Source organism: Actinoallomurus purpureus (assembly GCF_024055795.1).
GTDB classification, from domain to species: Bacteria; Actinomycetota; Actinomycetes; order Streptosporangiales; family Streptosporangiaceae; genus Actinoallomurus; species Actinoallomurus purpureus.
The window spans coordinates 1-56251 of sequence record NZ_JAMXMY010000029.1 but is presented as its reverse complement, the minus strand read 5'-3'; the positions used below and the strand labels follow the sequence as shown (position 1 = coordinate 56251).

51 protein-coding genes and 1 pseudogene (1 of these 52 cut by a window edge) are annotated in these 56251 nt (G+C 70.8%); 19 read left to right on the top strand and 33 right to left on the bottom strand.

The annotated features are described in order from the left end of the window. A protein-coding gene (locus NE236_RS38040) for a right-handed parallel beta-helix repeat-containing protein (RefSeq protein WP_252847135.1) crosses the window boundary here: on the top strand, positions 1-1177 show its 3' portion. The gene continues 467 nt to the left of window position 1, outside the view; only the last 1177 of its 1644 coding nucleotides appear in the window; its start codon lies off the left edge, out of view; it ends in the stop codon at positions 1175-1177. Between the two features lie 498 nt (positions 1178-1675). Here the strand turns inward: NE236_RS38040 and NE236_RS38035 are convergent, their stop codons facing one another. Then, complete coding sequence (locus tag NE236_RS38035) at positions 1676-4483, bottom strand: helix-turn-helix transcriptional regulator (protein ID WP_252847134.1); 2808 nt, start codon at positions 4481-4483, stop codon at positions 1676-1678. Between the two features lie 346 nt (positions 4484-4829). Here NE236_RS38035 and NE236_RS38030 point away from each other — a divergent pair, with 346 nt between their 5' ends. Then, the gene (locus NE236_RS38030) at positions 4830-6458 is read left to right on the top strand and encodes a PucR family transcriptional regulator (protein WP_252847133.1); all 1629 of its coding nucleotides are present in this window, start codon (positions 4830-4832) and stop codon (positions 6456-6458) included. A gap of 14 nt (positions 6459-6472) precedes the next feature. On the opposite strand, the gene NE236_RS38025 is transcribed toward NE236_RS38030, so the two are convergent. After that, positions 6473-8464, bottom strand: a complete 1992-nt coding sequence (locus NE236_RS38025; protein ID WP_252847132.1) for a putative Ig domain-containing protein — start codon at positions 8462-8464, stop codon at positions 6473-6475. A gap of 389 nt (positions 8465-8853) precedes the next feature. Here NE236_RS38025 and NE236_RS38020 point away from each other — a divergent pair, with 389 nt between their 5' ends. Further along, on the top strand, positions 8854-9834 hold the full coding sequence (locus tag NE236_RS38020; RefSeq protein WP_252847131.1) for a DMT family transporter: 981 nt from the start codon (positions 8854-8856) through the stop codon (positions 9832-9834). Here NE236_RS38020 and NE236_RS38015 read toward each other — a convergent pair. The 4 genes from NE236_RS38015 to NE236_RS38000 form a co-directional block, all read right to left on the bottom strand. Beyond that, the gene (locus NE236_RS38015; protein WP_252847130.1) at positions 9820-10968 is read right to left on the bottom strand and encodes a glycosyltransferase; all 1149 of its coding nucleotides are present in this window, start codon (positions 10966-10968) and stop codon (positions 9820-9822) included. The genes NE236_RS38020 and NE236_RS38015 overlap by 15 nt on opposite strands. Positions 10969-10973: 5 nt before the next feature. Next, positions 10974-11696, bottom strand: coding sequence for a DUF2334 domain-containing protein (locus NE236_RS38010; RefSeq protein WP_252847129.1), 723 nt, complete (start codon positions 11694-11696; stop codon positions 10974-10976). A 184-nt stretch (positions 11697-11880) separates the two neighbouring features. Next, positions 11881-13017, bottom strand: a complete 1137-nt coding sequence (locus NE236_RS38005) for a glycosyltransferase family 4 protein (protein ID WP_252847128.1) — start codon at positions 13015-13017, stop codon at positions 11881-11883. 224 nt (positions 13018-13241) lie between these two features. Beyond that, complete coding sequence (locus NE236_RS38000) at positions 13242-16466, bottom strand: ATP-binding protein (protein ID WP_252847127.1); 3225 nt, start codon at positions 16464-16466, stop codon at positions 13242-13244. Between the two features lie 255 nt (positions 16467-16721). Between NE236_RS38000 and NE236_RS44825 the strand changes: the two genes are divergently transcribed. The 3 genes from NE236_RS44825 (at position 16722) to NE236_RS37985 (ending at position 22590) form a co-directional block, all read left to right on the top strand. Beyond that, complete coding sequence (locus tag NE236_RS44825; RefSeq protein ID WP_252847126.1) at positions 16722-18419, top strand: helix-turn-helix transcriptional regulator; 1698 nt, start codon at positions 16722-16724, stop codon at positions 18417-18419. A 118-nt stretch (positions 18420-18537) separates the two neighbouring features. Then, on the top strand, positions 18538-21099 hold the full coding sequence (gene lanKC, locus NE236_RS37990; protein ID WP_289851407.1) for a class III lanthionine synthetase LanKC: 2562 nt from the start codon (positions 18538-18540) through the stop codon (positions 21097-21099). 198 nt (positions 21100-21297) lie between these two features. Further along, positions 21298-22590, top strand: a complete 1293-nt coding sequence (locus NE236_RS37985; RefSeq protein ID WP_252847124.1) for an MFS transporter — start codon at positions 21298-21300, stop codon at positions 22588-22590. 72 nt (positions 22591-22662) lie between these two features. Here the strand turns inward: NE236_RS37985 and NE236_RS37980 are convergent, their stop codons facing one another. The 5 genes from NE236_RS37980 to NE236_RS37960 all read right to left on the bottom strand — a co-directional run bounded on the left by NE236_RS37980 (position 22663) and on the right by NE236_RS37960 (position 29130). Continuing rightward, complete coding sequence (locus tag NE236_RS37980) at positions 22663-23217, bottom strand: hypothetical protein (RefSeq protein ID WP_252847123.1); 555 nt, start codon at positions 23215-23217, stop codon at positions 22663-22665. 237 nt (positions 23218-23454) lie between these two features. After that, a complete protein-coding gene (locus tag NE236_RS37975) occupies positions 23455-24603 on the bottom strand; it encodes an acyl-CoA dehydrogenase family protein (protein ID WP_252847122.1) in 1149 nt (382 codons plus the stop codon). Beyond that, positions 24600-25532, bottom strand: coding sequence for a hydroxymethylglutaryl-CoA lyase (locus tag NE236_RS37970; RefSeq protein WP_252847121.1), 933 nt, complete (start codon positions 25530-25532; stop codon positions 24600-24602). Before NE236_RS37970 ends, NE236_RS37975 begins: the two co-directional genes overlap by 4 nt. Beyond that, entirely contained in the window at positions 25532-27523 is a 1992-nt protein-coding gene (locus NE236_RS37965; RefSeq protein ID WP_252847189.1) for an ATP-binding protein, read from the bottom strand. The genes NE236_RS37970 and NE236_RS37965 overlap by 1 nt, the downstream gene beginning before the upstream one ends. Before the next feature lie 2 nt (positions 27524-27525). Then, positions 27526-29130 carry a carboxyl transferase domain-containing protein gene (locus NE236_RS37960; RefSeq protein WP_372494502.1) on the bottom strand — a complete coding sequence of 535 codons (1605 nt, stop codon included), beginning with the start codon at positions 29128-29130 and terminating at the stop codon, positions 27526-27528. Positions 29131-29205: 75 nt separating this feature from the next. On the opposite strand from NE236_RS37960, the gene NE236_RS37955 reads away from it, so the two are divergent. Together NE236_RS37955 and NE236_RS37950 are read left to right on the top strand one after the other, a co-directional pair. Beyond that, positions 29206-29787, top strand: coding sequence for an SACE_7040 family transcriptional regulator (locus NE236_RS37955; RefSeq protein WP_252847120.1), 582 nt, complete (start codon positions 29206-29208; stop codon positions 29785-29787). Positions 29788-29976: 189 nt separating this feature from the next. Further along, the gene (locus tag NE236_RS37950; protein ID WP_252847119.1) at positions 29977-30429 is read left to right on the top strand and encodes a cysteine dioxygenase; all 453 of its coding nucleotides are present in this window, start codon (positions 29977-29979) and stop codon (positions 30427-30429) included. A gap of 215 nt (positions 30430-30644) precedes the next feature. On the opposite strand, the gene NE236_RS45380 is transcribed toward NE236_RS37950, so the two are convergent. After that, entirely contained in the window at positions 30645-30737 is a 93-nt protein-coding gene (locus NE236_RS45380) for a DUF397 domain-containing protein (protein ID WP_372494501.1), read from the bottom strand. After that, on the bottom strand, positions 30725-31525 hold the full coding sequence (locus NE236_RS37945; protein WP_252847118.1) for a helix-turn-helix domain-containing protein: 801 nt from the start codon (positions 31523-31525) through the stop codon (positions 30725-30727). The genes NE236_RS45380 and NE236_RS37945 overlap by 13 nt, the downstream gene beginning before the upstream one ends. A 129-nt stretch (positions 31526-31654) precedes the next feature. Here NE236_RS37945 and NE236_RS37940 point away from each other — a divergent pair, with 129 nt between their 5' ends. From NE236_RS37940 to NE236_RS37920, 5 genes are all read left to right on the top strand, one after another. Beyond that, positions 31655-31960 (top strand): hypothetical protein, encoded by a 306-nt coding sequence (locus NE236_RS37940; protein WP_252847117.1) that lies wholly within the window; start codon positions 31655-31657, stop codon positions 31958-31960. Positions 31961-32649: 689 nt separating this feature from the next. Next, positions 32650-33906, top strand: coding sequence for a glycosyltransferase 87 family protein (locus NE236_RS37935; protein ID WP_252847116.1), 1257 nt, complete (start codon positions 32650-32652; stop codon positions 33904-33906). Positions 33907-34029: 123 nt separating this feature from the next. Next, positions 34030-34242, top strand: a complete 213-nt coding sequence (locus NE236_RS37930; RefSeq protein WP_252847115.1) for a hypothetical protein — start codon at positions 34030-34032, stop codon at positions 34240-34242. A 2-nt stretch (positions 34243-34244) separates the two neighbouring features. Continuing rightward, positions 34245-35024 (top strand): SGNH/GDSL hydrolase family protein, encoded by a 780-nt coding sequence (locus NE236_RS37925; RefSeq protein WP_252847114.1) that lies wholly within the window; start codon positions 34245-34247, stop codon positions 35022-35024. Between the two features lie 34 nt (positions 35025-35058). Next, entirely contained in the window at positions 35059-35766 is a 708-nt protein-coding gene (locus NE236_RS37920) for a helix-turn-helix transcriptional regulator (RefSeq protein WP_252847113.1), read from the top strand. Positions 35767-35828: 62 nt separating this feature from the next. Here the strand turns inward: NE236_RS37920 and NE236_RS37915 are convergent, their stop codons facing one another. The 4 genes from NE236_RS37915 to nthB form a co-directional block, all read right to left on the bottom strand. Then, positions 35829-36212, bottom strand: coding sequence for a VOC family protein (locus tag NE236_RS37915; RefSeq protein ID WP_252847112.1), 384 nt, complete (start codon positions 36210-36212; stop codon positions 35829-35831). A gap of 239 nt (positions 36213-36451) precedes the next feature. Next, positions 36452-36796 carry a nitrile hydratase accessory protein gene (locus NE236_RS37910; protein WP_252847111.1) on the bottom strand — a complete coding sequence of 115 codons (345 nt, stop codon included), beginning with the start codon at positions 36794-36796 and terminating at the stop codon, positions 36452-36454. Further along, a complete protein-coding gene (gene nthA / locus NE236_RS37905; RefSeq protein WP_252847110.1) occupies positions 36793-37389 on the bottom strand; it encodes a nitrile hydratase subunit alpha in 597 nt (198 codons plus the stop codon). The genes NE236_RS37910 and nthA overlap by 4 nt, the downstream gene beginning before the upstream one ends. After that, positions 37386-38051, bottom strand: coding sequence for a nitrile hydratase subunit beta (nthB, locus tag NE236_RS37900; protein ID WP_252847109.1), 666 nt, complete (start codon positions 38049-38051; stop codon positions 37386-37388). Before nthB ends, nthA begins: the two co-directional genes overlap by 4 nt. A 75-nt stretch (positions 38052-38126) precedes the next feature. On the opposite strand from nthB, the gene NE236_RS37895 reads away from it, so the two are divergent. Continuing rightward, on the top strand, positions 38127-38645 hold the full coding sequence (locus NE236_RS37895; protein WP_252847108.1) for a Rossmann-fold NAD(P)-binding domain-containing protein: 519 nt from the start codon (positions 38127-38129) through the stop codon (positions 38643-38645). Here the strand turns inward: NE236_RS37895 and NE236_RS37890 are convergent. The 4 genes from NE236_RS37890 to NE236_RS37875 all read right to left on the bottom strand — a co-directional run bounded on the left by NE236_RS37890 (position 38588) and on the right by NE236_RS37875 (position 41959). Further along, entirely contained in the window at positions 38588-39547 is a 960-nt protein-coding gene (locus NE236_RS37890; RefSeq protein ID WP_252847107.1) for a hypothetical protein, read from the bottom strand. The genes NE236_RS37895 and NE236_RS37890 overlap by 58 nt on opposite strands. Then, positions 39544-39876, bottom strand: a complete 333-nt coding sequence (locus tag NE236_RS37885; RefSeq protein ID WP_252847106.1) for a PadR family transcriptional regulator — start codon at positions 39874-39876, stop codon at positions 39544-39546. The genes NE236_RS37890 and NE236_RS37885 overlap by 4 nt, the downstream gene beginning before the upstream one ends. Positions 39877-40016: 140 nt before the next feature. Then, the gene (locus NE236_RS37880; RefSeq protein ID WP_252847105.1) at positions 40017-40694 is read right to left on the bottom strand and encodes an alpha/beta fold hydrolase; all 678 of its coding nucleotides are present in this window, start codon (positions 40692-40694) and stop codon (positions 40017-40019) included. An 11-nt stretch (positions 40695-40705) separates the two neighbouring features. Beyond that, the gene (locus NE236_RS37875; RefSeq protein WP_252847104.1) at positions 40706-41959 is read right to left on the bottom strand and encodes a YbfB/YjiJ family MFS transporter; all 1254 of its coding nucleotides are present in this window, start codon (positions 41957-41959) and stop codon (positions 40706-40708) included. Positions 41960-42123: 164 nt separating this feature from the next. Between NE236_RS37875 and NE236_RS37870 the strand changes: the two genes are divergently transcribed. Beyond that, a complete protein-coding gene (locus tag NE236_RS37870) occupies positions 42124-42717 on the top strand; it encodes a TetR/AcrR family transcriptional regulator (RefSeq protein ID WP_252847103.1) in 594 nt (197 codons plus the stop codon). A 73-nt stretch (positions 42718-42790) separates the two neighbouring features. Here the strand turns inward: NE236_RS37870 and NE236_RS37865 are convergent, their stop codons facing one another. From NE236_RS37865 to NE236_RS37835, 7 genes are all read right to left on the bottom strand, one after another. Beyond that, on the bottom strand, positions 42791-43210 hold the full coding sequence (locus NE236_RS37865; protein WP_252847102.1) for a VOC family protein: 420 nt from the start codon (positions 43208-43210) through the stop codon (positions 42791-42793). Positions 43211-43304: 94 nt separating this feature from the next. Then, complete coding sequence (locus tag NE236_RS37860; RefSeq protein ID WP_252847101.1) at positions 43305-43832, bottom strand: GNAT family N-acetyltransferase; 528 nt, start codon at positions 43830-43832, stop codon at positions 43305-43307. Positions 43833-43925: 93 nt separating this feature from the next. Next, positions 43926-44675, bottom strand: a complete 750-nt coding sequence (locus NE236_RS37855; RefSeq protein ID WP_252847100.1) for a redoxin family protein — start codon at positions 44673-44675, stop codon at positions 43926-43928. A gap of 946 nt (positions 44676-45621) precedes the next feature. After that, the gene (locus NE236_RS37850) at positions 45622-46491 is read right to left on the bottom strand and encodes a bile acid:sodium symporter (protein WP_252847099.1); all 870 of its coding nucleotides are present in this window, start codon (positions 46489-46491) and stop codon (positions 45622-45624) included. A gap of 66 nt (positions 46492-46557) precedes the next feature. Then, positions 46558-47892 carry a Dyp-type peroxidase gene (locus NE236_RS37845; protein ID WP_252847098.1) on the bottom strand — a complete coding sequence of 445 codons (1335 nt, stop codon included), beginning with the start codon at positions 47890-47892 and terminating at the stop codon, positions 46558-46560. Between the two features lie 33 nt (positions 47893-47925). Beyond that, a complete protein-coding gene (locus NE236_RS37840) occupies positions 47926-48945 on the bottom strand; it encodes a hypothetical protein (protein WP_252847097.1) in 1020 nt (339 codons plus the stop codon). Positions 48946-48992: 47 nt separating this feature from the next. After that, positions 48993-49526, bottom strand: a complete 534-nt coding sequence (locus NE236_RS37835) for a hypothetical protein (protein WP_252847096.1) — start codon at positions 49524-49526, stop codon at positions 48993-48995. Between the two features lie 198 nt (positions 49527-49724). On the opposite strand from NE236_RS37835, the gene NE236_RS37830 reads away from it, so the two are divergent. Then, positions 49725-50582, top strand: a complete 858-nt coding sequence (locus tag NE236_RS37830) for a DUF72 domain-containing protein (RefSeq protein ID WP_504915097.1) — start codon at positions 49725-49727, stop codon at positions 50580-50582. Positions 50583-50719: 137 nt separating this feature from the next. After that, entirely contained in the window at positions 50720-51295 is a 576-nt protein-coding gene (locus tag NE236_RS37825) for a phospholipid scramblase-related protein (RefSeq protein ID WP_252847094.1), read from the top strand. Between the two features lie 9 nt (positions 51296-51304). On the opposite strand, the gene NE236_RS37820 is transcribed toward NE236_RS37825, so the two are convergent. After that, complete coding sequence (locus NE236_RS37820) at positions 51305-52063, bottom strand: methyltransferase domain-containing protein (RefSeq protein WP_252847093.1); 759 nt, start codon at positions 52061-52063, stop codon at positions 51305-51307. 28 nt (positions 52064-52091) lie between these two features. On the opposite strand from NE236_RS37820, the gene NE236_RS37815 reads away from it, so the two are divergent. Then, positions 52092-52511 carry a MerR family transcriptional regulator gene (locus NE236_RS37815; RefSeq protein WP_252847092.1) on the top strand — a complete coding sequence of 140 codons (420 nt, stop codon included), beginning with the start codon at positions 52092-52094 and terminating at the stop codon, positions 52509-52511. On the opposite strand, the gene NE236_RS37810 is transcribed toward NE236_RS37815, so the two are convergent. From NE236_RS37810 to NE236_RS45375, 3 genes and pseudogenes are all read right to left on the bottom strand, one after another. Next, complete coding sequence (locus tag NE236_RS37810) at positions 52501-53367, bottom strand: hypothetical protein (protein WP_252847091.1); 867 nt, start codon at positions 53365-53367, stop codon at positions 52501-52503. The genes NE236_RS37815 and NE236_RS37810 overlap by 11 nt on opposite strands. A 112-nt stretch (positions 53368-53479) precedes the next feature. After that, positions 53480-53998, bottom strand: coding sequence for a helix-turn-helix transcriptional regulator (locus NE236_RS37805; protein WP_252847090.1), 519 nt, complete (start codon positions 53996-53998; stop codon positions 53480-53482). A gap of 60 nt (positions 53999-54058) precedes the next feature. Beyond that, a pseudogene (locus NE236_RS45375) lies at positions 54059-54310 on the bottom strand (AraC family ligand binding domain-containing protein); the annotation flags it as partial. A 94-nt stretch (positions 54311-54404) separates the two neighbouring features. Here NE236_RS45375 and NE236_RS37800 point away from each other — a divergent pair. Further along, a complete protein-coding gene (locus tag NE236_RS37800) occupies positions 54405-55382 on the top strand; it encodes a zinc-binding dehydrogenase (protein ID WP_252847089.1) in 978 nt (325 codons plus the stop codon). Between the two features lie 16 nt (positions 55383-55398). On the opposite strand, the gene NE236_RS37795 is transcribed toward NE236_RS37800, so the two are convergent. Continuing rightward, entirely contained in the window at positions 55399-56070 is a 672-nt protein-coding gene (locus NE236_RS37795; protein ID WP_252847088.1) for a GntR family transcriptional regulator, read from the bottom strand. Positions 56071-56251 lie beyond the last annotated feature (181 nt).

The window sequence follows — 56251 nt, the reverse complement described above, 5'->3', positions numbered from 1 at the left end:
GACCGGCTTCGGCTGCGACTTCCTGCAGGACACCTTCGTCGAGAACCTCCTGGTCGTGCACTGCGGGCGGCTCGAACACGGCGAGTGGCTCGGCGGCGCGGGCATCGGCATCGGCACCGGCGGCTGGGGCTCCGTCGAGCGGTGCACCGTCTCCTCGTGCACGACCGTGCGCAACGGTACCAACGGCATCTTCTTCGAACTCCAGGACCGGCGCTGGACCCCCACCCGCGGCATCCGCGTGATCGGCTGTCATTCGGAGGGCAACCGGTTCGGCGTGTCCGACTGGGGCGCCGACGGGCTGGTCGTCACCGGATGCACGTTGATCGGGAACCACCAGGCCGGCTACGACGTCTCGGCGCTGGGCACGTCCGCGGTCGCCGGACGGGGCGGGATCGTGACCGGATGCGTCATCGAGGACAACGTCTGGGACGGTGTCGCGATCGGCAACACCCCGGGGCCGTACACCCTGACGGATAACCGCATCAGCAGGAACGGCCGTTATGGATACTGGCAGCACAACCTGGCCGGCGGCCCCCAGGAGTCGGCCGGGAACATGATCATCGATGCCAACGAGTTCTGGGACAACGGCCTGGACGGGATCTTCATCGACTCCGCGCTCACAGACCCCGACATCGCCGGGAACCGGCTCCGCGGCAACGGCCGGCAGTGCGAACCCGCGACCGGAGGGGAGGGCGCGACGGTCTTCTACACCTCGGAGTCGTTGATCGACACGGCGGCCGACTGGCGACCGCAGGGGCACATCGGCAAGTGGGTCACCGCGGGCGCGCAGCAGGCCATCGTCATGGGCAACGGCCCGACGGAGCTCGCCCTCGCCCCCGTCCGCCCCGGTGCCACCACCGCGTGGCCCGAAGGCACCCCGAGTCCCGGCGCCACGTACAGACTGCCCGACGCCCCCACGGTCAGAGCCGGCATCACGCTGGCCGCCGGCGTCCACAGCCCCACGATCCGCGACAACCGGGTGTGGGACGGCCAGCCTCGCAAGACCCAAACCCACGGATTCGTCATCGCCGAGCGCGGCACCTGCGGCGCCGCCTGGGTCCACGACAACGATCTGACGGGCAACGCCGTCGCCGCGACCCGTTTCGAGACCGAACCCTCCGGGGGTTGCTGGCACCACAACCACGGGATCGACGGGTGCCCCGGCGAGCGCTCCTGACCCGCCTGCCCTGACGCGGCGGCGCTCCACCATCGGGGCGCAGGGCCGGGCGTGATGTCTACCAAGCGGGCGTGATATCTACCAAGACTGAGGATGTGACGGCGTTCCCGAAGGGCGAACAGCGTCTCTGATTGGCTTAGCGATCCTGAGGAGTCCTCAGGAGTCGTCCCGGCTGGATGCTGGGCATGTGCCGATCGTCTTCGTGCCCTGGTGTCGGCAAGCAGAGCCGCCGACCCGCGTGGCACGTCCCTCCGGACGCTATCGGTCCAGCCTGCACAGCTATCGGACCGAGGAGGGTGCCCCGCGTCGCCTGGGCACGGGGCTTGCTAATGACAGAACGATATCATGGGATCACCAAGAGTGACCAAGAAAAGAAGTGAGCCTGGACCCCGAGTAGATCGCACGGCTGTCCGAGGAGATCCTCGACGGCGCGGTCATCCGGGTGAACCTGGCCGGCGACGAGCTCGTCGTCTCGTACGAGAACCCCTGAGTCGCCGATCAGGTGGCCGCCTCCATGGTGAGCCGGGCTAGCTCGACGCGGGAGGCCACCTCCAGCTTGCGGAAGATGTGGCGCAGGTGGAAGGCCACGGTATGGACGCTCATGAACAGCTGATCGGCCACCTGGCGGTTGGTGAGGCCCTGGGCGACGAGCTCGGAGACGCTCCGCTCGGTGTCGGTGAGGCTCGCCCAGCCCGAGACGGGCCGGTCGGCCTGGCTCCAGTGACGGCGCCGGATGCCCAACCGCCGCAGCCGGCGGCGTACCCGGGCCGCGTCGCGGGCCGCGCCGAGGTCCGTATAGGCCGTGAGCGCCATGTCCAGGCCCGCGACGGCGTCCCGCCGCAGGGCGGGACCCTCGCCGGCGATCAACGTCCCCAGATCCTCCGCCGCCGAGGCGCGGGCCCATGGGTCGGCGTGCTCGGCGGCGGCTCGCGCGAGAGCGCTCCGGTCCCGGTCGAGCAGGCCGCGTGCGTGCACGGCGGTGACGCCGACGCTCGCGAAGACGGGATGGTCACCGGCCAGCCGGTCCATGGCCGCGGCCACTCTCTCGGCGCGTGCGCGGTCGCCCAGGGTGAGCGCCGTCCGTACGAGCCACGGCGCGGCGGTGGGTTCGCTGATCAGCGCCCAGCGGTGCGTCGCGAGGTCGTCGCAGAGCCGCCCGACGGTCTCCGCCGCGGCGGCCACCCCTTCGCGTGCCACCATGATCTGCGCCCTGACGAGGAGGAGCCGGGCCTCCGCGTACGGCGATCCGCAGTGGCACAGCGAGGGCCGGTCTCCTCCGACGTATCCTTGGGCGGCGTTCAGATCGCCCGCCCGCAGCCTCGCCGTAGCCAGCACTGACAGCGTGGTCGAGGTCAGCACGTGCGGTCCGAGCTCACTGGTGATCGCCAGGCCGGCTTCGGCCTCGGCGGCGGCGTCGTCGAACCGGCCCGCGGCCAGATGCAGTCGAGCGCGAAGGACCGCGGGGGCCGCGGCCCAGGCCAGGTGGCCGGTCGTTTCGGGCTCCTCCCCCGTGCTTGCCATCACCGCCCGAGCCTCTTCCAGACGGCGGACGTCGATCAGCAGCATCGCCAGGGTCATCCGGGGGTGAAGGCCGCGCGCGTCCGCCGACTTCGCGTGGTGTACGGCTTCGCGGGCGAGCCGCAGCCCGTCGGTCAACCGTCCCGAGTCCCAGTCCGCCAGCGCCAGGGTGATCAGCGCGCCGGTGAGCAGAGCGTCACCGTGGCCGTCCGCCGCGGACATGATCCGTTCCGCCCGCTCGCGCGCGCCCGCGTCGTCGCCCGTCCCCGCCTGCGCGTTGAGCAGCGCGAGTTCGGCCTCGTCGTGGAGTTCGCCGGACAGGCCCGGCACGGCGAGGACGGTGGTCGCCTCGGTCGCGGCCTCGGCCGTCCGGCCCGTCAGGCGCAGGATCGCGGATCGCAGACAGCGCAGTCGTACGGAAGTGTCCCCGGGCAACGGCGTCATGAGCGCCGAGTCCACGAGATCGAGCGCCTCCCTCAGCCGGCCCGCCGTGCTCAGGGCGCGCACCGCCGCCAGAGTACGGGCGGGCCAGGCCGCTTCCGCCGAGTCGGTGAGCCGGAGCGCATGCGCGGCGAGGGCCGCCGCGGCTCGCGGGGACGCCGGAAGCACCTCGGTGACCGCCCGGTCGAGGCCGGTCAGGGCACGGGCGTCACCGCCCCGGACCCCCTGCATGAGGTGGGAGGCGGCGGCCGGCACGGCGCTCCCGCCCCGCTCCATCAGGAGGTCCCCGACCTGACGGTGCAGCGCCCGCCGGATCGGCGCGGGCATGCGGTCGGTGACGACCCGCCACACCAGGCCGTTCCGGAACGCGAGTTCGTCCGGTGTGGCGACGAGGAACCCGGCGGAGAACGCCTCATCGAGTCGAGGGAGGAGGGCCGCCGGTGTCGTGCCGAGCACCTCGGCCGCGTCCTCGGGGGAGAACGACCGTCCGATGATCGCGCCGACGCTCAGCAGGTGACGTGTCGCCGGGTCCACGCGGTCCAGGCGGTGCCTGATGTCGGACTGGATCCTTACCGGGATCCGGGGGGTCACCAGGCGCACGTGCCCATCGGCGATCCGGATCGCTTCTTCGTCCCTCAACCCGGAAAGGAGCTCGATGAGCAGGGCGGGGTTGCCGCCCGCCTCCGACGCCAGGGTCAGCAGATCCGGGTCGGGCACGGCCCCCAGCGTGTCGATCACGACCTCGCGCACGGTGGTGTCGTCGAACGGCGGCAGCGTGAGCCGCGTCGCGCCGTCACGCTCCAGCAGATCGAACAGACGGTCGGCCTCGACCGCGCGCCCGGTCGTGCAGCGGGCCAGCAGCCACACGACGGGACGGGAGGTGGGCTGCCGCGTCAAGGTGTGGATCGCCGTCAGCGTGGCCGGGCCGGCCCGCTGCAGATCGTCCAGGCTCACCCACACGGGGCCTTCGTCGCCGTGTCCCTCCAGTGTGGACCGGATCTCCTCGATGCTCCGTGGCCGCGCCCGGCCCGGCCGGCCGCTCGCCCCTCCGTCACAGACGGCCGCGAGGCCGACGAGCGCGGACAGCAGCGGCTCGAACGGCGCCACGTCCGCGAACTCCCGCACTCCGCCGGTCGCGATCGAGAAACCCAGCGCCGCCGCGGCGGCGGCCGCCTTCGCGAGCAGGAGACTCTTGCCCGTCCCCGCCTCGCCGTCGATCAGAAGGACCGGGGACCGCCCTGCCGGTTCCGCCCGCATGAGGTTCATGACGGAGTTCCACGCACGTTCGCGGCCGCGCATCGTCCTCCCGGGGCCCGTCTTCTCGCTCCGCGACCGCACAGTGGCCATGAGAGTCAGATTGCGGCGGTGGATGCGCGGGAACCAGGTCACGACAGGACCAAATACCTGCCCAAGAACCGTCCCCTTTTCGCCCTGAGCTCGCGAGCGGCGTCTCGACGAACCGTCCTGGCGGACGGATTCGATCAGCCGACCTGGTCCCCCGGTGACCGGCCCGAGCGGTCGCCGTCCTATCCTCATGAGGGGGGAACATGGCAGGTCACGACCGGTTCCACAGCACCGGGCCCGCGGCACGGCGCGGAGGCGGCGACCACGTCGACGAGCCTCCGGGGAAGGCCTCGCGGAGGTGACGATGGCGCCTCGATCCGACCCGACGCCAGAGGATCCGGCCTCGAGCATGCGCTCGCTCCTCGCGCTGTCCATGGTGATGGCCGAATGCGACGACCCCGACCGCATCGTTCATCTCGCCGTGACGTCGATCCCCTCTCTGGGGCGTTCCCGCTTCCACGGCGCCTACCTGAACGGAACGGGCTGGCAGCAGGTGCGAGGCGCCGCCGACGAGGCCGACGCACACGACGATCTCGAGACGCAGTTCGCCGTGCTCAGTGTCGCGGGCGGCGCGGTCGCCGTGCTGGGGGAGGCGTGGGCGTGGGCCTATCCGCTGCGCAGCCTGGGCGACCATCTGGGCTACCTGGTGGTCGGTGCCGCCGCCGAGCCCTCGTCCGGCGAGCAGTTCCTGCTGCGCGTCCTGGCCCAGCAGACCGGGATCGCGATCACCAACGCGCGGCGCCGCACGCGGCAGCGGGCGACCGCGGACCAGTTGCGGGTCGCGAACACGGCGCTGGCCCAGACCGTCGCCACGCTGCGGTACAGCACGAACATCCATGAGCGCCTCGCCGCGGTGGCCGCGGCGGGCGAGGGGCCCGAAGGCATCGCCGAGGCCCTGCACGAACTCACCGGGTACCCGATCGTGGTCGAGGACCGCCACGGGAACCTCCGCGCATGGGCGGGTTCGGGCCGGCCTGGCCCTTGTCCCCGGCAGGAGCACGCCGACCGGGAGGAGATGCTGCGGGAGTCGGCGCGGACCGCCCGGCCGGTCCGGCACCATGACAGGGTGGTCATGCCGGCCGGCCCGCCCGGAGAGGTGCTGGGCGTCCTCGCTCTCGTCGACCCCGACGGCGCCGCCGGTCCGCAGGAGTTCACCGCCCTCGAACACGCCGCCACCGTGCTCGCCCTCCGGCTCGCCCGCCTGAACGGCCTCGCGGAGGATCGCCTCGGCCGCGACCTGGCCGACGCGCTGCTCGCCGGCGCCGACGAGGAGACCGCCCTGACCCGCGCCGAGACGCTCGGGTACGACCTGCGGCGTGCGCATCGAGCGGTGGTCGTCGCGGAGGTGTCCCCCGGGGCGGACGTCGAGGAGCTCCTCGACGCCGTACGAGACGCGGCCCACGACGTCGGCGTCGGCTCGCTGCTCGCCGTCCGCGACGGGGAGGTCGTCGTCCTGACGAACGCGGACCGGCCCTGGCCGCACCTTCAGGCCGCGATCCGGCGCAGGTTCGGCGGCGGACCGTGCAGGCTCGGCGTCGGCGGGAAGTACGACAGGCCGGCGGACTTCTCCCGCTCCTACCATGAGGCCCGGCTGGCACTGCGGCTCCAGGCCAGGTACGAAGGCGAAGGGAAGATCATCGAGTTCGACCGCCTCGGTGTCTACCGGCTGCTCGCCGAGATCGAGGACCAGGACGGCGTCGAACGGTTCGTCCACGAGTGGCTGGGTGCCCTGCTGGACTACGACGAGCACCGGCGGTCCGACCTGGTCATGACCCTGAGCCGTTATCTCGAATGCGGGCGTGGCTACCAGGCGACCACGGCGGCGCTGGCGATCCATCGCAGTACGCTCAAGTACCGGATCCAACGGATCAGGGAGATCTCAGGCCACGATCTCAACGATCCGGACGTCTGTTTCAACCTCCAGCTCGCCACCCGCGCGTTGCGGACCCTTCGGGCCGTGCGCGCCGCCCGGGGCTGACCGGCCGGGCCGGGTCATGAGGCGTTCAGCGCGACGTCGTCGATGACGAAGCCGGTCTGCAGGGAGGCGTCCTCGGTGCCGGTGAAGGACAGGGTCACGGTCTGGCCCGCGAAGGACGACATGTCAAGGGCGACGGAGCGGTACCCCGGAGCGGCGTTGAGATTCGTGTAGGTGGCGAGGGTCCGGGTGCCGATCTTGATGGTCAGGGTGTCGTAGGCGCCGCCGTCGGTCTCGGCGGTGTCGATGTGCAGCCAGAGGCTGAGTACGGCCCTGCATCCCGCCGGGATGGTGACCGTCTGCGCCGCGCTGTCGGTGTGGGCCGTGCCATAACCGCCCAGCCAGGCGAAATGGGTTCCCGAATGGGCCGTTTCACCGCTGCCGTTGGCCAGGATCACGTTCGGCGTGGTGGTCCAGGGCGACGCGCCGTTCTCGAACCCGCCGTTGACGATCTTGTTGCCGGGCGAGGCGCAGCCGGCCGGGACGATCTGCCAGGCGAAGGAGGTCGAGCCGGCGGCGCCCGTGGTGTCCCTCGCCGTGACGGTCACGGTCGAGGTGCCGACCGTGGTCGGACGTCCGGAGATCTGCCCCGTCGCCGCGTTGATGGAGAGTCCGGCCGGAAGCCCGGAGGCGGTGTAGGTCAGGGTCTGGCCGGAGGCGGAGTCGCTCGCGCGGATCGCCAGGCTGACGGCGGTGCCGACGACGGACGTCTGGTTGCCGGGGCCGGTGACGGAGACGACGTTGCCGGTGCCCGCCCGGAAGGCGGTGAGGCCGTTCGGCGTGCCCAGACCGGTCGGCCCGTCGTAGCCGGGAACGGCGGTGCACAGATAGGCCGGGGTGCAGGCACCGTTGCTGCCGGAGGTGATGTCGAACAACCCGGCCCTGTGCTGGTACGGCGATGAGGCCGGGTAGCCCTGCGCCGGCGGCGGCCCGGCCAGCGCGTACACGCCCGCGACGATCGGGGCCGAGGCGCTGGTGCCTCCGACGACCTGCCAGCCGCCGGCCTGGTAGGTGCAGTAGACCGCCACCCCGGTGGCGGGGTCGGCGACCGCGGACACGTCCGCGGTCGTGCGTCTGGGGCAGCCGGTGTCGGTCTGCCACGCTGGTTTGGCGTCGTAGGCGGAGCATCCGGACCCCGAGCCGCTCCACGCCGACTCGCTCCAGCCCCGCGCGGCGGCCGACCTGGACAGCCTGGTGCCGCCGACGGCGGTGACATTGCGCGACGCCGCCGGATACAGCGTCTCGTATCCCGAATCGCCGGACGAGGCGGTGATCGCCACCCCTGGATGGTCGAAGTACGCGGCGTCGGATTGTGTCTGGTCGGAGGACTCCGACCCGCCATAGCTGTTGGAGACGTACTTGGCACCCAGACGGACGGCCGTGTTGACCGCCGTGCCGAGGTCGGACGTGTACGGCCGGCCGGCCTCGACGAGCAGCAGCCGGCAACTCGGGCAGATCGCGGACGCCATGTCCAGGTCCAGCGATTCCTCCATCGCCCAGCCGGCATCGGCGGCGGGCAGGGATCCGCCCCCGTTCTGATCGACCTTCCGGAAACAGCCGTTCGCGGTCGTGCACGGCGGGAGGCCGTACTGCGACCGGTAGACCGCGAGGTCGGCCTCGGCGTTCGGATCGTCGTACGCGTCGACGATGGCGATCGTCTGTCCGGACCCGCCGGAGGACGGCAGCGCGTACGCGCTCCGGAGGTCGGCCGGTGCGAGGCCGGAAGGCGCGGCCAGGTGCTGAATCCCGCGCAGCGGCTGGACGTCGGTGCGGATCAACGCGAGGCACGCCATCTCATGCCGGTATCTCGGCCGGGCACACGCCCGCCTGGTCAGTGCCCTTGCGGCGGGGAACTCCGTACGCGCGGCGGCGGGTGCGCTCCCCCACCGCGCGGGAGGGGTCACGGCGCGCGCCGTGGCCGGACAGGCCAGGAGTCCGCCGGCCAGGACGAGCCCGACCAGCACCGGAAACCAGACTCGCCCCGCCCGAGGCGGCTTACCGTGGGACATCGCGCTTCTCCTCAGCCGGGTATCGACGAAGCCGCTGCGTTCGATGACCGCCGATCGGTCACGATCACCACCGTCGGCACACGCGGCCGCGCACACGGAAACCGGCATGCGGGTGATCCCAAACCTTGCCGAATTGATTACCTCGGCGACAGCGGTGCCTGGACTACGCGTACGACCGGGCCAAGCAGGTCACCCGGACGGAGACCGACCCGCCGTTCGCCCGGCGGCATCGACCCGAGCTTCGCCATCGGCCCCCGTCCGCGAGGATTCGCCGTCTGCTCATCTCGCCGTCGTCGGGCGGGTGCGCGGCGTGGAGATGTTCCCCATGTGGACGACTTCGCGAAGGATGATGCTCGCGGCGGACGGCGCGCCGGTCCCGGATCCCCCTGATGGGGTTCGGTGTTCCGCTCGCGTTGCTCGGCGCGATGCTGTTCGCGGTGTCGGCCGCCCTGCAGCAGCACGCGGCCCGCTCCGCCGCGCGGCGTCCGGCCCCGGGCCGCGCCGGCGCAGGACGCCGGGCGGCCACGACTCCTGGCGGTGCTCCGCTCGGTGGAACCCGCCGGCGGGTGTTCTCGGAAAAGACTCCTCCGCCGCTGCGCGTGTCGACGCTGCTGGTCCGGCTCGCGCGTGATCCGCTGTGGCTGCTGGGCTGGACGGCGGGCATCGCCGGCTTCGGTGCCCAGGCGCTGGCCCTGCATCTCGGGTCTCTCGTCGTCGTTCAGTCGCTGCTCGTCACCCAGCTGCTGTTCGCGCTCCCGCTCAACGCGGTGGTGAACGGTCGCCGGCCGCTGCCACGGGACTGGGCGGGTGCCGCCATGGTCTGCGCCGGGCTGGTCCTGCTGGTGACCGTCCACGGTGAGGTACCGCGAAGCGCGGGGCGGCGAGCCGACCTGGGACCGGTGGTCGCGGCGGCGGCGGCGCTCATCGGGCTGCTCGTCCTCACCGCCCGGTTGCTCCGGTCGCGCGCGCAGTCCCGTACGGCCGTGCTCGCCGTCGCGGCCGGTGTCTGCTTCTGCATGACGGCCGTGTTCCTCGTGTTCGCCGGCGACGACCTGACCCGGCGCGGTCTCCTCGCCGTCGCCCTCGACTGGCCGCCGGCCGCGCTGGCCGCCTCGACGGCGCTGGGCACGGTGCTGGTGCAGGCCGCCTTCGCCGGCGGCTCACTGCCCACCGCCATGACGTCGATGACCATCACCGACCCGATCGCCGGCTGGGTCGTGGGCATGGCGGTGTTCGACGTCCCACGGACGGCGCGAGCGGGCGCCCTCTGGGGGAGCGCGCTCGCGATCGCGCTCATCGCGGCCGGAGCCGCGGCACTGGCCACCTCACCCACCCTGCACGATGAGCGGCGCTCGTCATCGAGACGGTGAGATCTCCGCATCGGAGCGGCAGCCGATCACCTCGTAGCAGTGCAGCAGCCCGGCGACGGTCCCCGCCCAGGGATAACGCTCGGCGGCGGCCCGTGCGGCGGCGCGCCGCGGAGCCTCCGGCATCGACAGGAGCCCGCGGACCGCCTCCGCCATCCCGCTCGGCGTACCGTCGCTGACCACCCCGGAGCCGGGGCCGCGCAGGAGTTCCCGGGCCGCTCCCTCCGGTGGCACCACGACCGGTGTGCCGCACGCCAGTGCCTCCAGCGTCGCCAGTCCGAAGGTCTCCGCCGGGGAGGGGAACAGCGCGACGTCGGCGGCGGCGACCCGCTCGGCCACGGCCCGCCGGTCGGACAGGTGCCCGAGGAAGGTGACGGGCAGGCCGCGCGCGCGTCGCCGAAGCCGCTCCCGCTGCGGGCCGTCACCGATCACGACCAGGGTGGCGTCGACGCCCCGCTCGCGCAGCACGGCCAGGGCCTCGATCGCGGCCTCCGGGCGCTTCTCCCGTGACAGGCGGGTGACCGTGACGAGGACCACCGGCCGGTCACCCTCCGGATCTCCGGCGGTGGCCGACGACGTCGGGTCATCGGACGCCGGGCGGAACGCGCCGAGGTCGACGCCGAGCGGTATCCGGTGGACGTTGGGCGCGTGGATCCGCTCGAACTCGGCGGCCGAGAAGGCGGAGGTGACGATGACCCGGTCGGCGATGCCGCTGAGGCGGCGGTTGACGGCGTTCGCCGCCACGCGCAACGGGAACCAGCGGGGCACCCTCGATCGCAGGATCGCGTCCAGGCGCTCATGCGAGAACAGCACGAGCGGCACCCCGCGCCGGCGGCTCCACCGGGCCAGCCAGACAAGACTGATCTTGTCGCTGACCTCGAGCACGTCGGGTGGCGTGGCGTCCAGCAGCCGGAGCACCCGCCGCCGGCCGGTGAGGATCCGGTAGTCACCGAGACCGGGCAGGCTCAGGCCCCGCACCGTGATGCGCTGCCCGGACGGTGTCCGCTCCACCGCCTCGGCGCGCCCGGGCACGATGAGGACCCGCTCATGACCGGCCTGCCGGTAGCCACGGCCGACCTCGTCGAGCGCGATGCGCTGGCCACCGGACGTCGGGGTGTAGAAATTTGCGACCTGCACGATCCTCAACGGACCACATCCGAGTAGGTCATCGCCCGTCCTCCCGCCGCGAGCACCGTTTCGATCGCGCGCAACGTGGTGTCGCGCAGACCCGGCCGGTCGAGGTCGTCGGGGTGCAGGGCGATGCGGACCAGTCCGCCGCGGTTCGCCCTCCACCGTGCCCACTCCTTGACGAGGGCGGCACCGAGTCGTTCGCCCGTGGCGCCGGGCCGGTGGGAGAGCGCGAAGCCCCGCCACAGCCGCCCGGTCCGCAGGTCGTGCACGCCGAAGTGCGACGTGGTGTACCGGAACCCCGCCTGGCGCAGCGCCCGGTTCGTGGCGGCGGAGGCCAGCCAGCCCGGTGGTGTGAAGCCCCGCGCGGCCAGGCCCAGTTCCCGCAGGACGGCACGGCCTGACATCAGCCGGTCGGCCGCCTCCACCTCGTCGAGCGCGCCGAACTCGGCCGCGCCACGAGCCACCATCCGGCCCACCGAACGGCGCAGCAAGGACCCCTCCGGGCCGGCCTGGTGACTCCATCCGTGCATCACCAGTTCGTCGCCGCGCACGGCCCGGCCCCGGAGCACCTCGGCGTACCCCGGCTCGTCGGCGAGCGAGGCACCGCGCCACGGACCGGGGATCACGAGCAGCGACGCGGGGATGCCCAGCGCGTCCGTGTCCGCGCACCAGCGCCGGGTGTGCTCGGCGGTCGCGGGAGCGACATCGTGGACGCTCACCACCAGTTGTGTCACGGCGCGCCGCACCGCCGACCCTCGGCCATCCTGTCCCCCTGTGTGTTCGGGATCTTCGGTTGGCGGGACGATAATCGGAGTGACGGACGAGGAGGGTACGGTCCGGCAACGGGAAGGGGAACGTTCGGGGCACCCGGCCATTCCGTGACCCAGCATCACGCCGCGCGCCGGTGCCCGAACGCCATCAGGCCGCCTGTCTCGCGGACCGGCCGAACCGGACGGCGTCGTAATGACCGACCAGTTCCTCGCAGACGGTGGTCCAGTCCCGCCCGCGCACGGACGGCCGGGCCCGGGCCGCCAGCCCGCGCCGCATCGCGGGGTCGGCCACCAAGCCGGCCACCGCCGCCCGGAGCGCGCCGACATCGTCCGGGGGATACAGCAGGCCGTTGTGGCCGGGCCGGACGAGGTCGAGCGGTCCGCCGGCGGCCGGCGCCACCACGGGCACACCCGCAGCCAAAGCCTCCTGAACGGCCTGGCAGAAGGTCTCATCCGCGCCGGTGTGCACGAAGACGTCGAGCGAGGCGACCAGCTCTGACAGCTCGTGGCCGGTGCGGAACCCGGTGAAGACGGCCTCCGGCAGCATGCGCTGCAGCCGCCGCCCGGCCGGGCCGTCGCCGACCACGACGAGCCGTACACCGGGCGTGTCGGCCAGGTGCCGCAGCAGGGAAGGGCGTTTCTCGACGGCCAGCCGGCCGACGTAGCCGACCACCACCTGCCCGTCGGGGGCGAGCCGCGCGCGCAGCGCGGCCGACCGATGCCGTGGGTGGAAGCGCTCATCGTCGACTCCCCGCGCCCACAGCGCCAGCCGGGGAACGCCGCGCCGGTGGAGCTCGTCCAGCGTGGGCCGGGACGGCGCCAGGGTGCGGTCGGCCTGTTCATGGATACGGCGGAGCCACGACCAGACGAGGTGGTCGGCGCCCCGCAGGCCGTACCGGCGGGCGAAGCCCACCACGTCGGTCTGGAAGACCGCGACCGTCGGAACGTCCAGCCGCCGCGCGGCCGCGATGCCGGAGGCGCCGAGCGTCAGGGGAGCGGCCAGATGGATCACGTCCGGGCCGAAGTCGCTCAGCACGGCGGTCACCTGGCGGCTCGGTATCCCGACGACGAACGAACGGTAGAACGGCAGCGCGACCCCTCGCGTCAGCCGTACCGGCTGGCCCGCATGGCCGTCAGGGCCCGGTCCCGGTGCGACCACCAGCACCTCATGGCCACGCCCGGCGAGATGCTCCACCACACGGCATACAGAGTTCGTCACCCCGTTCACGCGGGGCAGGAACGACTCGGTCACGATGGCGACCTTCACGACCGTGAGCCTGACCATGCCGGACGACCACCGGACCGCCTCGCGGTTCCGCCGGGGCGAACATCCAGAGAACGAGATCGACAACGCCCGGCGAGCCGCGCTTCGACGGTCGTGGGACGGCCCGCAGCGCGCGGCCCAGGGCAGTGCTGCCGCGAGGCGGCCGGTGCCGCGCACGGCTTAGGGCAGCGCTGCCGCAATGCGGCCGTGCCGCGCACGAACCCCTGCCCCGTGCCACAGGACGCCTATCCGGCGTCGTCCCGGCCGCCACCGGCCGACCAGGTGAGAGGGCGTTCGGCGTCGGGGACGTAGCAGCAGGTGGCACCGGTCGTGATCGAGGATCGCAGGAGGCCGCCGATGGTGGCGTCGGCGGCGGAGATGTCGTCGATCGCCCGTTTGATCGCTTTCCGTACGGCGGTGCGGGCGCGTTCTCGCGGGTCGGGGAACGACCGGGTGCGACCGCCCCTGTCGGCCGTCCGGCTCAGCTCGCGCAGCAGAGCGTCGCGCTCGGCCCGCAACCGCTCGTCCGGGTCCGGGTCGGCCGAGGCGGCCTGCGCGAGCCGGCGGGTCAGCTCTTCGGTCCGCCTCCGGTAGGCGCTTCGCGCCCTTTCGTCGACCATCGGCTGACGTGTCGGTTCGACGAGGGCGGTGTCACCGGTGTCGGGCGCGGCCAGCTCGAGGGCGGAGATCGGCCGGTGCGGGCTGGTCAGCAGTCGCGCGAGGTACCCGACGCCGAGACGGTGCGGGACGACCGCCTGGTGGTCCCCCAGCGACAGGACCCACACGCGCCCCTGGCGGCGGATCGTGGCATGGCCTTCGTCGAGCCGGCGGATGCGCCGGGCGAAGCCGTCGGCGCGCGACTTCAGCCCGATCGCCTCGGCCTCGTGCCGTGCCTGCTCGATGAGGTCGGTCGCTCGCTCGCGGTCGCCCGGCCTGCGGCGCCGGAGCAGCGCCTCGGCGAGGTCTCCCAGGGTGACCGCGGTCAGCGGCCGGTTCCTCAGGAGACGATCGGCGGTCACGGCGCGCTCGAGGTGTTCGACGGCACGGTCGGGGCGGCCGAAGGCGAGGGCGGCCATTCCGAGGGGGCGTTCGACCGAGCCGAGGCAGGTCACCGCCAGCGACGGCGTGATCGTGAGCTCGGCGTACGGGGCGAGCAGGTCATAGCACTCCCGGGCGACGGCGGCGTCACCGAGGAGGAACGCCGTCTCCATGATCGACATCATCCCGCCCAGCCAGGTGCTCGACTCGGGCAGGGCGGCGGGTCCGGAGGCGGTGAGCTCGTCGAGGACGCGCCGGGCCTTGTCGTGCTCGCCCACCCGGGCCGCCAGGACCGCGGTGGTCGCCTGGAGCCCGAACTCGGCCGGGATGAGCGTCGGTGAGGCGACGATCTCCTCGAGCAGGGGGAGCATCTCCGCGTCACGCTCCTGGAGCCAGCGAATGGTGACCAGCTGCGCGCCCAGGTAGGCGAACGCGTCGGCGTCGCCGACCTCACTGCCGAGCTCGAAGCACTCGGTGGCCCTCGCCTCCGCGTCGTCCAGCCGACCGGCGCGGATGAGGAGCGTCGTCTCCATCACCTCGGCGATGTACAGGACACTGCGGCAGTTCAGGGCGTCCGCCCGGTCGCGCAGCTCGGCGAGGGCCCGCGGCGCCCGGGGGTCGCCGAGGTGGAACAGGTCGACCGCCCGCCAGCACAGGCCCATCAGCACGAGCATCCCCTCGCCCGCCGGTGACGCGACCGCGATCAGTTCCTCGGCCATCGTCAGCCGGGTCCGCGTGTACCTGGGGGCGAGCAGCGCGTGGTGGGTGAGGGAGAGCGCCTCGGCCAGCACGTCGCTGTGACCGAGCCGCCGCGTCTCCGCGAGGGCGTCGAGGACGGCTTCGACCGGCCCGCCCTGGTACACGTCCTCGGCCGCCAGCCGAACGGCGAGGCGGCAGCGCAGCCGGTGCTCGTCGGGGGGCAGCGCCGCCAGCGCCCGGCGCTGCAGGCCGAGAACGCGTTCGCGGTCGGACCGGGAGCGGTGTTCGTTCACCCACACGCCACCGAGGCCGAGCGCCGCGCGGGCGAGCTCGATCGGGTCCCTCTCGGTGGTCGCGGCGTCGACCGCCCGGCCGAACAGCACGCGGGCGTCGGCCAGCCGGCCAGACATGAGCACCGTCTGTGCCCATTCGACCAGCAACGCCGCGACCGGGTCGGCCAGGCCCGCCTCTTCGTGCACGTTCACGGCCGCCTCCAGAGTCGAGGCAGCCTGCTCGTAGTCGAAGCCGCCGGCCATGGCCCTGGCGGCGGCTCGGCAGGCGGCGATCGCGCGACGTCCGTCCTCCGGCGAGCGGGGCGCCGCCCGCAGGGCGTGGTAGGCGTAACGCGTGAGCCGGCGGGAGGCCGGGACCACGGGCGGCCGGCCGGGGGGCGGTGAGGCGGTGAGCGGCGGGGCGAGGACGTCGGCCGCCCTGGCGTGCGCCGCGCACCGCTCGTCGACCGTCAAAAGCTCCTGCAGCGACTCGCGGACGAGCTCGTGGGTGAATGTGAAGCCGCCCTGTCCGGACGGTCCGACCAGTCCTGCCCGCTCGGCGTCGGCCAGCGCCTCGCCTAATTCGGCCGTCGTGCAATCGGCGACGGCGGCCGCGTGGGCGACGAGAACCGAAGAGCCGAGCACGGACGAACGGCTGAGGACCAGCCGCGCCCTTCCGCCCAGCCGGTCCACGGCCTGCACGATCGCGGCCCGTACGTCCTCCGGAGGCAGCCCCCCGCCTCCGGGATCGGCCGGTCCCAGGGCGATCATCCGGTGCAAGAACAGCGGGTTCCCGCCAGTGAGCCGCCACAGCGTGCGCCGCAGATCCGGATCGACGTCGCGATAGCCGTACGACCGGAGGAAGAGGGCGGTCTCGTCGACGTCGAGGGGGCGCAGCGTCAGCGATCCGGCCTGCCCCTCGAGTTCGTCCAGCAGCCCGGCGGCCGGCGGGCGGCCGGCCTCGCCGTGCCGGCGGGTGAAGACCAGTGCCAGGGGCCGCCGGGCGAGGTCACGGGCGAGGAATCGGGCGAGCAGAACCGCTCCCGGGGCCGCCACATGGATGTCGTCGATGACGACCAGCACCGGTGAGTCGTCACAGGCACGCGCGAATTCCTCGCCGACCGCCGCGAACCGCGCGAACCGCTCGGGGTCGACGACCGGCCCGCCGCGGTCACCTCCGAGCAGGTCCGTCGCCGTTTCCCGGCCCAGGCCGGTCAGGACGGCCTGCCATGGCCACAGCGGCGGAGCGCCGCCCTCGGGCCAGCAGGTTCCCCAGCCGACCGCGAAGCCCGCGCCCTCCGCATGGGAGGCGATCTCCCGGCACAGGCGGGTCTTGCCGACCCCCGGGTCGCCGGCCACGATCATCAGTCGGCCTTCGCCGCCGCGGGCCGCGGTCAGGGCGTCATCGAGCAGACGGAGTTCTCTCCTCCGGCCGACAAGGTGATGATCATCCCCCGCCATGCCGTCATCGTGTCATCCAGGGTCCGGGGCCGCGCCGGGCAGCCGCCGGAAGAAGTGGCCGGATACGGCCAGCTCGCCGACGTCGTGCCGGTGTGCCATGGCGCGGCACACCCTTCCCCGTCCACGTCACGCCGTAGGGGTCAGGGGACAAACACCGGGGAACAAGGGGGTTCCATGACAACGGGGTCGAACGCGCCGGTCCGGGCCGCGCGCCCGCGAGGAGCATGTGCCGGTACGGCGGCGGAATCGGACGGCGTGATCGGGACCAGGGGGGATCTCGAATCGGGCGAGGTGGTCGGCGAGCTCGAGGCGGCCCGGTCCGCCTTCGAGCGCCGCGCCTGGCTCGACGCGTGGAGCGGGTTCGACAAGGCCCGCGAGAGCGAGCCGCTGTCGGCCGACGACCAGCATACGCTCGCCGAGGCGGCATGGCGGGTGGGTGAGATCGACGAGTCACTGGCCGCTTTCACCGACGCGTACCGGCTGTACCAGCGGGAGGGACGACCGCGCCCGGCCGCGATGACGGCGATGCTCCTGGCCGTGCACCACCTGGAGTGGGGGGACGGCACGATCGGCTCGGGCTGGATGAGGCGGGCGCACCGCCTGCTGCGCGACGAGGCGGACTGCGCCGAGCAGGGTTACCCGATCTACTTCGACATCGCGTCCGCGCTGGCGTGCGGGCGGCACGACGAGGCCGCCGACCATGCCCGGAGGATGCAGAACATCGGCCGCCGGTACGGCGACGCGCGCCTGCTCGCCGCCGGCCTGCTCGGCGAGGGACGGGCGCTGGTCGGCCTGGGCCGTGGGGGCGACGGGCTCCCGCTGCTCGACGAGGCGATGCTCACGGCGTTCTCCGACGGGCTGCACCCGATATGGTCCGGTGCTCTCTTCTGCAACCTGATGGACGTCTGCCACGAACTGGGCGACCTGACGCGCGCCGCCGAGTGGGCGCGGACCGCGACCCGGTGGTCCGACGTGGTCCCCGCGACCGTGCCCTATCGCGGCGCCTGGCGGGTCCACCGGGCGCGGGTCCTGCGGATGCGAGGAGCATGGGGACCGGCCGGACGCGTGGCCGAGCGGGCCGCGGAGGACCGGGCGTACGTTCGCGTCGGCGTGCTCGCCGAGGCGCTGTACGAGGCCGGCGAGGTCCGCCGGCTCCGTGGCGACCTGACCGCCGCCGAGGACTTCTTCCGGCGGGCCCATCAGCTCGGCCGCGATCCGCAGCCGGGGCTGGCGCTGCTCCGGCTCGACCAGGGCCGGACGGACGCCGCCGCGGCGTCCGTCCGGGCGGCGCTCGTCGCCGAGGCCGGGAACACCCTCGCACGGGCGCGGCTGCACCCCGCCCAGGTGGAGATCGCGCTCGCCACGGGCGACCTGGCCACGGCCCGGGCCTCGGCCGCGGAGCTCGACGCCACGGCCGCGACCTACGGCAGCTCCGGTCTGCGGGCCGAGGCGGCACAGGCGCTCGGCGCGGTCCTGCTCGCCGACGGGAAGGCCGACGACGCGCTGGCCGTCCTGCGGACCGCGCGCCGGATCTGGCAGGAGCTCGACGCGCCGTACGCCGTCGCGCGGACACGTCTGCTGCTCGCCGAGGCGTACCGGGCTCTGGGCGACGAGGACGCCGCGCACCTGGAGTGGGAGGCCGCCTGCGACCGGCTGCGGGACCTGGGCGCGCCACCCCGCGACCCGCGCCGGGCCGCCGCGCCGCCCCGTGACGGACGTCCGGCCGACGGGCGGACGTCGCTTCCCGACGGGCTGACCGAGCGTGAGGCCGAAGTGCTGCGCCATGTCGCCGGCGGAGACAGCAACCGGAAGGTCGCGAACGCTCTGCGCCTGAGCGAGAAGACGGTGGCGCGGCACCTGTCGAACATCTTCACCAAGCTCGGCCTGTCCTCGCGTACCGCCGCGGCGGCCTACGCCTTCGAGCACGGGCTCGCCGCCCCACCGCGTGGGTAGAACGACCCATCCTCCGGAATCGGAACTACATGATTCGGCCGATGTACCGCGATCGGCGCTCCTTCTAGTCTCCAGATGAAGCGATTTTCCGAAACTATTCCAGCACGCCGGGGGAAGCATGTCGCACACCCTTTACACGGCCTCCGATCCCGATTTTTACGACAGCCTGGAGAGAATGCCGGACGAGAACATGCGGTTCGCCGCCGCGAGCCGACCGGTGCCGGACGGCTGGAAACTGGAGCAGCTACGGGAGTGGGTCTACGTCCGGCCACTGGACGTTCGGCTACCCGACCAGGGATGGAAGATCCACGCCGGCGCACGCCTGGACGATGCCGTGGAGATGATCGACATCGTCTGGGATCACTGCGTGTCCCGGGGAATCGCCTTCAAATTCCTGCGCAGCCGCCCGATGGCGCTCATGTCGAATTTCAAGTACGCGCATCGCGGCTCCAGCGGGAAACTGATAACCATTTATCCGCGCGACGAGAACGAGCTGCGCACGACGCTGGAGGAGCTCGACGGGAAGCTCGCCGGATTCCCCGGACCGTACATCCTCAGCGATCTGCGTTGGCGGAACGGCCCGCTCCACGTGCGGTACGGCGGGTTCACCCTGCGGTACTGCGTCTCCGACAACGGGGAACTGCTGCCGGCCATCGAGGACCCGGCCGGGCGGCTGGTCCCCGACGAGCGGCAGCCGTCCTTCCGCGTGCCGTCCTGGGTTACCGTGCCGGACTTCATCGCGTCCCAGCAGTCGGCGGGTTCGGAGTCGGACGGGGAGTTCCCGTACCGCGTCGAGGAGGCCCTTCACTTCTCCAACGCCGGCGGCGTCTACCTGGCCGTGGACCCGCGTTCTGGGGAGCGGGTCGTCCTCAAGGAGGCCAGGCCGCACGCGGGCCTCGACCGCAACGGCGACGACGCGGTCGCCCGCATGGCGCGTGAGGAGCACGCCCTCCGGCTCCTGTCCGGCCACCCTTTCGTGCCGGCGCTCGTAGAGTCCGCGCGGTACTGGGAGCACCACTTCCTCGCCCTGGAGTACATCGAGGGCGAAACGTTCTTCCGCGCCGGCGGGCTCCGGGATCCGCTGATCCACCACAGCCCCGGCCGACGAGAGATCGCCGAATACACCGAATGGGTGCTGCACATCATCACCCAGGTGGAATCGGCGCTACGCGCCATGCACGCCGAGGGGATCGTCTACGGCGACCTGCACTCGTCGAACGTGATCGTCCGCCCCGATGACAGCATCGCGCTGGTCGACTTCGAATCGTCCGCACACATCACCGAGAACCACCGGCCAGGCTTGGTCGCAACGGGCTTCGCCGGGCCGGACACGCTCACCGGTTTCGACATCGACGAGTACGCGCTGGCGTGCCTTCGGCTCGCGGCGTTCCTGCCCCTCACCGCGATGACGCAGTGGGAGCCCCGCAAGGCGCTGGACCTGCTCGACGTCATAGTCGACCGGTTCCCCGTGCCCACCGACTTCGCCGCGACCGTCAGCCGCGGGCTCCACCTGAACGAGCCGTACGTCCCCAGGAGGCGGCACGCGACCATCCCCGACTGGGGCTCCCTTTTCGACTCGGCGGTGGCCGGGATCGTGTCCAGTGCGACGCCCGAGCGGAGAGACCGGCTGTTCCCGGGTGACATCGAACAGTTCCGTTCCGGCGGCACGAACCTCGCGTACGGCGCCGCCGGAGTGCTGTACGCACTCGCGACGATCGGGCGGGCCGACTACCCGGAGTTCGCCGAGCACGTGGACTGGGTGGTGCGCTCCTGCCGGGGCACTCCTCGCCCCCACGCGGGCTTCTACAACGGCCTGCACGGCATCGCCTTCGCCCTGGACCGGCTCGGTCGGCGGGACGAGTCTCTGGCCGTGTTCGAGCGGGCCCAGGACATGCTCGACACCGTACGGACGGTCGACCTGTTCGGCGGGCTGTCGGGAGTGGGCCTCAACATCCTGCACTTCGCCGGCCTGACCGGCGACCGGGTGCTGTTGGAGGAGCCTCTCGTGTACGCGGCGCGACTCGCCCGCGCCGTCGCCGAGGACGGATCGGACCTCGCGCCGCCCGAGCAACCCGGGCTGATGCACGGGTTCAGCGGCGTGGCGCTGTTCTTCGTACGCCTCTTCGAGACCACCGGAGACCCCGGGTATCTCGACGTCGCCGCCAAGGCGCTGCGACGCGACCTGGAGGGATGCAAGGAGGCCCTCGACGGCCTGTACGTGGATCAGCCGTCGCGCATCCTGCCGTACCTCGGGGACGGCAGCGGCGGGATCGGCATCGCGCTGCACGAGTACCTCCGCCATCGCCCGGACCCGGAGTTCACGCAGGCCCATGACCTGATCCGGGACACCTGCCGCGCCGAGTTCGTCGCGCTGCCCGGCCTGTTCTCGGGGCGTACCGGGCTCATGACCTGCGCGCGCCACCTCGGCGACGGCCACGACGCCGGGGTCGACCTGCACCTGCGACGCATGTTCTGGCACGTCGTCGAACACCGGGGCGCGGTCTTCTTCCCGGGAGAAGGCATGCTCCGGCTCTCCACAGACCTGGCGACGGGATCCGCAGGGATCCTGCTCGCCGTGCACGCGGCGGTCGAAGGGACGCCCGGCGGCCCACTGCCGTTCCTGACCGCCGGGCACCCGGCGACCGCCGTGATCCCGACCCTCGGAACCGGACGGAGGTGAACGACATGAAGGCGATCCTCGACCTGCAGGACCTGAAGACGGAGGCCCCCGCGCCGCCGCTCTCGAGCAACAAGAGCGTCATCTGCTGCATTCAGACCAACTGATCACACAGGCGGCGGTGCCGGCGTCATCAGCGCTCGGCACCGCCGCCCCGCCACGACGACCGCAGGCCCTCCGCTCATCGATCGGGAGAATGGCGTGAAAACCTCCGAGCCGCTGCGCGCCAACAACGAGTTCCGCAACCTCTGGGTCGCGCAGGCGCTGTCCAAACTGGGGTCGCAGGCGTCGTACCTCGCGTTGCCCCTCCTCGTGCTCTCCCTGACGCACTCCCCCGCCCAGGCGGGTCTGGTCGGCTTCGTCAAAGGAGCGGCGGAGGTCGCCTTCCTGCTCCCCGGCGGAACGTTCTCCGATCGGCACGACCGGCGCCGGACAATGCTCACCTGTGACGTCGTGCGGGCGGTCGGCATGGCGGCGCTGGCGTACTCCGTGGCCGTCCATCACGCGGTGCTGCCGCTCATCCTCGGGGTCGCGGCGCTCGACGGCGCCTGCACGAGCACCTTCGCCGGGGCGGTGAGCGGTGCCGTACGCCGCATCGTGCCCGAGGAGCAGTTCTCCTCCGCCGTCGCGCTGATCCAGGCCCGCAACGCCGCCGTCTACACGGCCGGTCCCGCCCTCGGCGGGCTGCTGTTCGAGCTGTCCCCGGTCGTCCCGTTCGTCGCCGACGCCGGGTCGTACCTGTTCTCGATGGCGGCCGTGCTGGCGATCCGCACGTCCATGACGGCGCGGCGGTCGCACGGCGACAAAGAGAACGGGTTCTGGAAGGACACCGCCGAAGGGCTCGGGTTCGTCATGCGCTCGGCGTACCTGCGCAACGTCGTGCTCAACGCCACGGCGAGCAACTTCACCTACGGTGGCATCGTCCTCGTCGCCGTGGCGGCGAGCTACGAGGGCGGGTCGTCCGGGCTGTCCGTCGGGACGATCGTCACGCTGTCCGGCCTCGGCTCCCTGGTCGGTTCGCTGTTCGCGCCACGGGCGATCGGGCGGCTCGGCACCCGGCAGATCGTTCTCGCGGTCGGGTGGGTCGACGCCGTTCTCACGCTGCTGATGGCGACCACCTCGCGGCCCCTCGTGCTGGGTGCGCTCCTCGCGGTGAGCGGTCTGCTCATCCCCGCGCTCAACGTCGTCTTCGGGAGCACGCTGCTGCGGATGACCCCCGACCACCTGCAGGGCCGGGTGCAGAACACCGTCGGCTTCACCGCCATGTCCCTGGCGCCGGTCGGCCCGATGCTCGCCGGAGCGCTGCTCGGCGGGCTCGGCGCGGCCGTGGCGTTCGTGGTCTTCGGGCTGTTCCTCTGCGCGATCGCAGGCGTCAACACAGCGAAACGGCACCTGTTCGACGCGCCCGCGACCGATTCCTCCGCAGGACCGCCCACGGCGGCAACCGTCGGTCAACCCACGGCCGCGGAGCCGCCTCCCGCTCCGGCCCGCTAAGGGATACTGCGTACGGGATACGCGCTACTGCATAGACCCCAGCTCAAGATACCGAGTGCGCCGAGCCCGTGATCAGCGGGATCTCCGCTCGAGGCGCAGGACCGCCCTGCCGTCGGCCACCGCGACCAGCGTGATCGCGAGGTCGTTCAGGTAGGAGGTCTGCCCGGAACCTCCCCACGCCACGCTGACGACCGTGCCGGGGCCCGTACCCGTCAGGGTGATGCCGTCCGCCGTGATCGCGGTGACCGTGATCGTGTCGATGCCCATCCCCGAGGGCGCGGGGATCCTGTCGTGCGGGGACACCTGGACCTCGCACCGTCCGTCCCGGCACGCTCTGAGGTCGGTACCGTCCGCCGCGGCGGGCAGCCGCACGGTAAGGGTCGGATGCGGAGACATCCGTGCCTCGGGATCGCGCGTCCGCCCGCCGTACGAAGAGTTCACCGAGGCGCGCGGCGTGGGTTCGCCGCCGCCCGGTCCGGAGGTCCGCGGCGTGGGTTCGGCGCCGCCCGGTGCAGGCGTCTGTGACGGGACCGTACGCGGCGTGACCACGCTCCCCCCGCAGCCGACGGCGACCAGCAGGGCGCCCACCACGAGCACCGCGCGACCGGTTCCGTCCAGCGACGTCACAGGTCGGTCCCTACCCCGAGTCGCGTGACGCCTACCCGGGGCCGTAGGCCGCCCGAACAGAACGCTCGGTGAACGCCTGCGTCGGTGGCCGGCGAACCGGCGCAAAGAGCCCGGTTTCGGAACCTGTCGATCACCTTTACCGAGTCTTCGGCACGCCCACCGCCGGTCGACAGGAGGAAGACCCCCTCCCCCGAGCCCGCAGTACGCGCACCCGGGGTCCGTCGGCGGTGGCGTGCCTCAGCGGGCGGGCAAGCCGAGGTGGCGGGCGATGAGCATCCGCTGGACCTCGGACGTGCCCTCGCCGACCTCCAGGATCTTGGCGTCCCGGTAGAAGCGGCCGACCGGGTACTCGTTCATGAAGCCGTAGCCGCCGAAGATCTGGGTGGCGTCGCGGGCGTTGTCCATGGCGGCGTTGGAGGCCACGAGCTTGGCGATGGCGGCCTCCTTCTTGAACGGCTCCCCCGCCAGCAGCCGGGCCGCCGCAGCGTAGTAGGCGAGCCGCGCCGTGTGCGCCCGCGTCTCCATGTCCGCGACCTTGAACTGGATGGCCTGGTACTCCCCGATCGCCCGGCCGAACGCCTCGCGCTCCCGCACGTACTTCAGGCACTCGTCGACGCAGCCCTGGGCGAGGCCGACCGACAGCGCGGCGATCGCGATGCGCCCCTCGTCGAGGATCCGCAGGAACTGGGCGTACCCCCGGCCGCGCTCCCCCACGAGGTTCCCCTCGGGTACGCGGACGTCGGTGAAGGACAGCTCACGGGTGTCGGAGGCGGACCAGCCGACCTTGGAGTACTTCTTCCCGACGGTGAAGCCGGGAGTGCCGGACGGCACGATGATGGTGGAGATCTCGCCGTCGCCCGTCAGCGCGGCGACCGTGACCGCGACGGTGACATCGGTGCCCGCGTTGGTGATGAAGGCCTTCGACCCGTTGATCACCCAGTGCCCGTCCTCGAGCCGCGCGGTGGTGCGCATGCCGCCGGGCACGTCGGTGCCGCCACCGGGCTCGGTCAGCCCGAAGGCGGCCAGCCGCTCCCCCGAGCACAGTCGCGGCAGCCACTCCCGCTTCTGCTCCTCCGTGCCGAACCGGAAGATCGGCATGGCACCGAGGGAGACGCCGGCCTCCAGAGTGATCGCCACCGAGGAGTCGACGCGGGCGAGCTCCTCCAGCGCGACGCACAGAGCGAAGTAGTCGCCGCCCATCCCGCCGAACTCCTCGGGGAAGGGCAGCCCGAACAGGCCCATCTTCCCCATCCGGGCGATGATGTCGTACGGGAACGCGCCCCGCTCGTAGTAGTCGCCGATGACCGGCGCCACCTCGTCACGGGCGAACGTCTCGACGGTACGGCGCAGCGCCTCGTATTCGTCGTCGAGCGTGAATCCGATCATTGGTCGCTCCCTTGTTCTCTGGTCAGGGCCTGGACGACGCGGGACGGGCTGGGGCGTCCGAGGCGTTCGGCCATCCAGCGGCTGGTCTCGGCGAGGCGGCGCACGTCGACGCCGGTCTCGATGCCCAGTCCGTCGAGCATCCACACGAGGTCCTCGGTGGCCAGGTTCCCCGTCGCGCTCTTGGCGTACGGACAGCCGCCGAGGCCGCCCGCCGAGGCGTCGACGGTCGTCACGCCGCAGCGCAGCGCGGCCAGGGTGTTGGCCAGCGCCTGCCCGTAGGTGTCGTGGAAGTGCACGGCGAGCCGGTCGGCGTCGACACCGGCGGCCGTCAGCTTCGGGATGAGGGCCATGACGTGCCCGGGTGTCGCGACGCCGATGGTGTCGCCCAGGGACAGCTCCGTGCAGCCGAGGGCCATCAGGCGGGTGGCGACCGAGACGACCTGCTCGATCGGCACGTCGCCCTCCCACGGGTCACCGAAGCACATCGACACGTACGCGCGCACGTCCAGGCCGGCGGCGCGAGCCCGCTCGACGACGGGCGCGAACATCGCGACCGACTCGTCGATCGTCCGGTTGAGGTTGCGACGGGCGAAGGTCTCGGTCGCGCTGCCGAAGATCGCGATCTCGGTGACGCCCGCCTCGAGGGCCCGGTCCAGACCGCGCTCGTTGGGCACCAGCACCGGATGGCGGACGCCCTCGGCACGCTCCAGCCCGCCGAGCAGTTCGGCGGCGTCGGCCAGCTGCGGCACCCATTTCGGGTGCACGAAGCTCGTCGCCTCGATCACCCGCAGCCCGGCCCCGGCGAGCCGGGTGATGAACTCCCGCTTCACCTCGACCGGGACGATCGCCGACTCGTTCTGCAGGCCGTCCCGCGCCCCGACCTCGTAGACGGTGACGCGGGAGGGCAGCCCCTCGATCGGCACGCGCATCAGTGATCTCCCTTCGGGGTGACGACGGCGAGGACCTCGTCGAGGGCGACCTGCGCGCCGGGCTGGACGGTCAGCCCGCTGACGACGCCGTCGACGGGCGCGGTGACGGTGTGCTCCATCTTCATCGCCTCGACGATCACGAGCGCCTGACCGGCCGCCACCTCGTCTCCGTCGGCCGCCTTGACGGCCGCGACGGTACCGGGCATCGGGCTGCGTACGGCACCGGCGGAGGCGGTGGTCTCGGTGGCGCGGGCGGCGAGCGGCTCGGTCTCCTTCAGCGACCAGACCCGGCCGTCGCGGCCGAGCCAGCAGACGTCCCCGTCGCGGGCGCAGGCGAAGCGGGTACGGCCCCCGATGTCGACCACGAGCAGGTCCGCGCCGTCGCGGCGGGCCGCGACCCGCATCGGTTTGCCGCCGTCGACCGACACCTCCGCGTCAAGGGCGCGGCCGCGGATCCGCACCTCGCGCCCGGCGATCCGCCAGGTGGTCCAGGCGGGCTCGCCGACACGCCAGCCGTCCCGGATGTCCCAGGGGCCGGGGTCGGGCACCTCCAGTGCGAGCACCCGCTCCAGCGCGGCGGCGGCGAGCACGTCGTGGGGGACCTCGGCGTCCGCCGGCTCGGCGGGACGGCGCTCGACGAGGCCCGTGTCGAGCCTCCCGGCGACCACGTCGGGGTCGGCCAGCAGGGACCGCAGGAACGCCACGTTGGTGCCGACGCCCAGCAGCGTGTACGAGGCCAGCGCCCGGTCGAGCCGGCGGAGCGCGGTCGCGCGGTCCGGCCCGCGGGCGATGACCTTGGCCAGCATCGGGTCGTACGAGCCGCCGACGACGGTCCCCTCGACCAGGCCCGAATCGACCCGCACGTCGGGGCCTTCCGGCTCGTCCAGCCGCAGCACCCGGCCGCCGGTCGGCAGGAAGCCCCGGGCGGGGTCCTCGGCGTACACCCGCGCCTCGACCGCGTGCCCGGCGAACGCGACGGCGTCCTGCCCGAACGGCAGCGGCTCCCCCGCCGCGACGCGCAGCTGCAGTTCGACCAGGTCGAGGCCCGGCCGCGCGTCGATCGTGACCGCGCCCTCGGTCACCGGGTGTTCGACCTGCAGGCGGGTGTTCATCTCCATGAAGAAGTACTCGTCGGGGCGGTCGGCGGAGACGATGTACTCCACCGTGCCCGCGCCGACGTAGCCCACGGACCGGGCGGCGGCGACGGCGCTCGCCCCCATCGCGGCGCGGATCGCCTCGCCCTCCGGGCCGGTGCCGAGCAGCGGCGACGGCGCCTCTTCGACGATCTTCTGGTGGCGGCGCTGCAGGCTGCACTCGCGCTCGCCGAGGTGGACGGCGTTCCCGTGCGCGTCGGCGAACACCTGGATCTCGATGTGCCGGGGGTTGTCGATGTACCGCTCGACGAGGAGCGTGTCGTCCCCGAACGCCCCGCGCGCCTCCCGCCGGGCCGCCGCGATCGCCTCCCGCAGTTCGCCCGGGTCCTGGACCCGGCGCATGCCCTTGCCTCCGCCGCCCGCCGACGGCTTGAGCAGGACCGTCGCGCCGGCGTTCAGCCCGATCTCCATCGCGGCGGCGGCCAGCCCGTCGTCGCTCAGCTCCGGCTCGTCTCGCCCCGGCACGACGGGGACACCGGCGGCGGCGACGGTGCGCTTGGCCCGGATCTTGTCCCCCATCGCGGCGATGGCGTCCGGCGGCGGGCCGACGAAGACGATCCCGTAGTCGGCGCACGCCTGGGCGAGCTCGGGATTCTCGGCCAGGAACCCGTAGCCGGGGTGCACCGCCTCGGCACCCGTCTCCAGGGCCGCCCCGACGACGTCCATGATGTCGAGGTAACTGTTCACCCGCAGGGCGGCGTCGGCCTCCCGCACGTGCCGGGCGTCGGCGTCCGCGTCGGTGTAGGTCACGATGGAGCGGATCTCGAGCCGGCGCAGCGTACGGATGATCCGGCAGGCGATCTCGCCACGGTTGGCGATCAGGACGGCGTTGAACATGGTCACATCCGGAAGATGCCGTAGCCGACGGGTTCGAGTGGTGCGTTCGCGCAGGTCGCCAGAGCGAGGCCGAGCACCCGGCGCGTGTCGAGGGGGTCGATCACGCCGTCGTCCCAGATCCGCGCCGTGGAGTAGTACGGGCTGCCCTGCCGCTCGTACTGTTCCCGGATCGGCTTCTTGAACTCCTCTTCCTCCTCGGCCGTCCACGCGTCGCCGAGCTGGTCGCGGCGTACGGTCGCCAGCACCGACGCGGCCTGCTCCCCGCCCATGACCGAGATCCGGGCGTTCGGCCACATCCACAGGAAGCGCGGCGAATAGGCGCGACCGCACATCGCGTAGTTCCCGGCGCCGAACGACCCACCGATGATCACGGTGAGCTTCGGTACCCGCGCGCACGCGACGGCCGTGACCATCTTGGCCCCGTGCTTGGCGATGCCGCCGGCCTCGTACTCACGGCCGACCATGAACCCGGTGATGTTCTGCAGGAACACCAGGGGGATCGAGCGCCGGTCGCACAGTTCGATGAAGTGCGCGCCCTTGAGCGCCGACTCGCTGAACAGGATGCCGTTGTTGGCGACGATCCCGACGGGCTGCCCGTGGATGTGGGCGAACCCGGTGACGAGCGTCGGCCCGTACCGCTCCTTGAACTCGTGGAACCGGCTGCCGTCCACGATCCGCGCGATCACCTCGCGCACGTCGTACGGCGTCCGGGGGTCGGGCGGGACGATGCCGCGCAGCTCTCCGGGGTCGGCGGCGGGCTCCTCGGGCCGTACGGTCGCCCACGGCGCGGGGCCCGGCGGCTCAAGCGTGGAGACGATCGACCGGACGATGCGCAGCGCGTGGGCGTCGTCGTCGGCGAGGTGGTCGACGACGCCGGAGACGCGCGAGTGCACGTCCCCGCCGCCCAGCTCCTCCGCGCTGACGACCTCGCCGGTAGCGGCCTTCACCAGCGGCGGGCCGCCGAGGAAGATCGTGCCCTGCTCCCGGACGATGACGGTCTCGTCGCTCATCGCCGGGACGTACGCGCCGCCGGCCGTGCAGGAGCCGAGCACGGCCGCGATCTGCGGGATGCCCCGCTCGGACATGGTCGCCTGGTTGAAGAAGATCCGGCCGAAGTGCTCCCGGTCGGGGAAGACCTCGTCCTGTTTGGGCAGGAACGCTCCCCCGGAGTCGACGAGGTAGACGCACGGCAGCCGGTTGTGCAACGCCACCTCCTGGGCGCGCAGGTGCTTCTTCACGGTGACCGGGTAGTACGTGCCGCCCTTGACGGTCGCGTCGTTAGCGACGATCACGCACTCCCGCCCGGACACCCGCCCGACACCCGTGATGATGCCCGCCGCCGGGGCCTCGTCGTCGTACATCCCGGTGGCCGCCAGCGGCGAAAGCTCCAGCAACGGCGAGCCCGGGTCGAGCAGGGAGTCCACCCGGTCGCGTGGGAGCAACTTCCCGCGCGCGACGTGCCGCTGACGGGCGCGCTCGGAGCCCCCCTGGGCCGCCTGAGCGAGGTGCTCGCGCAGCTCGGTGGCGAGCGCGAGGTTCTCCTCGGCGTTGCGCTGGAACGCCGCACCGCGTACGTCCGCGCGGGTCCCCAGCCGCGGAGCTTCCAAGACAGGCCTCCTGTTAACGCTCGTTAACAAGTCCGATGTTAATCAACGTTAACAGGTATCGTCTAGACTCGTGGCATGGCAGAGGTGACCGCTCCCCCGACCCGCCGGCTGGAGATCCTCTCCGCGGCGGCGGAGCTGTTCGCCCGGCGCGGCTACCACGGCGTGTCCATCGGCGACCTCGGCCGCGCCGTCGGCCTCACCGGCCCCGCGCTCTACCGCCATTTCCGGGGCAAGGAGGCCCTGCTCGCCGAGATGCTGCTCGACATCAGCGACCGCCTCCTCACCGAGGGCGAACGACGCGCCGAGGCCGCCGACAGCCCGGCCCTGGCCCTGGACGCGCTGCTGCGCTGGCACATCGACTTCGCCCTCGACAACCCGGCGCTGATCACGGTGCACGTACGGGAGCTGAGCAACGTCCCGCAGCCGCAGCGCCGCGAGATCCGCCGCCTGCAGCGCGCCTACGCCGAGGAGTGGGTGCGGGTGCTGCGCCTCATCCACCCGGAGTCGACCGACGACCGCGCCCGCTCCGCCACCCATGCGGTCTTCGGCCTGCTCAACTCCACGCCGCACAGCACCGGCGACCTCGACCGCGACACCATGACGGAACTCCTGCACGCCATGGCCTCCGAGGCGTTCGCCGGCGCGTTCCGGTCGTAGCCGGGAGTCAATTTTCAACTATCCAGATTGACTTACTAGGGAATCTTGCGCCATGCTCGGCGCATGCACTCCGAGGTTCCCCGTTGGCTGAACCTGCACGTCGATCTCCGACGGCAGGCCAGCGCGCTGTGTACCACCCCCGTACCCGCGTGAGCCGAACAGCCTCAGAGTGAACAGGAGCAGCAGTACATGGCCGCGAGCACATCCGCGCCGACTCGAGTCCGCCTGGCCGAAACCGCCCGGCGGCTGGCGACCGCCCCCGACGAGTGGATCCACCGCGTACGCCTGAGCACCGAAGGTCGCTGGTACGAGCGCCTCCACCAGGACGACGATCACGAGATCTGGCTGCTCAGCTGGCTGCCGGGCCAGTCGACCGGCTTCCACGACCACGGTGGTTCCCGGGGCGCCTTCGCCGTCGCCCTCGGAAGCCTGCGCGAACACGACCTGACCACCGAGCGCGACCTCGCCCCCGGCGACTTCCGCGAGTTCGGGCCGGACTACATCCATTCGGTCACCAACGCCTCGACCGCCCCTGCGGTCAGCGTTCACGTGTACTCACCACGGCTCACCGTGATGAACCGCTACGACCTCACCGACGCCGGCCTGATCAAGCTGGCCGAAGAGCGCTCGGACGACTGGTGACGCGCACGGCGTCCGCGGCTGCTCAGTGACCCACGCGGGGGCGTGCGCTTGGGCGCCCCCGCATGTACTCAGCCGCTCTCCAGGGACAGCGCCCACTCCGCCACCCACGCGGCGCCCCGCACAGCACCGGCGACCTCAGCCGCGACACCATGGCCGGACTCCTCCACGCCATGGCCTACGCCGCCCCCACCGGCGCCTTCCGTTCCTGAGCGGACCTACTGCCCCCTCTTCTCCACAACGGCGACCTCAACGCACTGTTCAGCATTGGACCCACTGCGCGACGACTTTCTCCAGGTCAGGCTTCCCACTCTTTGGCCACCCTCTCGATCAACGTCAGTGAGTCCTTCGGAGACAAGGCAAGTTCGCGAATATCCTCCCAGATCCGACCGATCTCCGCGACCTGCTCCGGTTTCTCAATGACCTGCCCTCTGAGGGCGGTGTCCAAGTTCGCAATCTCGACTCCGTCCAGCTTTGCGATCATGAACGGGCCACCTGCGTAGCAATTGGTGCCCGCAGGCACTATCTTCACGACGATGTTCGACCACTGCGCCAGGTCACGAACATGCGCCAACTGGTCGAACATGACCTTCTTGTCGCCGACCATTCGGCGAAGCACATATTCGTCGATGACGAAAATACACATCGGCGGATTCTCGTCGTTGAGTATTGCCTGTCGGCTCATTCTGCGACGTACGAGTTCATCGATGTCGATCGACAAGTGCCGGTTGAACTGAATAACCGCGCGAGCATAGTCCGGCGTTTGGAGCAGGCCAGGGATGACCGCCAGATCATAGTTCTGGATCATGTTCGCGTGAGCCTCCGCGGACAGCCACCTGTCAGTCCACACCGCAGGAATCTCGCGAGTCACCCACTTCTCGAAGTAGCGGCCGAGGTAACCGTTGGTGCCGAGCGCCTCGTCGCAGCGGTTGACGTCGTCGAGGTGGGGGGTGCGGCGGCCGTTCATCCACTGGCTCACGGTGGAAGGCGCGACGTGGAGTCTTTCTGCGAGCTGCTTGCCGGTCAGGGCCGCCGCCTCGCAGGCGTAGGCCAGCTCTCTGCCCCACACGTCGAGCGCTGTCTCTCGTTTCGGTGCCATCGGGGGGTTCACATCCTCGCGTGAATGGCCGTCGGGACTTCACTCGCAGGCGACGGGGGGTTAACGCTTCACAGCCTAAGCCCTTGTCGCCACGCTGTGTAGCAGGAATCTCACGGTAGGAGAATAACCATGAGGCCGCACACGAGCGAAGAGATAAGCGCATTCGCCAAGTGGCTCACCCAGGCGTGCCAGGAGGCCGGGCTTCGCGCGGAGCAGTACGGGTCAAAGGTCCGAATTATCGCGAGCTGCCACTTTCTCACCGAGGAAGTCGAGTGCCGTCCCGACGATGCCGGAGCCCTCCGATGGTGGTGGTCGTGGGGCAAGCCAATCGCCGACCGGCACGACTCCGCGCGCATTCTCACCCCGGACGAGGTCGACGACCTGGTGGAGGCCATCGTCCAGGTCGTCGCCATACCGCTGAAGCGATGGCCGTGACCGAGCCGCGGGAAGTGACGGACCCCGTCGCCCAGGCGACCTTGGCGTCAGTCCGGGCCTTCAACGCCGCTATCGACAGGCTCGGGCTGCCGGCCATGACGGCGGCGTGCGAGCTTACCCAGCTCGACCGCCTTGTACGTAAGTATCCGGAGGCCGCCCGTAAAAGTCTCCAGCTCTACGAGCACGAGAAGCGTTCCCGGCCCGAGGGGCGACCGCCTCCAGGGTGAAACGGCGGACGGCCGTACAGAGAGCTCGGCGAACGCGCGGACCAAACGCCGATTGGTCCCGCAACGGAGGGGGTCGGCACCTCCGCCGAGCGCCCTTTGCCGAGACTTCCGTCCGCGCCGAGCGATGTTCGATCCGCCCCGTAGTCGCCGAAGCGCTCCACCTGGTCGAGCTCGCGCCCGGTCGACGGTCGTACCGGCACAGGACTCTTGGGAAGGGACAAAAAGGCGGAATCACCGCACATGGCATAATATACATGCGCCAGGCCACTGAACCGGATGAACGTCACCTCCGATGAGGCTCTCCCCCATTCCGCCTTTAAGGCCGCCAAATGCCCCAAACGACTACGCGGCGTCGATGGCCACTGTCCGAAATGGCTCAATAAGACTATTCGGGCTAAGATCCCGCGAATGTCATGGAGTGCCGCTCAATCTATAAGATTCGTTCGAGCGCATGGTTGGGCAGTGCTTGCCGGCGCGGCCTTCGTACTGTCCGTAGCCGCGTACTGGTATCTCATCGTTTCCCACACCGGGAGCTGGTCCCACACCGACGAATGGGTCTACCGGGCGGCCGGGGCACTGACCCGCCGGCATCCGGCCAGCCTCTACGACGTCCGGCTCAGCGCGCCCGGCCAGCAGCAACTGCCGTTCACCTATCCACCCTTCGCCGCGTCGATATTCGCGATTCTCAGCCCGTTCTCCTTTGGTGCCTGGCAACTCGCGCTGGTCATGCTCGACATGGCACTGCTGCCGATCATCGGCTACCTGTGCCTGCGCCACGGCGACATGAGCGGGTCGCGTCGCGTCGCCTCCGCCCTGGCACTGGCCTCGGTCGCACTCTGGCTCGAGCCCGTCTACATGACGATGTTCTTCGGGCAGATCAACCTGATCCTCCTCGCGCTCGTCGTCGCGGACCTCGCCCTCCCTGACTCCAACCGTTTCAAGGGCGTCGGGATCGGGATCGCCGCCGGCATCAAACTGACACCGTTGATCTTCGTGCCCTATCTGTTCGCGTCCCGACGGATGCGGGCGGCGGGGGTCGCTCTGCTGAGCTTCGCGACCACCATCGTGATGGGCTTCGTCACCTTGCCCGCCGCCTCCACGGCCTACTGGGGAGGCCGCTTCATCACTCCGGGTGATGGCCCCGGACGGCTGGTCGACCAGTCTCTCAATGGCACGTTCCAACGCCTGCTGCACGGGCACGGCTTTCTGCTACCCATGAGCATCATCGCCGCGATGGTCGTTACGGGATGTGTCGGCCTTTCGGTCGCGACGATCGCCAGTCGCCGGAACATGGAACTCCTCGGTCTGGTGATGTGCGGGGTCACCGGACTGCTGCTGTCACCGATCTCGTGGAGTCACCATTGGGTCTGGGTCATCCCAGGACTGGCGCTGATGCTGTGCGGGGGACGCGCCACGGCAGGGAGACGCGCCCTGGGAACGGCTGTGCTTCTAGGCCTGTTCATCATGTGGCCGACGCCCCGCACCAGCAACGGCATCACCCGCTGGTTGCCTGGCGGCTGGCTGCGCCTCGTCCCGCACGACGGTCGCAAGGAGTACTCCTGGCACGGCGCCGACCTGGTGTTCGGCAACTATTACGTACTGACCGGCCTTTTCGCCATCGCACTGTGCGCGGCCTGGCTGTCGACCATCAGAACTCCCGGCCCGATATCCCCCGCTGACCCCAGCGTCGAGTCTTCGAAGTTCCTCGAGCTGCGTTGACTCAGTTCTGCTCGGCGAGATCGGCCAGTGCGCGGCCTGGCCGCATATCGCGATATCACGCCGGAACCGCACGAATGAGGACCAGCGACCCGTCCAGGCACGGCCGCCGGCGCAGGAGAACGCATGAGCTGGGCCGAGGCCAAGATCGCCCGCTTCGAACGCTTCCGCGCGCGCCTCCTGAACGGCCGCACCGAGGAGGAGCACCTCGCGCAGGCCGACCGCGTCGGCCCGTATCTGACCCTGCTACGCGGCCTGGCGTTCGAACGCGAGAACGTCCGCTGGATCCGCCAGGCCTGGGACATCCTCGATCAACGCACCAGCATCCCCGCGGAGTAGCCATGCCCTACCAGCGCTATGTCGCAGTCGGCGACAGCCAGACCGAGGGACTGAACGACGGCACCGAAAAGACCGGCTACCGAGGCTGGGCCGACCGCCTGGCCGAGGTCCTCGCCACTCACCACCCGGATTTCCGGTACGCCAACCTCGCCGTCCGAGGCCGCCTGGCTGCTCAGATCAGAGCCGAACAAACCGAGGCCGCCCTCGCTCTGAACCCCGACCTGATCACCGTCATGGCGGGCATGAACGACCTGGTCCGCCCCGGCTTCAACCCCACCGCCGTGGCAGCCGACCTGGAGGCCATGCTGAAGGCGTTCACGGCCTCCGGCGCGACCGTGGCCACCTTCACCTTTCCCGACGTCGCCAAAATCGCGCCCCTGGTGCGCCACCTGCGCCCAAGGGTTCTCGATTTCAACGACCGCATTCGCGCCATGGCCAACCGCAACGACGCCATTCTGGTCGACACGTTCCACCACCCGGTCACCACAGATCCCCGCCTGTGGAGCGATGACCGCATCCACGCGACCCCACTCGGTCACGCCCGCATCGCCGCGGCCGCCGCCCACGCACTGAAGCTCCCCGGCGCCGACCCGAGTTGGGCCGATCCCCTCCCACCGCTTCCACCCGATACGAGATGGCGACGCGCATCAACCGAGCTCATCTGGGTCGGCACCTTCCTGGGCCCCTGGCTCCTCCGCCGCCTCCAAGGCCGCTCCTCCGGCGACGGCCGCACCGCCAAGCGCCCTCAGTTGCAGCCCGTCAACAGCGCGAACAGGTGTTGAGAATCGAACGACCTTGTCGTACCCGGCTTCTACAGTGGTGCGCGTGAACCGTACCGATCGCCTCTACGCACTGGTCGAGGAGCTGCGGGCCGTCGCGCCTCGTCCGCGTAGTGCGCGCTGGCTGGCCGGTCGTTTCGAGGTCAGCGTGCGCACGGTCGAACGGGACATCAGCGCGTTGCAGCAGTCGGGGGTGCCGATCTATGCCGAGACCGGCCGCACGGGCGGCTACTGCCTCGACAAGGCGCGCACGCTGCCGCCGGTCAACCTGACGCCGGACGAGGCCGTCGCGATGGCGGTGGCGCTGGAACGACTGGAGGGCACGCCGTTCCGGGCGCCCGCGGCCACGGCGCTGCGCAAGCTGGTCACGGCGATGCAGAGTGACGACGCCGCCGCGGCCCGCGACCTGGCCGGCCGCGTCCACCTCCTCGGCGACGGGGTCATTGTGCCGCCGGTGCCGCGCATGGTGGCCGACGCGCTGTCCACCCGCCGCGTCCTGCGCATCGGCTATCGCGACCGCGAAGGTGCCGTCACAATGCGCGAGATCGAGCCGCTCGGCTACGTGGGCAAGACGACCCACTGGTACCTGGTGGCCTGGTGCCGGCGGCGCGACGCCCTGCGCGTCTTCCGCACCGACCGGATCACCTCGGTCTCGGTCACCGCCGAGGTGCCCCCGCCACGCTCGCTGCGCGGTGAGGATCTCGACATCCCGCACGGGATTCTTCATCAACTCACCTTGAGCTGACAGCCGGATCCCCGGCCGCCTGGGCCCGCCCCGCCGAGGGGCCGGCCCGGCGGCACGACGGTTCAGGGCCGGGCGGACGGCGGCGTGAAGACCGAGAAGTGGTTACCGGCCGGGTCGAGCAGGTGCGCGAAGGTCACGCCGACCGAGTTGACGTGCGGCGCACGCTGGACCTTGCCACCCGCCTCTTCGGCCCGCCGGCACGCGGCCTCGACGTCCTCGACCAGCACGGCGAAGACCGCATAGTTCGGCATCTCCCCCTTCGTCGCGAAGAGTCCGCCACGCAGTCCCTCCGCGTCGCCCGTACTGACGATCTGGTACGCCGGGTCCGTACTCGCCGTGTCATCATGCGCGACCGTCCAGCCGAACACGTCGCCGTAGAACCGCTCCGCGGCCGCCGGGTCGTCGGTGCCGATCTCGAACCAGCCGATGCCGTTGAATCCAGGCATGTCATCCCTCTCGTGTCGTGCCAGGCGCGTCCCGGCTCGTCACACTCTCGAGGTCGGTGGCGACAACCCCCTGTCGGTGTTTCCACGAGCGCTGTGGGCCGTCATCGCTGCGCCTCTCGTCGGCCTGCGCCCATGCCTGATGCACCGGTGTACCGGTGTGCCGCATTCGTGTCTCCAGCCCCGGTCGTTCCTCGGTCGCCGCAGGGCCGCACTGGAGAGATACGAGTAGGCGTTATGCGTCAGTGCGAGTGGCCGTGGTCGTGGCCTGGCGGACGTCGGGCCAGGGTTCGGGCACGCGCGGTCACCTCGTCGGCGGACACGGCGCCCTGTCCGACGAGGACGTCCTCCAGTGCGGCCAGCCAGAGCCGGTAATAGTTCCAGGGCTCGTCCTGCGCAGGTGCGGTCTCCCAGGCCGCGATCCGGGCGATCAGCGCGGCCTGGAATCGCCGCCAGGTGAACGCGCCCGACTCGTACAGGGTGACGGCCATGCCGAAGGCGCGGCTCTCCCACGGCTCGGCGAACACCAGCTCACCGTTGGAGCGGGGCGGTGCGGCCGGGCCCTCGATGTTCAGCGGGGCGGTCATGGCGCCTTGACCTTGGCCACGCCGACCATCGCCTCCCGGGTCACCAGGGGCACGAGCTGTTCTTCGGACAGATGCTCGGTGCCGGCCGGGCGTTCGGGCAGCACCAGCCAGCGCACCTCACTGGTGGAGTCGCGAACGATTATCCGCACGCCATCGGGGAGTTCGAGTCCCATCTCGGACAGCACCGTTCGCGGCTCCTTGACCATGCGCGCGCGGTAGGCCGGGTCCTTGTACCAGCTCGGCGGCAGGCCGAGCACCGGCCAGGGATAGCACGAGCAGAGCGTGCAGACCACCACGTTGTGAGTGGTCGCGGTGTTCTCCACGACGACGATGTGCTCGCCTTGACGTCCCATGAAGCCCAGTTCCTTGATGGCGGCGGTGCCGTCGTCGAGCAGCCGTCGCCGGTACTCCGGGTCGGTCCACGCTCGTGCGACGACCTTGGCGCCGTTGAGCGGGCCCACGTTGGTCTCGTATTCGGTGATGAGCCCGTCCATCACCTTCGGGTCGATCAGGCCCCGCTCGGTGAGCAGTTGCTCGAGCGCCTCGGTACGCAGGGCGGCGGGAAGGCGTTCGCCGGATCCGCTGGCGGTCATGAGACTTTCTCCAGATAGGTCTCGAAGAGTTCCGCGGTGACCGCGAAGGGTTCGGCGTCGGCGCCCCACAGCTCCCGGGAGTCGAACCGCACCGAGTAGACGTGCTGCGGGTTCTCGCCCTGGAAGTGCGCGTTGGTGTCCGGCAGCACTGCGGCCGGCTGGATGAGCTCGACGACTCCGGTGTGTCCCCGCGCGTAGCCCGGCAGTCTGGTGTGCCCGGGCGGCGACATGTCCCTGGCGCGCACACGTTCGCCGATCGCGAAGGCCGGCGCGGTGTCCACGGCGCGCAGCGAGCCCCCGGCGGTCGGCGCGTAGCGGGGTCTGGCCGGTTCGGGGACCGGTGGTTCATCCACGTGTTCGCCGCGCAGGTTGCGGGCGCGGGCGTCGATCGCAGCCGGTGCCAGGATGGCGCTGTCGGTGAGCATCAGCTCCGCGGCGTTGAGCCAGCGGCCGAAGTAGCCGTCGTCCAGGTAGCCGGCCCGGTCCAGGCGCTCTTGCGCGTGCCGGAATGCGTCCGCGTTTCGCCCGGACACCCCGATGGAGAGCATCGTCAGCGCGAACGCCCGGCCCTGCCAGGGCTTCTCGAAGACCGGTTCATCACCCCTCGGCGGATGAGCGGGGCCCCATCCCTCGGTGCCCCCCATATCGGCGATCCGATCCATGGATTCACACTTTCACGCAGCCGCAAAAACGAACGTAAAGCGGGAGCTCGGCAGGAGATCGACCGATGGTTGCCAGTGACCTCGTTCTCATCGCCGGTGTCGGTGACGTGGGCCGTACGGGCAGCTGGCCGGCCTGGTCGGCATGTCACAGATGACGGTGTCGCAGATGACCACGACCCGCACCACGGAGTCGAACCAGCAGCGGCTGTACTGGCTGGCGGAGCAGGTGCTCAACTGGTCGGGCCTGCCGATGATTCACATCCGGCAGGCCCGACGTCGTTCCTGGACAATCCGCTGTTCACCGCGCTGGCGGCGCGGTCGATCCGGGAGAACGGCACCATCGCGCTGCCGTTCGGTACCAGGCGCACGTCGCCGATCGCCGCGAAGGACGTCGCCCGCGTGGTCGCCACCGTAGTCCGCGACCCGGCTCCGCACGTCGGGCACGTCTACGAGCTGACCGGGCCACGCACGGTCGACATGACGGAGATGGCCGAGGAGTTCTCACGGCACCTGGGCATTTCACGGCGACCTGTCTTCTATCCCGCGTCGGTCGGGGGTACCGGTCCGGACTGCGTGGGGCGGTCCCTACGGTGATCGACGTCGATCTTCGGCAGCAGCAGAACGAATCCTGCGAGCGCCGCCGCGCAGACCACGCCCCCGAAGAAGAGCGACGGCCGTCCGGGGGTCCCGTAGCAGAACACCCCCCAGGGGAACATCACGACGATGACGGCGAAGGGCAGCCGACGGTTGAGTCGCATACAGAGCACGGAAACGAGGAGCAGGAATCCGAGGGCGCCCGGCATAAGGGCTCCGATGGCGTCGATCGTGTCGTTGCCCCAGTACCAAAGAGGTCCGTATTCAAGCGAGATACCGGACAGGATCCCGGTCATGACGAGGGTGCAGACGGTCAGGGCTCTGCGATCCAGCGGTGAGCGCCCCAGCGGATCGATGGGGGCGGCCAGCACGATCATCCCGAACAGCACCAGGGACCCGAGCACGTACAGGCGTGGCCGGTCCATGTGGGTCAGGTGGGCGAGCGGAACGAGCGCGACCGACGCGGCCATGGCGATTCCCGTCAGTCGCCGAGCGGCGGCGCCCCTACCGAAGACGGCTGCCAGGAACACCAGGATCCAGATGAGGTAGGGAATCGCTCCCAGCGTGGCGAACGGGCCGAAACCGTGGGCGGGTTGCGAATTGCCGGCCCGTCTCTTGGTCCATTCCGCGAAGGCGGTGAACACCAGGGACAGCGCGACGGCCGACCCCGCGGCCAGAGGCGCCGCGACGGCGGCTACGGCACCGACCGCGGAGGTGGCCGTCAGCCTCGTGCGCTCGCGGAGGGCATGGACCGTAAGGTCGGCCAACTCCCGTGTCGCGCCGACGCGCCCCTGCGAGGCGAGGGACTCACGGGCCGTGCTGACCGTCTCGGCTTCGTGCGCGGTGCGGTACGCCGCGGGGTAGAGACGGATGATCAGCCGGAAGAGGCGATCTGACGTCACGCCGTGACCCCCCTCAACCGCAGGCGACGGTTCGCCTCCTGAACCGTGGCCCGCAGCCGGGCCGTCTCCCCGACCAGCGCGTCGACACCGTCCTTCGTCAGCGCGTAATAGCGCCGATGCCGCCCGTCCACGACCTCCTCGCCGGTGACCTGGACCCAGCCTTGCTGCTGCAGACGCGCCAGCGCCGCATACAGCGTCCCCGTCCGGAGCCGGACCCTCCCTGAAGAGATGGTGTCGACCTCCTTGATCAGCGCGTACCCGTGCCGAGGCTCATCGGCCAGGGCGGTCAGCAGAAGCAGCGTCGGCTCCTGCATCATCTTCGATGCCATGAGGCGAGCATAGGTTGATCATCGACATATGTCGACCGGCTAGAGCCGCATGCCTCTTCGCGCCAGGATTCGACGATCACCAGCCCCGGTCCGCGCGCACGCTCAGGATCATTCCGCTGGAGTTCTCAGCGGGAGTCGGCTCACGTCCGGTTCGACACGACCTCCAGGAGGATCTTCAGCAGGTCCTGGGGGACGTCGCGCATGAGGTTGTGGCCGCCGGCCAGGGCGTGCGTCGTCCAGGCGGGGTCCTCTCGCAGCCGTTCGTAGGCGGGCGTGAACGGGGACGGGCCGTCCCATCCCGCCGCGTACCCGTAGACCCTGCGCCGGATGTGCGCGAGGTCGCCCGTCATCCGGAGCGGCTGCAGCAGTGAGGCGATCGGGTGTGGCGTGGCGCGCGGGTCGAAGAACGGCAGCGGCCGTACGCCGTAGCCGGTCTCCACCACGTCCGCGTACCAGCGCCGCTCCTGGTCCGTGACCAGCGTCCAGCAGGAGTCGCCGTCCTCCGGCACCATGGCGTCCAGGTACACGAGGGAGTCGACGCGGTCGGGTGCGCGGTCGGCGGCGCCGGTGATCACCATTCCCCCGTAACTGTGGCCGACCAGCACCGCGTCCCGGATGTTCTCGGCCGCCAGCACACCGGTCACGTCCTGGATGTGGGTGTCGAGATTGACCGCGCCGTGCAGCAGATGGCCGCGCTCACTGAGCCCGGTCAGCGTCAGCGGGTGGACGGCGTGTCCCTGGGCGCGGAGCCCGGTGGTGAGCTGCTCGAAACACCAGCCACCGTGGCACATGCCGGGGATGAGCACGAAGTTCGCCATCGTCCTGCTTCCTATCCTTGTCGATTCGCATCGCGTGGGGCGCGGCCGGGGAGATCACCGGCCGCATGGGCGCTCTCTTCGTCGGGCGAGCCGGTGTCGTACGGGGCGACGCGTCGCGGCGGGCGGCGTCGCACACGGCCTCCGGCGGCGGCTGTCACGGCCGCCGCGATGCAAAGGATCGCGGTCCACGCCAGAGTGGCCTCGGTGGAGGTGCGGTCGGCGACCACGCCGGCGATCCAGGGTCCGGCGGTCTGTCCGGCGGCGAACACCGTGGTGAAGGCCGCGAGGGTGGCGGTCCAGTCCGCGGGCGGGACGTGACGCTTGATGAGGGCGGTGACGGCGGCGGGAACCCCCATGAACGTCGCGCCGTAGACCAGCGCGGACGCCATGATGACCGGTGGCGCGGGTGCGACCAGCGCCAGCGCCGCGCGACCGCCCAGGACCGCGAGCAGGGTCGCCAGGGCGCGGGTGCCTGGCCACTGGCCGGTCGGGCGGCTCCACAGCGCGGGCGCCACGACGACCGCCAGGCCCAGCGTCGTCCAGGTGAGCACCACCTGCCCCAGCGAGGCGTGCCGGTCGGCGAGGTAGGCGGACAGGAACGTGATGTAGGTGATGTATCCCGCGGCGAACAGCAGGTAGGCCAGGGCGGGCCCCCACAGGGCGCCCACGCGGGCCCGGCCGGACGTCGCGGCCCGCGCGTCATCCTCCGTGGCCGTCGCGGTCCAGCTCGCCGCCGTCGCCAGCGCGGCGGCGACCGCCAGGCCGCTCCAGGCCACGCGCCAATGCTCACCCAGCGCCGGGATGGTGGCGCCGCTGAGGACGATGCCCAGGCCCGTGCCGGCGAAGTACACGGTGATGGGCGTGCCGGAGCCGGCCCGGACGGCGATACGCGAGGCGATCACCCCGCCGGCGATGAACACGACCGCCCCTGTCGCACCGGCCGCGACCCGCGCGGCCAGCAGCGTGACGTAGTCGTCGCCGGCGGCGGTGGCGCCCAGCGACACGGCCGTGAGGGCCATACCCGTCCGGAAGACGGCGGCGGTGCCCCAGCGGCGGACGAGCACGGCGGTCACCAGCGCGCCGAGGAGATACCCCAGCCCATTGGCGGTGCCCATCCCCCCGGCCTCGGCCAGGCTCCAGCGCAGATCCTCACGCATGGCCGGTAGCAGCAGCCCGTACGCGAAGCGCGCCAATCCCAGCGCCGAGGCGGTGCCCAGAGCCAGCCGCGCCGCCTGCCATATCGGTGACCGCGCCGGTGGACTCATCGGTCCTGCCCCGGTGCGGCCCACCGGCTCCGGCTGAACGGTGTGCCCCGGTCATCAGAGTGGCCGGTGACGAAAGGGTCGGACATGGCAGCTCCAAGATCGAACCGATCGGTACGATCTCGGAACGATAGCAGTCGATCGAACCGACCGGTACCATCTCTGTCATGCCGGTTCCCAAAGGCTCGACGATCGACCCGTCCCGCACCCGTGCCGCCATCCTGGAGACGGCCACTCCCGTGCTGTACGAGCGCGGTCTCGACGGCATCGGCGTCGCCGAACTCTGCGCCCGCCTCGGAGTCTCCAAGGAGACGCTCTACCGGCACTTCGGCACCAAGGACGGGCTCGTGCAGGCGGTGCTGGAGGCACGCAGCGAACGGGTGACCCGATGGCTGACCGAGGCCGTCACGGCCGCCGGGCAGGACCACGCCGACCAGCTCACCGCGGTGTTCGACGCCCTTCAAAGGTGGTATGACGACCCGGTCTTCCGCGGCTGCGCGATGCTGAACGCGGCCGCCCAGCACCATGTCGAGACCGTGCGCGCCATCACCGCGCGCCACCTGGACGGCTACCTCGAACTCCTGACCGGCATCGCCCGGCGTGCCGGGGCAGCCGATCCCCAGGCCCTGGGACGGCAGTGGCTCATGCTGGTCGAAGGCGCGACCGTCGTCGCGGCCCATCACGACGCGACCGGCGCGGGCGAGCACGCCCGCCGGGCCGCGCTCGCCCTCCTGCCCACCACCGTCGGCCCTCAGGACTGACACGCCGGATCAGCGGCCGGCCCGCGAACCGGCACGCCGAGCCGCGGCGGCGAATGCGGGAGTACCGGCGCGACTACGAGGTTTCCGCCGGCCGGCTGATGTTGACCATCCACGAGACGCCGAACTGGTCGACGCACATGCCGAACTCGTCGCCCCAGGCCTGCTTCTGCAGCGGCATCGTGGTCGTCCCGCTCGCGGACAACTTCTCCCAGTAACCGCGCAACAGATCGGCGTCGTCGCCGCTGAGACTCAACGAGACACCCGACATGGGCCGGTACTCCATGCTGCTGGGGACGTCGGCGCCCATGATCGTGTAACCGGCGTCGGTCTCCAGCATCGCGTGCATGATCCGGTCGGCGTCGGGTGAGTCCTCGGCGCCGAACCCGGCGAAGGTGTTGACGGCGAGGTTTCCGCCGAACACGCCGGCGTAGAACTCCATCGCCTGGCGGGCGTTGCCGTTGAAGCTGAGGTATGGGTTCAGCCGAGAGGCCATGATTCCTCCTGAGACTGCGGGTTCCGGACGAGAGCCCGGTCGGCCGAGGCGGCGTAGGTTCGAGCCACCCGGACACGCGCCGGCCCCGAGGGACTCAGGTGACGATGGCCCAGACCTGCACGTCGCGGTGTTCGCCGTCGAGGTGGAAGGCCTTGCGGTGAGTGCCCTCATGAGTGAAGCCGAGGCGCCGGGCAGCGGCGATGCTGGCCTCGTTACGAGGGTCGCACAGCCACTCGACGCGGACCATCCCCCGTGCGTCGATCGCCCAGTCGATGAGCACGCGGCAGGCGCGGGTGATCAGGCCTCTGCCGCGAACCTCCGGAGCGAGCCAGACGCCGATCTCGCAGACGCCCTGAGCGGCGTCGAAGGAACGGTAGATGACGCCGCCCTGCAGGGCCCCCGAGACGTACAGGCCGAAGATCCGGCCGGTGTCGGTGGCCTGGCGGTCGGCGTAGCCCTGCAGGTAGGCGCGGGCCGACGCCTCGTCCACGACGGTGTAGGCCCACGGGATCCACGGCGTGAGCGCGTCGCGTACCCGGTCGGCGTACGCGGCGAACTCGGTCGCCTGCCACGGCTCCAGCGGACGCAACTCGGCGTCGTCTCCCAGCGTTCGGCTGAACATCTCACCTCTCCTGCGGTCGGACGCTCGCCCCGTGCCGCGTGGGCGATGCGTCCGGACATTCTGGGGTGCCCCGATCCGAGCCGCACGAGAGGGTCATGGGCCTTCGACGGGGTTGTCGTGCAGCCAGCCGAGCACCTGCTCCGCGTGCCGGTCGGGCGGGAAGACCGGGTAGAAGGCGTGCTCGATCCGCCCGTGCCGGATGACGAGGGTCAGACGTTTGTAGAGCCTGACCCTGCCGGCGTGGAAGGTCGGCAGGTCGAGCGCCTCGGCCAGCCGGAAGCCGGTGTCGGAGAGCATGGCGAAGGGCAGGTGGAGCCGGTCGACGAGCTCCCGCTGGTAGGCGGTGTCCTGGCTGGACAGGCCGAACACACCGCTCACGCCGGCCGCCGTGAGTTCGTCGTGGTGGTCACGGAAGGCGCAGGCCTCCGGGGTGCAGCCGCGAGCCCCGGGGATGGTGTCCCAGCCCTCCGGCAGGTCGGTGTCCGGCCTGCCGGTGAGCGGGTAGCCGTACAGGACCGACCGGCCCGGCCGCCCGAGCGTCGCGAGGTCGATCGTGTCGCCGCTCGTGCTCGGCAGTCGCAGAGAGGGGACGACCAGCCCCAGCAGGTGATCGGCCGCGCCGTCATCGTCGGGAACCGGCAGGTCCGCGGGGAGTTTCGTCAGATCGCTCATGATGGTCCTTTCGCCGAAGGGCTCGCCGGACCTGCCGCCGCGGTAGGCGGCCTGTCGCAGGTGATGGGCGAGGAGATCCCGGCGCGCGGGCAGCGCCTCGATCCGCGCGTTCAGGTCCCTGATCGCCTTGGCGGTGACTCCTGCGAGTCGTGCGAGCTCACCGATCCTCATGGCGACCGACCTGCGATGACGCGCGCCTCTGCTCCATATCGACGAACCTAGACCCTGCCCTCATGGGTGCAGCAACTCTTACGAGTTCGTGATTGCCGTGCTGGGCCACGTGGCGTTTCCTTCCAGGCCAGTCGATCGAGACCAGATCTCGCATGGATGTTGATGGTTCGTCGGGATCCTTGAGGGATGCTCGGCATCCTCGATGGGTGGTCGGGTTCGGCGATCTGGAGCGGCCATGGGCCTTGCGGTGGTGCGGTCGCTGGGAGCTCCGCGTTCCCTGCGGAGCTCCCAGGAGCAGGAAGACTTCGAGCAGGAGTTGGTCGACCAGTAAGTGCTGGCGGTGGCCGCGTCCGGAGCCACGGATGGCTACGTGTCGGAGGAACGTGCGGCGGTGTTTGAGTTCGCACGGTTCCTCGGGCGGCCGGTGTGGACTGCGCTGCCCGAGGACGCCGACCGGTTCTTGGTGCATCTGCGCCGGGACCGTGGTCAGGCGAAACCCGCGCAGCTCGGGAAGTCCCCGAGCACTGCTCGGCACATCCCTGCGGTCCATCTTCAAAGTCCTCAAAGCCCGCAAGCTGACCTTCACCAACCCCGCCGCGAAGATCCCCACCGGACGACCGGAGACCACCGACCCGCTGCTGATCGCCCCGACCGTCCTGCGCAACATCTTCGACTCTGCCGACCCCGCGCGAGCGCGGCGTCACCTCCCCGAGCCAGGTCCGCAATGGCGCCCTGATTGTCAGGGTCGGTACCGTCCCACCGGAAGATGGTCGCTGATCTGCTCGGCATCTCCGACGCTGCCGCAATCGGCTGGCACGCCGCCGTCGGCGGCGACCGCGCAAGCTATGTCGCCGGCAGGCTCCGCGAAAGCCTCATCCCTGGCGCGCCGAAGACCGATGTGCCTCGCGCCGGACGTCTCCTTCATTCCCGATGAGCCGGTTCGACCTCAGGTGATGTCGTTGGCCTGTCGGCGGCTGAGCACTGCGGCGATCAGCAGGGCTGCGGCAAGGCCGCTGAGCAGGACCGTGGCCAGTGCCCCCAGCACGGCCGGTGCGTTGCCGAAGGCGATTCCGACGGCGGCGAGGGCGGGGCCGGCGTTGCGCACGGCCGCGACGCCTCCCATGGTGGTGCGGCGTGCCGGTGACCCGGTGGCGAGCACGGTGCCGGTGGCGAAAGCGGCTGCGGCGAGGACGAATCCGGCCATCGGGGTGCGAGAGCCGATCAGCGCGACGACGTCGCGCCAGTTGCCCAGGAGCATTCCGGCCAGCACGATCAGGAACGTCACGTTCGAGACCGTGACGGCGACGGAATGCCATGACCGTGCCGTGGCTGATGCGTAGTGGCGGAGGATGAGCCCGACTGCGAACGGGATGAGCTGCAGGATGGCCACGGTCCGCACCAGCGCCGCGACGGGCAGGGAGATTCCGGTTCCGACCTTGGCCGCGGTGAGGATGGCGTTGGCCGTCAGGCCGAAGGTGATGCTGCCGGCGGCTGCGAGCAGCACTTGCATCGCCGCTGCCGCGACCACGTCTCCTTTAAGGATCATTCCCAGTTTCGCCCCGAATGGCCCGCCCGGTGATGAAGCGGCCAGCACCACCGCGGTGAAGGCCGCGGTGGGCAGGCCGAACAGCGTGGCAATGCCCCAGCCCAGCAGCGGGATGACCACCAGGTTGGCCACCAGCGCCAAGACCAGCAGTAACGGGGCGGCGAGGATCGCGCGCAACGCCGGCAGCGTGGCTCCCAGGCCGGCGGCGAACATGGTGGCCGCGATGAAGATCACGGTGATCGCGTTGAACAGTAGATGCAGCGTTTCCATAATCTTCCCCCCGGGGTGACGGCCGCGGGCGATGTGCCGAAGCCTCAGTGGGTCTTTGCCGCGCTCTCAGTCATGGAGATCACCGAGCCAGCTCAGGGCGTTCAGACCGGGCATGAAGCAGTACTCGCCGCCGCGGGTGACGACGAAACGCGGCAGCGCCCGAAGGCGCCGTCGCAACGGCCGCCGCGGGATCGCGAACTCATCGGGACCGTCGCCCGAGCCGATGACAGGGTCGCGTGCATTGCCCGCGCCGAAGAAGACACCGTCGTTCATCCACTCGGACTGGACGAACTCGAACTGCCGGCCCGGGTGCGCTCCGATGAAGGCGAACATCAGGCCGCGGTCGGCCCCGTCATCCTCCAGCATCCCTTCGGGCAGCGGCGGGCCGTAGGCGGTGCCGCGCCGGATCATCCGGTGCAGCCTCGGCTCTCCGGCCACCGCCGCATCCCGGGGGTTGCCCCGGCGGATGTGGCAGCCGCCGGGCGTGATGAACCCCGCCGGGTCGTGGTGTTCGTACAGGAAGGCGTTGTTGCGGTGGGGGTCGGCGCCCAGATCGGGGTCATCGCGCGTGGGGCTGAGCGCCAGCGGGGCGCCGCTGCGCCAACGTCCCATGATCTTGGCGGCCAGTAGTTCCTCATCCTCGGGGCCGGTGGCGTTGTCCCTGAGGTAGCGGCGGAAGACGGCGACGCGCTGGTGGAGCTTACGAAAGGCCGCGTAGGTGCCGTTGCGCCCCAGGATCTCGGGCTGCGGGGTCCGAATGCCGCCGAGCTCGTCGGGGTAGCCGAGCACGAACTCCCCGGCCTTCAGCGGTGTTTCCAGCGGGTTGGAGCCGGTGATGCCGCTGCCTTCGACGGCCGGGTGGCTGATGCCGTCGCGGTAGCCGAAGGGTTCGGTCTCGGTGGGCAGCGCATGGCAGTCCTGCCGCCAGATCGCGCTCACCCCCGGCAGGCGCTGATAGGCCGGGCGAGCGCGGTCGATGGTCGCCTGCAGGCGGGTGCTGTCGGGTGCCAGGGCCGTGAGCACGACATGGACGTCGGGTGTGCCCAGCGGAGCCTCCCAGTGCTCGGGGCTGCTGTCGCCGACGTCGCCGAGTGCCGCGGCCCGAGCGGCCATCCCCTGCCGGAATTCCCAGGCGAAGGTCTCCAAGGCGTGCGGTGGCACCCCCAAGGCCTTGAGGCCGCGGAAGGTGAGCGCGACACTCACCCAGGCGTCGCCCAGCGGGCTTGTCGTGTCGGCGGCCGAGGTCACAACGGCGCGCACGCGCCGCATCAGCTCCCGGCCGTGTGTCCGGTCGTCGATGCGAAACAGGATGTAGGTGGCCGCGTACGGGGTCGGCCGGGGGCTGAGGACCCCGCGTTGGATGTCGTCGAGCTCGAGCACGGCGGGTGGTCGCGTGTTCACCGATTCTCCCCACTCTCTCTCGGTGGCTGGGCGTCACTTCGCCGAGATGATGTTCTTCCAGAAGGCGCGCAGGCTCTCATCGCCGCCGAACAGTGAACTGAAGATCGTGGAGTCGGCCAGCAGCACGTCGCCGGCCCGTTCCCCGGCGGGGGGCATCCACAAGAACATGTTGAACTCGGTGTTGCCGGCCTCGGTGAAGGGGTGCGCCGGTCTGGAGGGGTCGATCGGCTGCCTGGCCAGGACGTGGATGAGGTCCGGTTCGTCGGTCGTCACCGCGTAGTGCGGCAGGTGCATGTGGAAGTTGAAGGTGGTCACCCCGTCCAGCCATCCCCTGGTATCCAGGTCCCGGTTGACCGACAACGGCGCGATCTTCTTGGACTCCTGCATCGCGGGCCGCAGCCCGTAACGGTTCTCCACCGGAACGCCCAGCCCGCGCATCAGGCCGCGGACGTAGCGGGCGAAGCGTTGCTGGCGGGGCACCAGCGCGTCTCCGTGATGGTGATACTCGGCGTCGCGCACGGCCAGATCGTCTGAGGCTCCCACGTCGTGGTGCGGTCCCAGCACCAGGCAGGTGCCCTCCCGGGCCAGGAAGTGCCGCAGCGTCTCGATCTCTGCGGGCTCGGCCTCCTGCCCGGTGATCATGTGGTCCAGGCCGAAGACGAACAGGGTGTCGGTGTCATCCAGCACCCGCTCGTCCAGCAGGGTGCGGAAACCGGCCTGGTCGACGCGCTGATACACCGGCACGGGGTGGCCGGTGGTCTCCTCGGCGAACTGCTGGAACGGCGCCCACCCCCAAAAGAACAGCTCCAGCGATCCGGCGATGCCCTGCTGGAAGCGCAGCGGGTCACACCAGCGGGGGTCCTCATACGCCGGCCAGTTGGCCCGCCGCACTTCGGTCATCGTGGAGAACCGGTTGTCGAGCTCGGCCGGGTTCCTGCCCGCCTCGGCCGGATAGCTCCACGAGACGTAGATGCTCACCCGCCGCCGGCCCGGGGTGCAGGGGCGCGGCACGTGGTTCTGGTTGTAGGTGCGCGCGGTCCTCGACTCACCCATATCTCGCCTCCGATCGGCTGCGGTAAGACGGCGGTGCCGGACCGATCTCACTGCATCTGGTCGAGCATCTCCGACAGGGCGCTTTTGATCCGCAGCGCTTTTTTGATCTCATCGGCGGTCACGTACGGGTACTCTCCGTACTCGATGAAGCTCGGGCAGTGATGCTCGCGGACGAACCTGACGAACGCCTCGGGATTGGTCCTCCAGTCCTCGGGGAAGCCCACCAGGTTCTCGAACACCGTGCTCACTCCCGCCTTGCTGAACAACGCGATGGCGTCCTCGGTGTACTTGTCGAAGTCGGTGTCGAAGATCCCCTGGTACATGAACCGGGTGTCGTCGTCGAACAGCACCCAGCGCAGGTAGTGCAGCTTCAACGGCGCCAGAAGATGCGGATCGGCTTCCAGGGCCTCGGCCAGCGCGTGACCGTGGTTACGGATGGCCTCGGCCCGGCCGGGTTTGACGTCGGCGATGATGGTGAACCCGTAACACGCCGGGGTCCTCGGGAAGACGGGGCCGTGCTTGCCCTGTTCGAGGTGGTCGGTCTCCTTGGGGATCACCATCGCCTGTGGCGTGATGTCCATACCAGCTCCTCCCTCACGCGGCCAGAGGGGGAACAGGCCAAAGGCCACCTGACCAGGCAATCATCCCACGCACCGGCGACGCCGACCACCAGCTCCATCACTCAGCGTATGCCCGCCTCTGAGCGCTCAGATTTCCTGAACCTGCCATAAGGCAAGGTCAAGCCGGCCGTCCCCGGTCCGTTCGGTAACGTCGCCCGCGTGACGCTTCATGTGGGGTGTGCGATGTGGACCCATGCGCCATGGCAAAGGCGTTTCCTGCCCCATCCGCTGCCTCCGCAGGAACGGTTGACGGCGTATGCGACCTGGTGCAACGCGGTGGAGGGGAACACCACCTTCTATGCCATTCCGGCGCGCGGCACTGTGGAGACCTGGGCGGACCAGACGTACCCGGATTTCCGCTTCGTCCTGAAGCTGCCCAGGTCGATCACCCACGAGCGTCGCCTCGGCGATGTCGGCGCGGAGCTGCGTTCCTTCCTGCACGCCATCGAGCCGCTCGGCCCGCGAGCGCACGCGCTGTGGATCCAGCTCCCGCCGGCGTTCGCACCGGCCGACGTCGGGGCGCTGGCGGGCTTTCTCCGCCGGCTCCCTCCCTCGTACCGGTACGCCGTCGAGGTGCGCCACCGCGCGTTCTTCGAGAACGAAAGCGCCGCGCGGCTCCTCGAGACGGCGCTCGCCGGTGTCGGCGCGGAGTGGATCCCGTTCGACACGACGACGCTCTTCCAGAGCCCGCCGACCAGCGACATGGAACGGGACGCGTGGACGCGCAAACCGCGCGTGGCACGCCGGACGGCCGCCCTGACCGATCGCCCCATCGTCCGCTACATGGGCCGGGACTCCCTCGACCGTACGGTCGAGGGCTGGCAGGGGTGGGTCGGCCAGGTCACCGAGTGGCTCCGCGAGGGTCGTTCGCCGACCGTGTTCATCCACACACCCGACAACGCCGACGCGCTGATGCTCGCCCGCCGGTTTCACGAGGACGTACGGGCCCGGCTGCCCGAGATCGAGCCGCTCCCCGAACCGATGCGGGCACCGGCCGAGCCGCCGACCCTGTTCTGACGGACACGACGAACTCGCGTTGTAAGCGATCCTCCCCATTGGGTCGCCTCCGGTGTGCGGCGACGAACGGCCGGGGAATCAAAGATGTCGCGCGTGGTCCGGCCCTGTCGGGCAAATTCTCAAGGCATACTCGGTCTGTGGACGTGCTCTTCGATTCCCCCGTCGTGCGGGTGCGGCAACCCGGCAAGATCCTCCCCACCCAGGCGAAATACGAGATCTTCGGCGACAAGCGCAATCGCCTGGCGTCCGTCGCCGAGACCGACAGGCGTACGCGCCTGCAAATGCTGAAGGCGGCGCTGCCGACCGCGCCGCCGACGGACGCCCGGATCCTCACGGTGACGGACGCCGACGACCAGCCGATCCTGGTGCTGACCCGCCACCCGGACGGGCGGCTCGCCGAGGTCCACCGTCCGGAGGGGGAGCTGGTCGGCCGGATCCTCGCGACCGGGACGACACGTCACTACTCCCTCACCGACGAGCAGGACCAGGTGGTGGGAACCGTCGTCGGAGAGCTGTCGCTGAAGCACTTCCACGTCACCGGGCCTTCGAAAGCCCGGATCGCTCAGGTGAGCAAGACATGGGCGGGCCCTGTCAAGGAGTGGCTCACTCCGGCCGACAATTACAAGGTCGCGTTCTCCGGCTCCGCTCCCGAGCCGGTCCGCACTCTCATCGTCATGACGACCATCGTGCTCGACCTGGCGCTGTACGAGTAGGGGCCGGGCTCAGGCCACGCGCGCCGCCGCCAGGAACAAGGGGACCGCGAGGAACAACCGGTCGGCCCGTGCGCGTTCGGTCTGCTCGGCGATCCAGCCGCCGGCCTGCTCGCCGGTGATCGCGCCGGCCGCGTTCGCCGCCTCGGCCAGCCCCGTGACCATGGGCAGCATCGCCGTCCCGGTGAACACACCGGTCCGCACCTCGACGGTGACCTCCGCGAACCCGGCGTCGAGCAGCAGCCCCCGGAAGTGACGCGCGACACGTGGTGAGGCGACCAGGTCGGCGCGCGTGTGGACGATGGTGCGGGTGAGCGCCGGGTCGCCGGAGTCGATGATGAAGGCGTCCCAGTCCTGGCCGACGAGCACGACGCGCCCACCCGGCGCGAGCACGCGCCGGGCCTCCGCCGCTGCCCGGGCGGGGTCCTGGAGCTCGTGATAGACCTTGTCCGCCCGGTAGCCCGTCAGTTCCCCATCGTCGAACGGAAGGTGGCAGGCGTCGGCCACGCGGACGTCCGCGCCCGGCCACCGCCGCCGCGCCACCGCCAGCATGCGCTCGCTGACGTCGACGCCGGTCACCCGCGCTCCGCGCTCGGTCATCTCCGCGACGGCACGACCCGCGCCGCATCCCACGTCGGCCACGCGGGCGTCCGGGGCCGGGCGAAGGAGTTCGTAGGAGCGGGCCCGCAGGTCGGCGGCGCCGGGCAGGGCGTCGGCGATGTCGAGGGTGCGGATGAGGACGTCGATGTCATCGATGTGGTTCGTGGACATGCGCGCCATGCTGCGACTTAATGTCGACGTGAAGTCAAGCGCCTCGATGAGCATCGGTGAGATCGCCGAGCGGTTCGGCCTGGCCACGCATGTCCTGCGGCACTGGGAGTCCATGGGGCTGCTCGCGCCCGTCCGGGCGGCCGGCGGGCGCCGCCGCTACACGACGGATGACCTCTACCGGGTCGCGATGATCCTTCGCGCCAAGGAGGCGGGGCTGGCGTTGGAGGACATCCGCCGGATGTTCGCCGTGCGGCGGCCGGCCGAACGACGGGCGATCATGGAAGGTCACCGGCGTGAGCTGGCCGAGCGGATCGCCCGGTCGCAGGCGTCCCTCCGGCTGATCGAGGCGGCCCTGGACTGCGACCACGAGGACTTCACCCGATGCCCTCACTTCCAGGCCGTCCTGACCGATCGGATCGCGGGGGCAGGCGGCGACCTCAGCGGATGAGAGAGATCACCAGGGCTGCGACCGCAGCGGTCACGTAGAGGGCGACGGCGATGGTGACCGCCCTGTACCGGCGTGCCGGCGCCCAATCCAGCGCGGTCAGCAGCACCGTGAGGGCGGGGAGCACGAGGACCGCGTGCAGGGTGATGCCGTGCACCCACTTCAGCGACCCGGCCGTCTCGTACGCCTCCTGCCGGTGCCCGGACCGGATCAGCACCTCCCCCTTCGCGATCATGGCCGCGCCGGTCGCCAGGCCCACCACCAGGAGCCCGAAGCCCGCCCGCAGCGCCAGCCGCAGGTCCGCCGGTCCGCTCGTCCTGCCCCGGAACGCGACGGCCGCCAGCGTGCCGAGCACGGCGATGAGGACGGCGCCGCCGAAGGCGAGGCTCATCGCGACCGCGGTGCTGAACGGCGTCTCGGTGTTGAAGTGGGACGGGACGTGCCGCCACGCCTGCACCGTGATGCCGGCGACCTCCAGCACGCAGTCGGCCGCGAAGACCCCGAGAAGCCAGGCCCGTACGCGCGGGCGCAGCATCAGATACGACGCGACCCACGTGATGGAGATCAGGGTCAGCCCGAACGACAGGCCGAACGTCGCCGGCTTGCGCCAGGACACCGGCCCCTCCCACGGCCCACCCCGGACGAGGAACACCCCGAAGTGGAAGACGCCCGAGGCGATCAGCACGGCCCCGATGAGGAGGCACGCCCGCTCGATCGGGCGCAGACCCGCCCAGCGGCCCTGTGCCCGATCGACGAACACCTGCCTGAGCGCACCGGCCACGCCGCGGGCCGCCTCCTCGGTGCCGTGGACGCTCGGGTGGGCCGCCGTTCTCGTCCGGGCGGTCGGCAGGATCGTCATATCGGCCTCCTCTTCGCTCCCCCCGAAGCATCGCCGGACGGCCCAGGATCGGTCATCGGGCGGGAAGAGGCAGCAAGACTGCACCGGCGGCGGTAGGCCGCCGGTGAAACGCCTACTCCCCCGGGAGTACGCCGCGTCCGGTTCGGTAGCGGCCCGGGGTGGTGCCGATGAGTTTGGTGAAGGCTGCGATGAAGCTGCTGGGGTTCGCCCAGCCGCAGGCGTGGGCGACGTGGGTCGTGTCGTGTCCGTCGGCGAGAAGGACGAGTGCGTGAAAAATGCGTAGTTGTGTGCGCCACTGATAGAAGGTCATGCCGAGTTCGTTGTGGAACAGTCGGCTGAGAGTGCGGGCGCTGGCTCCGATCGCCTGCCCGAGTTCGGCCAGTGAGGCGTTGTCTCCGGGCTCCTCGTACAGCATCCGGGCAATGGCCTGCAATCGGTCATCGTGTGGTTCTGGCAGCTGCAGTGGCTGCTCGTGTGCTTCGTGGAGTTCGTCGACGAGGACGCGACGGAGGCGAGCGCGCGCGGCGCGGTCGTAGTTGCCCGCGGCGCGGTCGTAGTTGCCCGCGGCGCGGTCGTAGTTGCGTGGGCCCGTGAGGGTGAGCAGGATTTCGCGGGCGAGGTCGGAGACCATGAACACGGCAGGATGGCCTGGTACGAGCCGGGCGAGGGATGCCGGTAGGAAGAGGATCCGCATATCGGTGTGGCCGTGAGCGCGGTGGTAGTGCGTGAACCCGGCGGGGGTCCATGCGACTCGATTGGCCGGAACGATCGATGTGCCACGTTCGGTGTGAACTGATAGGACGCCACGGGCTGCGTACACCAGTTGTCCACGCGGATGGGAATGCACTGAGCTTGTTCCCCCCGACGGCCATAGATGCACCCCCCCGGACGGCCATAGATGTGACGTCGAACCCGACTGGGGAGGTTGGCGGCCAACGAGCATAAGTTGGCATTCTACCGGTGGCCGGACACAGCGCCTTCTGGCGACAGTGGACGTATGCGCGATGATCTCGAGATGGTGTGAGGTGAGTACGACGATGCGAGCGGCGGTCTGTGTCGGGGCGGGTGGCCCGGAGGTGCTGGAGATCCGTGAGCTGCCGGTACCAGCGGTTCGGGAGGGCTGGAGCCTGGTGCAGGTGAAGGGCACGGGCTTGAACCGGTCGGAGCTGAGGACCCGCCAGGGGCACTCCCCGAACGTGACGTTCCCGCGTGTGCTTGGGATCGAATGTGTGGGCATCGTGGCGGCCTCGACCGATCCGATGTTGCCGGATGGGACGACCGTCGCGGCGGTGATGGGCGAGATGGGCAGGGAGTTCGACGGCGGCTATGCGGAGTATGCGTTGTTGCCGAACTCGCTGCTGATGCCGGTCACCACCACGTTGCCGTGGGACGTCTTGGCGGCACTACCTGAGACGTACTTGACCGCGCAGGGCTCGTTGGACGCGTTGGGGGTCGTGCCGGGTGACCAGGGGCGGTTGCTGATCCGTGGCGGGACCTCGTCGGTAGGGATGGCGGCCGCATCGATCGCGTCCGGCTACGGTGTCGAGATCGCGGCCACGACTCGGCGGCAAGGCAAGATCGACGCGTTGACCGCGGTCGGCGTCGACCACGTACTCGTCGACGCCGGTGGACCGCTGGCGGCGAGCATGCACGCGGTCTGGCCCGAGGGTCCGGACTATGTTCTGGATCTCGTCGGGGCGAGCACGGCAGTGGACTCGCTGCACCTGGTCCGTCGTGGCGGGACGGTGTGTGTGGCGGGCTCGCTCAGTGGGTGGGCGATCACGGACTTCCAACCGGTAGCGATGATCCCGTCCGGAACCAAGCTCACGGCGTTCCACAGCGACAACTACAAGGGCAGCGCGGGCACGACCATGTTGCAGCGGATCGTCCACGAGGTCGAGGCCGGCGTCTATCGACCCAACGTCGACCGTGTCTTCGGCCTGGACGACATCGTCGCGGCCCACCGGTACATGGAGAACGACCAAGCCACCGGGAAGCTTGTCGTGGTGCCATAGAGCGTCGGTCAGTAGGTCAGCTGCCGGTGGCCTTGGTGGGGCCGGCCCAGATGCCGCGGACGTGGCGCAGGTGGTGGCGCATCAGCGTCTCGGCGCCCTCGACGTCGCCGCGCGCGACGACGTCGAGCAGGCTCAGGTGCTCGCGCGCCGAGGGCAGCAGCTCGCCGCGCTCGGCCAGGGTCGGCACCCCGTACAGCCGGGAGCGGTGGCGCAGCTCGCGCACCACCTCGACCAGCTGCGCGTTGCCGGCCAGGGCGAGCAACTCCAGGTGGAAGGCCTGGTCGGCCTCGATGTAGGCGAGGATGTCACGGCGTTCGGCGGCGGCCACGATGGCCTCCGCGAGGGGACGCAGCTCCTCGACCCCTTCGGGCGACGCGGCGACGCGGCCCACGGTCGGCACCTCGATCAGGGCGCGCACCTCGGTGATGTCGTCCAGGTCCCGGTCGGACAGCTCGGTGACCCGGAAGCCCTTGTTGCGCACCACGGTGACCAGGCCCTCTTTGACCAGGTCCAGCATCGCCTCGCGGACGGGGGTGGGCGAGACACCGAAGCGTTCGGCCAGCGCGGGCGCGGAGTACACGACGCCCGGGCGCATCTCTCCGGCCACCAGCGAGGCACGCAGCGCGTGCGCGATCTGCTCGCGAACGTTCTGCCGCGTCCCCAGTGCCGGCAGGTTCAGCTCACTCATCCCAGGTCCTCTCGCAAAGGCCCACGGCGACGATCCTCCCAGGCCATGCCGGCCGGCACCCGTGAAACGGCCACGGGCGCCCCGCGCTACCACGTATACCTCCGCAGGCGGCGTCCGCTCACCGCCGCCCCGGTCGTGGCCGGCTCGGACGAACCGGATCCGGCCGGCGGTCGGCTTGTTG

Excerpts from the sequence above, each read along its gene's own strand:
- NE236_RS38035 (WP_252847134.1), bottom strand. The coding sequence starts at position 4,483 with ATGGCCACTGTGCGGTCGCGGAGCGAGAAGACGGGCCCCGGGAGGACG.
- NE236_RS38030 (WP_252847133.1), top strand. The coding sequence starts at position 4,830 with ATGCGCTCGCTCCTCGCGCTGTCCATGGTGATGGCCGAATGCGACGAC.
- NE236_RS38025 (WP_252847132.1), bottom strand. The coding sequence starts at position 8,464 with ATGTCCCACGGTAAGCCGCCTCGGGCGGGGCGAGTCTGGTTTCCGGTG.
- NE236_RS38020 (WP_252847131.1), top strand. The coding sequence starts at position 8,854 with ATGGGGTTCGGTGTTCCGCTCGCGTTGCTCGGCGCGATGCTGTTCGCG.
- NE236_RS38005 (WP_252847128.1), bottom strand. The coding sequence starts at position 13,017 with ATGGTCAGGCTCACGGTCGTGAAGGTCGCCATCGTGACCGAGTCGTTC.
- NE236_RS38000 (WP_252847127.1), bottom strand. The coding sequence starts at position 16,466 with ATGGCGGGGGATGATCATCACCTTGTCGGCCGGAGGAGAGAACTCCGT.
- lanKC (WP_289851407.1), top strand. The coding sequence starts at position 18,538 with ATGTCGCACACCCTTTACACGGCCTCCGATCCCGATTTTTACGACAGC.
- NE236_RS37975 (WP_252847122.1), bottom strand. The coding sequence starts at position 24,603 with ATGATCGGATTCACGCTCGACGACGAATACGAGGCGCTGCGCCGTACC.
- NE236_RS37970 (WP_252847121.1), bottom strand. The coding sequence starts at position 25,532 with ATGCGCGTGCCGATCGAGGGGCTGCCCTCCCGCGTCACCGTCTACGAG.
- NE236_RS37965 (WP_252847189.1), bottom strand. The coding sequence starts at position 27,523 with ATGTTCAACGCCGTCCTGATCGCCAACCGTGGCGAGATCGCCTGCCGG.
- NE236_RS37955 (WP_252847120.1), top strand. The coding sequence starts at position 29,206 with ATGGCAGAGGTGACCGCTCCCCCGACCCGCCGGCTGGAGATCCTCTCC.
- NE236_RS37950 (WP_252847119.1), top strand. The coding sequence starts at position 29,977 with ATGGCCGCGAGCACATCCGCGCCGACTCGAGTCCGCCTGGCCGAAACC.
- NE236_RS37945 (WP_252847118.1), bottom strand. The coding sequence starts at position 31,525 with ATGGCACCGAAACGAGAGACAGCGCTCGACGTGTGGGGCAGAGAGCTG.
- NE236_RS37940 (WP_252847117.1), top strand. The coding sequence starts at position 31,655 with ATGAGGCCGCACACGAGCGAAGAGATAAGCGCATTCGCCAAGTGGCTC.
- NE236_RS37930 (WP_252847115.1), top strand. The coding sequence starts at position 34,030 with ATGAGCTGGGCCGAGGCCAAGATCGCCCGCTTCGAACGCTTCCGCGCG.
- NE236_RS37925 (WP_252847114.1), top strand. The coding sequence starts at position 34,245 with ATGCCCTACCAGCGCTATGTCGCAGTCGGCGACAGCCAGACCGAGGGA.
- NE236_RS37915 (WP_252847112.1), bottom strand. The coding sequence starts at position 36,212 with ATGCCTGGATTCAACGGCATCGGCTGGTTCGAGATCGGCACCGACGAC.
- NE236_RS37910 (WP_252847111.1), bottom strand. The coding sequence starts at position 36,796 with ATGACCGCCCCGCTGAACATCGAGGGCCCGGCCGCACCGCCCCGCTCC.
- nthA (WP_252847110.1), bottom strand. The coding sequence starts at position 37,389 with ATGACCGCCAGCGGATCCGGCGAACGCCTTCCCGCCGCCCTGCGTACC.
- nthB (WP_252847109.1), bottom strand. The coding sequence starts at position 38,051 with ATGGATCGGATCGCCGATATGGGGGGCACCGAGGGATGGGGCCCCGCT.
- NE236_RS37885 (WP_252847106.1), bottom strand. The coding sequence starts at position 39,876 with ATGGCATCGAAGATGATGCAGGAGCCGACGCTGCTTCTGCTGACCGCC.
- NE236_RS37880 (WP_252847105.1), bottom strand. The coding sequence starts at position 40,694 with ATGGCGAACTTCGTGCTCATCCCCGGCATGTGCCACGGTGGCTGGTGT.
- NE236_RS37875 (WP_252847104.1), bottom strand. The coding sequence starts at position 41,959 with ATGAGTCCACCGGCGCGGTCACCGATATGGCAGGCGGCGCGGCTGGCT.
- NE236_RS37870 (WP_252847103.1), top strand. The coding sequence starts at position 42,124 with ATGCCGGTTCCCAAAGGCTCGACGATCGACCCGTCCCGCACCCGTGCC.
- NE236_RS37865 (WP_252847102.1), bottom strand. The coding sequence starts at position 43,210 with ATGGCCTCTCGGCTGAACCCATACCTCAGCTTCAACGGCAACGCCCGC.
- NE236_RS37860 (WP_252847101.1), bottom strand. The coding sequence starts at position 43,832 with ATGTTCAGCCGAACGCTGGGAGACGACGCCGAGTTGCGTCCGCTGGAG.
- NE236_RS37855 (WP_252847100.1), bottom strand. The coding sequence starts at position 44,675 with ATGAGGATCGGTGAGCTCGCACGACTCGCAGGAGTCACCGCCAAGGCG.
- NE236_RS37850 (WP_252847099.1), bottom strand. The coding sequence starts at position 46,491 with ATGGAAACGCTGCATCTACTGTTCAACGCGATCACCGTGATCTTCATC.
- NE236_RS37840 (WP_252847097.1), bottom strand. The coding sequence starts at position 48,945 with ATGGGTGAGTCGAGGACCGCGCGCACCTACAACCAGAACCACGTGCCG.
- NE236_RS37835 (WP_252847096.1), bottom strand. The coding sequence starts at position 49,526 with ATGGACATCACGCCACAGGCGATGGTGATCCCCAAGGAGACCGACCAC.
- NE236_RS37820 (WP_252847093.1), bottom strand. The coding sequence starts at position 52,063 with ATGTCCACGAACCACATCGATGACATCGACGTCCTCATCCGCACCCTC.
- NE236_RS37810 (WP_252847091.1), bottom strand. The coding sequence starts at position 53,367 with ATGACGATCCTGCCGACCGCCCGGACGAGAACGGCGGCCCACCCGAGC.
- NE236_RS37805 (WP_252847090.1), bottom strand. The coding sequence starts at position 53,998 with ATGGTCTCCGACCTCGCCCGCGAAATCCTGCTCACCCTCACGGGCCCA.
- NE236_RS37800 (WP_252847089.1), top strand. The coding sequence starts at position 54,405 with ATGCGAGCGGCGGTCTGTGTCGGGGCGGGTGGCCCGGAGGTGCTGGAG.
- NE236_RS37795 (WP_252847088.1), bottom strand. The coding sequence starts at position 56,070 with ATGAGTGAGCTGAACCTGCCGGCACTGGGGACGCGGCAGAACGTTCGC.